Source organism: Streptomyces sp. NBC_01525 (genome assembly GCF_045040405.1).
Classification (GTDB): Bacteria; Actinomycetota; Actinomycetes; order Streptomycetales; family Streptomycetaceae; genus Streptomyces; species Streptomyces benahoarensis.
Genome location: NZ_CP109397.1, coordinates 2,557,501 through 2,614,768, shown reverse-complemented (window position 1 = coordinate 2,614,768; position 57,268 = coordinate 2,557,501). Strand labels below are relative to the sequence as shown.

The following is a 57,268-nucleotide window of genomic DNA, read 5'->3' as shown; positions in this document are numbered from 1 at the left end:
CGCCCGCCGGGCCAGCTCCCGGGGCGTGCCGCAGGCCCGTATGCGGCCGTTGACCAGCATCGCCATACGGTCGGCCAGCCGCTCGGCCTCCACGAGGTCGTGCGTGGTGAGCAGGACCGTCACCCCTTCGTCCCGGGCCAGCCGTTCGACCAGGTCGTGGAAGTCGCGGCGCGCCTCCGGGTCGAAACCGGTGGTCGGCTCGTCCAGGAAGAGGAGTTCGGGGCGGCCGATGATGCCGAGCGCCACATCGAGGCGCCGCCGCTGTCCGCCCGAGAGCCGAGCCGCCTGCTGCCCGGCGTGGTCGGTGAGACCGACGAGGCGCAGCAACGCGTCCGGGTCGCGCGGATCGCGGTAGTAGCGCGCGAAGTGGGCGAGGAGTTCGCCCACCCGCCAGCGTCCGTGGTCCCGCCAGGTCTGCAGGACCAGGCCGAGCCGGGCGCGCCATGCCTCGTCGCCATGCGCCGGATCCGCGCCCAGCACCTCGACCTCACCCGCCGAACGCCGCCGGAAGCCCTCCAGGATCTCCACGGTGGTGGTCTTGCCCGCGCCGTTCGGCCCGAGCAGGGCGAGGATCTCGCCGCGGCGCACCTCCAGGTCCACCCCGCGCAGCACCTCTCTGCCGCCGTACGCCATCCGCAGATCGCGCGCCCGGACCACCGGGCCGTCGCCGGGCCGCGCGGGCACCGTGATCGCCGTCATCGGGTCACCTCGGCGGCGGTGGCGGGTGCCGGGGTGGTGGTGTCCTCGGCGGGCGCGGTGGCCGCCGGGGTGGCGGTCGGGGCGTCCTCCACGATGGCCCGGAGCGCCGCCACATGGCCCTCGAACGCGGTCCTGCCCCGGTCGGTGAGCCGGACCTTGGTGCGGCGCCGACGGCCGCCGCCCTCCTTGCGGATCTCCAGATACCCGGCCTCCTCCAAGGTGTGGAGCTGCTTGGAGAGCGCGGAGTCGCTGAGCGAGAGGCTGTCACGGATGAACGGGAAGTCGGCCCATTCGGTGGCCGCGAGCAGGGCCACCACGGACAGCCGGGTCGCCGGATGGATCAGTTCGTCGAAACCTGTCGGGGTGCTCATCGGGCGTTCTCCTCACCACGGGGGCGGTTCACGGGGCGGTCGGTGCGGGCCGGGAGCCGCTCGGGTCGAGCCGGGCGCCGTGGCTCCGCAGCGCGGATCGCGTCCAGCGGTTCGCCGGACCGACGCAGAGCAGATGGACGCCGACGGAGACGGTGGCCTGGATCACGGTGGGCAGCGGCAGATGCAGGCTCCGGGCGAGGAAACCCGAGAGCAGCAGGGTGGTGAGCGACACCACCGCACCGGCCAGCGCGGAGGCGACCGACCGCCAGGTGTGGCGCGAGCGGTGCAGTCGGACCCGCGCGCGGCGGGCGGCGAAGGTGATCAGCGTGCCCAGCAGGACGACGTACGCCACGGTCAGCAGCCAGAAGATCCAGTCCGGGAGGGTCAGGCCCCAGCTGGCGACGAAGAGCCACATGAGCGTGGCGGTGATGTAGGTCGTGGCGGCCTCGCCGGACGCGCCGCGCTCCACCTCGTCGTAGACCCGTTCCTGCGGTACCCGGATGCGCTGCAGGTCCTGCCAGGCGCGCTCCGCGTCGACCGGTGTGGTCATGGTCGTCCCCTCCCCCGTGACGTTACTTGCCTACTGGGAAAGCTAACACCGACTTTCCTGGTGGGCAAGTCAAAAGGGGGGTGAATCTTCGCGTGTGCCCGGTTCGGTTGCGGGTGTCGCCACCCTCTCCGTGCTGTTGACTAGCCATATTCAGCGAAGTCAATATGTGAATATCCCGATCCAATCGATGCCGGGAGGCACCCGTGCCAGGACCTCGTCCCGTACCGCGTGAAGGCGCCGCCGACCCCACGACGGGAGCGCGCGCATGACCGGTCAGACCGCGTCGTTCCACACCATGTGGCGGGAGCTGCGGCCCCTCGGCCGCGACGCCTCCTCCGGCGGCTACCGCCGCCACGCCTGGACCGCCGCCGACGCCGACTGCCGTGCGTGGTTCCGTGCCGAGGCCGAGTCCCGCGGCCTCGCCTACGAACTGGACCGCAACGGCAACCAGTGGGCCTGGCTCGGCGTCCGCTCGTACACCGAGGTCGCCCCCGGCGCCGCCGTCGTCACCGGCTCCCACCTGGACTCCGTCCCGGACGGCGGCGCCTTCGACGGCCCGCTGGGCGTCGTCTCCTCCTTCGCCGCGCTCGATGAACTCCGCCGCAGGGGAGTGGAGTTCACCGCGCCGCTGGCCCTCGTCAACTTCGGCGACGAGGAAGGCGCCCGCTTCGGGCTCGCCTGCGTCGGCTCCCGGCTCAGCGCCGGTGCCCTGACCCCCGAGGACGCCCGCGAACTGCGCGACGCCGACGGGATCACCCTGCCGCAGGCGATGGAGCGCGCCGGATACGACCCCGACGCGATCGGACCCGACCGCGACCGGCTGGCGCGCATCGGCGCGTTCGTGGAGCTGCACATCGAGCAGGGCCGCGCCCTCGACCTGACCGGCGACCCGGTCGGCATCGCCTCCGCCATCTGGCCGCACGGCCGCTGGCGGTTCGACTTCCACGGCGAGGCCAACCACGCGGGCACCACCCGCCTGGAGGACCGCCACGACCCCATGCTCAGCTACGCCCGGACCGTCGTCGCCGCGCGGGAGGCCGCCCGGACCGCGGGCGCCCTGGCGACCTTCGGGAAGATCAGCGTCGAACCGAACGGTGTCAACGCGATCCCCTCGCTCGTCCGCGGCTGGCTCGACTCCCGCGCCGCCGACCAGGACATCCTGGACACCGTCGTGAAGGAGATCGAACGCGCCGCCGAGGAGAGCGCCGCCCGGGACGGCGTCGACCTGCGCATCGTCCGCGAATCCTTCACCCCCGTCGTGGAATTCGGGCACGCCCTCCGCGACGAGCTGGGCACCCTGCTCGCCCGCTCCGGCGGCGGGCGGCCCGTACCCGTCCTCGGCACCGGCGCCGGACACGACGCGGGCATCCTCTCCGCGAGCGTCCCGACCGCCATGCTGTTCGTACGCAACCCGACCGGCGTCTCGCACTCGCCCGCCGAAACCGCGGCCGAGGACGACTGCGTCGCCGGGGTCACCGCACTCGCCGACGTACTGGAAGGTCTCGCGTGCACATGACGCCGCAGGACACGACGCCGCACGGAACGGCGCCACAGGACACGACCCGCGAACGCCCCACGCCGCAGGGCGCGACGGTCTACTGGCTCGAACACGCCTGGCTCGGCACCCACACCGAGCCCGGCGTGACCGTCGAGACCGCGCAGGGGCGGATCACGGCCGTCCGCACCGGCACCGCCACCCCGCCGCCCGGCGCGATCGCCCTGCGCGGGCTGACGCTGCCGGGCCTGGCCAACGCCCACTCGCACGCCTTCCACCGGGCGCTGCGCTCCACCGTGCAGGTGGGCTCCGGCACCTTCTGGACCTGGCGCGAGGTCATGTACGACACCGCCGCCCGCCTCGACCCGGACAGCTACCACGCCCTCGCGCGGGCCGTCTATGCCGAGATGGCGCTCGCCGGAATCACCTGCGTCGGCGAGTTCCACTATCTCCACCACCGGCCCGGCGGCGGCGCTTACGCCAACCCCAACGCCATGGGCGAGGCGCTGATCGCGGCCGCCGCGGACGCCGGTATCCGCATCACCCTCCTCGACACCGCCTATCTCTCCGCGGGCTTCGGCACCCCGCCCGCCCCGCACCAGCGGCGCTTCAGCGACGGCACCGCCGACGCCTGGGCCGAGCGCGCTGCCGCTCTCAAGGGCGACGGGCACGCCCGCATCGGCGCGGCGATCCACTCCGTACGCGCCGTGCCCGCCGCGCAGTTGGGCACCGTCGCCGACTGGGCCCGTGAGCGCGGCGCCCCGCTGCACGTCCACCTCTCCGAGCAGACCGCGGAGAACGACGCCTGCCACGAGGCGCACGGCTGCACGCCCACCCGCCTCCTCGCCGACCACGGCGTCCTCGGCCGCGCCACCACCGCGGTGCACGCCACCCACCTCACCCCGGAGGACATCGGCCTGCTCGGCGGCGCCGGGAGTGGCGTGTGCATGTGCCCGACCACCGAACGCGACCTCGCCGACGGCATCGGCCCCGCCGCCCGCCTCCAGCACAGCGGCAGCCCGCTCTCCCTCGGCAGCGACAGCCACGCCGTCATCGACCTGCTCGAAGAGGCCCGCGCCATGGAGCTGAACGAGCGGCTGCGCACCCGCGCCCGCGGCCACTGGACCGCCGCGGCACTGCTGCGCGCCGCCACCGCCGACGGGCACGCCGCCCTCGGCTGGGACGACGCGGGCACCCTGACCACCGGCGCCCTCGCGGACTTCACCACGATCGCGCTGGACTCCGTACGGACCGCGGGCCCGCTGCCCCGGCTCGCCGCGGAGACCGCGGTATTCGCCGCGACGGCGGCCGACGTACGGCACACCGTCGTCGGCGGCCGACAGATCGTCCGCGACGGCGTGCACACGCTGGTACCGGACGTCCCCACCGAACTCGCCGCGGCCATCGCCGCCGTGCGCACCAGCAACTGACGCGCCTCCAGCGGACGAAGGAGAACACCACCGCGATGACCACCACCGCACTGACCCATCTCACCCAGCTCGTCACCAACGACCCCTCCCTCGGCGAAGGCCCCCTCGGTCTGATCCAGGACGCGGCCGTCGTCATCGACGGCGACCGCATCGCCTGGGTCGGTCCGTCCAGCAAAACACCCGCCACTGACAACGCCGTCGACGCGGGCGGCCGCTCCGCGCTGCCCGGCTTCGTCGACTCCCACTCCCACCTGGTGTTCGGCGGCGACCGCACCCAGGAGTTCAACGCCAGGATGTCGGGCCGCGCCTACGAGGCGGGCGGCATCCGCACCACCGTCGCCGCCACCCGCGCCGCCACCGACGAACAGCTCTCCGCCAACGTCGCCCACTACCTGGCCGAGGCGCTGCGCCAGGGCACCACCACCTTCGAGACCAAGTCCGGCTACGGCCTGACCGTCGAGGACGAGGCCCGCGCGCTGCGCATCGCCGGGGAGCACACCGACGAGGTCACCTACCTCGGCGCGCACATCGTCTCGCCCGACTACGCCGACGACCCGGCCGGCTACGTCGACCTCGTCACCGGCCCGATGCTGGACGCCTGCGCCCCGCACGCCCGGTGGATCGACGTCTTCTGCGAGAAGGGCGCCTTCGACGGCGACCAGGCCCGCGCGATCCTCACCGCGGGCAAGCGGCGCGGTCTGCTGCCCCGTATCCACGCCAACCAGCTGTCCTACGGGCCCGGCGTGCAGCTCGGCGTGGAGCTGGACGCGGCCTCCGCCGACCACTGCACCCACCTCACCGACGCCGACGTCGACGCGCTCGCCAACTCCGCCACCGTCGCGACGCTGCTGCCCGGCGCGGAGTTCTCCACCCGCGCCACCTGGCCCGACGCGCGCCGCCTCCTGGACGCCGGGGCGACCGTCGCGCTCTCCACCGACTGCAACCCCGGCTCGTCCTTCACCTCGTCGATGCCGTTCTGCATCGCCCTCGCCGTACGGGACATGCGGATGACGCCGGACGAGGCGGTGTGGGCCGCGACGGCGGGCGGCGCGCGGGCGCTGCGCCGCGACGACGTGGGCCGGATCGCCCCCGGCGCGCGCGCCGACCTCACGCTGCTGGACGCCCCCTCGCACGTCCACCTCGCCTACCGGCCCGGCGTCCCGCTGGTGTCGGGCGTCTGGCGCAAGGGCGTTCGGGTGGCCTGAGAGGCCACAGAAGGGCCCTGGCGGCCCGGACGCGAAGGAGGGCCCGCCCCGAGTCACCCGGGGCAGGCCCTCCTTCGCGCGGGCGGACACCGGCCGGTGGACCGGTGGCGACCGCGGAACCTCACTCGTCGATCATCAGGCCCTTGCGCAGCCGCACCAGGGTGCGCGAGAGCAGCCGGGAGACGTGCATCTGGGAGATGCCCAACTCCTCGCCGATCTCGGACTGGGTCATGTTGGCGACGAAGCGAAGCGACAGGATCTTCCGGTCGCGCGGCGGGAGTTCGGCGATCAGAGGCTTGAGGGATTCGACGTACTCGATGCCTTCGAGTCCGTGGTCCTCGTAGCCGATGCGGTCCGCCAGCGCGCCTTCGCTGTCGTCCTCCTCCGGCTGGGCGTCGAGCGAACTCGCGGTGTACGCGTTGCTCGCCGCCATGCCCTCCACGACCTCGTCCCGGGAGATACCGAGGCGTTCGGCCAGTTCGCCGACCGTGGGTGCACGGTCCAGCTTCTGCGCCAGTTCGTCACCGGCCTTGGCGAGGTCGAGGCGGAGTTCCTGCAGCCGCCGCGGCACGCGCACCGACCAACTGGTGTCGCGGAAGAAACGCTTGATCTCGCCGACGATCGTCGGCATCGCGAACGTCGGGAACTCGACGCCGCGGCTCAGCTCGAAACGGTCGATCGCCTTGATCAGACCGATCGTGCCGACCTGGACGATGTCCTCCATCGGTTCGCTGCGGGAACGGAACCGGGAGGCCGCGAACTTGACCAGGGCGAGATTGAGTTCGACCAGGGTGTTACGGACATAGGCGAATTCGCGGGTGCCTTCTTCGAGGGATTCGAGCCGCTCGAAGAGAGTTTTGGACAAGGCCCTCGCATCGACCGGACCCACCTCGTCGAACGGCGGGATCTCGGGCAGTCCGTCGATTTCGGGCACAGCCGTCAATTCGGGTTCGGCGGCGGCCGGCTGGGAAGGGATCTGCCCGGTCGGGTCGGACGGGGGTGTCGACGAGGTGTGCTGCCGGGTGTCGTCGGTGCGCATTTCGTCGAGCCGGGGTGACATGGTCTCCTCCATCGTTCTCGGCATATGGCTGCCGATGCCTCTACGCGAAGCTGCGGTGTGCGGCGCCTCCAAAGCCGGCCGTGGCGAATGTGTCTGCATCTACGCCTACCTGGCTTTGCTGGAAGATGGCAAGTGTGCGATGCCCGTATTTGGTGCTATATGTGGATTGTTCGGCTACCCCTGTGTGAAGTGAAGGCGTAGGGTTCGATTGAGCGCAGTCATAGGCAAACGACGTCGAGACAGCAAGAGGGGTGCGCGCGCATGGACCGCGGGACGGTCGGCAGTGCGAGCCGGGGTCGGCTTCACGTCGCGATCCGGCATCACGGCGCCAGCGCGGTCGTGACGGCGGCGGGTGAGCTGGATCACCACACCGCCGATCTGTTGCGTGAGGCGTTGGAGGGGTGTGTGGCAGAGGGGCACGCCCGCCTCGTGGTCGACTGTGCGCCCCTGGAATTCATGGACTCCACCGGACTCAATGTCCTGCTCGGAGCCCGGCTGAAGGCGGAGGCCGTGGGGGGCGGGGTCCACCTCGTCGCGATGCAGCCCGTGGTGGCCCGCGTATTCGAGATCACCGGCGCGGAGGCGGTATTCACGGTGCACGACTCACTCGACGCGGCGCTGGCCGACGAAGGGTGACGGACGATGCTCCGGAGGATGGCCTTCCGGGCACGTAGTCCGCGTCACATCTTCCGCGCCCAAGAAGTGGGTGTTCTCGCGGTCCGGTCGGGCAGGAGACATCTGAATCCGTTGAATCTGTCAGTTATCCGTTTTCCGTGAAAAGGCGAATCGGTGAGGTGAAGCGCTGATGAGCACCACCCGGCCGTACCCGCCGGGCGACCTCGGCCCGGAACCGGGCAGCGCCGGCGCTCCGGCCGCCGCCCCGGTCGGCCAGGTCCGCAGGCTGCGCCTGAGCGGCACCCGGGGAGCCGTCGCGCGCGCCCGGGACTTCGCCCGTGAGGCCCTCCAGGACTGGGGCTGGCTGCCGGCCGCCACCGCGGACCAGCGCGCGGCCGCCGAGGACGTCCTGCTGGTCGTCTCCGAGCTGGTCACCAACGCCTGCCTGCACGCCGAGGGCCCCGAGGAGCTGCGGCTGCGCTGCACCGCCAAGGTGCTGCGCCTGGAGGTCGGCGACCTCGGTGCCGGATCGCCCGCGCCGCGCACCCCGCACCGCGCCGGACGCCCGGGCGGGCACGGCATGTTTATCGTGCAGCGGCTCTGCCTGGACTGGGGCGTCGTCCGTAACGCCGACGGCGCCGGGAAGACCGTCTGGGCCGAACTGGCCGCTCCGTCCTGAGCGGTGACGGGCGGCACACGCCGCCTGCGGACCCGGCGTCGACCGGGAAATGAGGGCGTGGACCGCAGGTCCGCGCCCTCCGTGCGTTCCGCCCCGATCCGCCCCGCGCAGTGCCTTCCCCCTTCGCGGTCCCCGGCGTACCTTGAGCCACCCATCTGATGCGCCGTCAGCAAAAGGGGCGGCGCCCAGGGACGGTACGGGGCCCGCCGCCGGGCTCGCGGTCCGCACGGGCCCCGCCGCGCCCCTGGACCCGGGAGAAGGGAACGAGAGGTGGCCCGCTTCCACGCATCGCCCATCCGCCGCCCCCGCCGCGCGGCCCGGCCCACCGTCGCCGTGGCGCTGACCGGAGCGGCGGTGCTGCTGTCCGCCCCGGCCGCGCATGCCGAGGTCGTCGACGTCAACTACCAGTGCAAGACACCGATCGGCAACAAGGGCGCCGTCTCGCCCATCGACATCAAGGGCACCCCGAGCGGCGGCGGGTACCGGCTGGTGATGTCGTTCCGGAAGGGCGTCTCGTCCAGCCCCGTCGAGCTGGGCAAGGGTGCCATGAAGCCGTCCGCCGTCATCGAGCTGGGCGGCGCGGACAGCGGGACGGTACCGGTGTCCGGCCCGCCCAACGACCAGGCCATCCCGGCCAACACCCCTATCAAGATCAGTGACTTGAGCGGTACGTACACCCCCAAGGCGAGCGGCAAGGTGACGTTCACGGCGGGCAAGCTCACCATCAAGGCCCTCGGCACCACGACCACCTGCACCCCCGACAACAGCCCCAAGCCGTCGCTCACCCTGGACGTCAAGGGCGGCTCCGGCGCGTCGGGCGACGCGTCCGGCGGCTCCTCGGGCGGTGGCGCGTCCGGCTCCGGCGGGCAGCTGCCGCAGACCGGACCCGCGGACTCCGCCGTCGCCCTCGGCACCTTCGGCGGCACCGTGCTGCTCGCCGGGGCGGCCGGAGCCCTCTGGCTCGGCCGCCGCCGCTCCGCCTGACCGGGGCGGACGGCGCCGCCCCCCCCGGGGCGCGCCCGCACCGCGCCGCCCCTTCCGTACGCGTACGAGCACCAGGAGCAGTCGATGCCGTTCCGTACCCGCGGTGTGTCCGTGGCACTCGCGACGGTCGCCGCGCTGGCGTGCTGGCCTCCGGGCGCCGCGGCGGCCGACGCCCGGCCCGGCTGGGCGGCCGCGCCCGCGCCCGGTGCCGGGAGCCGCCCGACCGGCACCGACCGGCCGTTCTTCTACCTGGAGGGCGCGCCCGGCACCGTCCTGACAGACCGGCTCGCGGTGACCAACCCGGCCGGGCACCCCGTCACCGTCCGGCTGCGCGGCGCCCCGGCCGAGGGCGGTACGGACGCCTCCGCCTGGCTCGCGCCCGCCGTGGCGCGGGTGCGCGTCCCGGCGCGGACCCGGGCGGCGGTGCCGTTCACGGTCACCGTGCCCCGGGACGCCGCACCCGGCGAGCGCACCGCCGCCCTCCGCGCCGACGGCCCCGGGGGCGGGCGGACCGTCCCCGTCCATCTGCGGGTGACCGGCCCCGCGCTCGCCGCGCTGACCGTCGAGGACGTCGCCTTCGCCCGGCGCGGCGGCGCTGCGGAGATCCGGTACACGCTGGTCAACCGCGGCACCATGGTGCTCCGGCCCCGGCTCGCGGTACGTGCCGACGGCGTGCTCGGGACCGCGCTGCGGCACCCGGCCCGCGCGCTGCCCGTGGTGCTCGCCCCCGGGCAGCGCGTCCGGCGCACCGAGACCTGGTCCGATCCGCCCGCCCTGGACGCCGTCGACGTCACCCTCACCGTCACCGCGGCCGGGGGCGCGCACGCCTCCGCGCGCGCCGGGTACGCACCCCTCTCCCGGGGCGCGCTCGGCGCGGGCACGCTCGCCGTCGTCGCGGGCGCGGGCGGCGCGCTGTGGCGACGACGGCGCCGCGCAGGACGCACCGCACCCCAGGAGCAACCCGCCCCCGCTGCCAGGGAGTTGATACGTGTGGGAGACCGACCGTGACGCGCGCAGCGGCGCGGGCCCGGCTGCACCGCGCGGCCGCCGCCGTCCTTGTCCTGGGCGCGGTGCTGCTGCCGTACGCGCCGCCCGCGGCCGCCGCGCCGCCCGGGGGAGCCCCCACGGCCGAGGTCGGCACCGGGCAGGCCGGGACCGGCGGCACGGTGACCGTCTCCGGGCGCGGCTGGCGGCCCAAGGCGCTGCTCACCCTGCTGATCTGCGGCCAGAACATGATCGGCGGCACCAACTCCTGCGCCAACGGCGACGGGCGGGCGGTCACCACCGACGGCCGGGGCGCGTTCCGTACCGCGCTGCCGGTGGCCGAGCCGCCCAAGCCCTGCCCCTGTGTGGTGCATGTGGCGACCGTGACCGGCCCGGCGGCCGCCGACGACATCCCGTTCGCGGTGGCCGGGCACCCCGTCGCCCCGCTCCCGAAGCAGGAGACCGGCGCCCGCCTCGCCGTCGTCTCCGCACCCGAACTGACCGGCGGTGACAACCTGCTGACCTGGTTCGGCGCGCCGCCGCGGCGGCGGCTGGCCTTCACGGTGGGCAACACCGGGCCGGTCCCGGCGAAGAACCCGGTCTTCCGGGTGGGCACCGCGCACGGCGTGTTCGCGCCCCAGTGGGAGGACCGGCAGTGGCGCGGCACCGTGCCCGCCGGAAAGAAGACCCGCATCGACCTGGACGTGGAGCTGGCGGCCGGCGCCTACGGCGACTACCAGGTCTCCGCGACGTACGGCGGCACGCTTCTGGTCGAGCAGCCGTGGGGCGTCGGGCGGCCCTGGGGCGTGACGCTGTTCTGGGTGCTGCTCTGTCTGGTGGTGCCCGCCGCCGTCTTCCGCGTCGGCATGGCCGTCGTCGACCGCGTACGCCCACGGACCGCACCGGTGCCGCGCGCCGCCGCGCCCGCCCATGGGGCCGCCGGGCCCCGGGCGCCGGGCCGGTGGCGGGCGCGCCTGCGCCCCTTGCGTGGCGGCGCGGACGGGGGGACCGCACCGGCGGACCGCCCGGCCGCGCTGCCCTGGTACACCCCGGACACCGCACCGTCCGCGACCACATCCACCGCACCACCGACAGCGGAAGGGTCATCGTGATGAGGCAACGGAGGAGAGCGGGGACGGCCGCCGGGGCCGCGCTGCTGCTCGCGGGCGCGGGGCTGGTGGCCACGGCCCCGACCGCGCGGGCGGCGGACGCCGCGTACCGGACGGAGTGCACCCCGCCACCGATCTCGGGGCTGCCGCCGGTCGAGGGCACCACCACGGTGGCGCTGAGCGCACCGGCGACCGCGAAGGTCGGCCAGGAGATCGAGGTGGTGTGGAAGACGGTCACCGCCGCCTCGAAGAACCCGGACATCCTCGACCTGGAAAAGGACACCGTGCAGCCCTCCGGCGTGGTGCAGCTGGCCGGGGCGCAGGCGGGTGAGCTGGCGATGAAGGGGCCGCGGAGCAATCCGCCGATCCCGAAGAACAGCCCGATGGTGCTGTCGGACATGACGGGCACGCTGAAGCTGGAGAAGCCGGGGGAGGTGACGCTGACCCCCGGCGCGTACACGATCAACGTCAACAAGCCGATCTCCACGGACACCAAGTGCGTCCCGAAGGAGGCGGTGAAACCGGCCGTCACGATCAAGGTGACCGACGGATCGGGCGGCACGACCGGGGGCGGCGACTCCGGGGGGACGGCCGCGGGCGGTGCCTCGTCCGGCGGCTCCGGCTCCGGTGGCGCGTCGTCCGGCGGTACGTCCACGGGCGGTACGGACGGCGGGACCGGCACCGGAGGCTCCGACTCCGGCGGCAGCGGCGGCAGCACGGGCGGCAGCGGCAGCACCGGCAGCTCAGGTGGCTCGGGCGGTTCCGGCGGCGAACCCGACGGCACTGCGCACCAGGGAAAGCAGGTGCAGGTCCCGTACGCCTGCAAGACGCCGATCGGGGACAAGAAGGCCACCTCGCCGGTGCGGATCGACGCGGTGGCGAAGGGCGGCGGCTACGGCCTGACGGTGAAGTTCGGCAAGTCCGTGATGGACAGCCCCGCGGACATCCCCAAGGGCTCGGTCAAGCCGTCGATGGCGGTCGCGCTGGGCGGCGCGGACAAGGGCACCGTCAAGGTCGAGGGTCCGGCGAACGCCGCGCCCATCAAGTCCGGGCAGCCCATCGAGATCCCCGACCTCAAGGGCACCTACACCCCGGGCGCCACCGGCCGTACGACGCTGACCCCCGGCGTCCTGACCGTCAACGCCCTGGGGACGACCACCACCTGCGCCCCGGAGAAGGACCCGGGCGCCTCCCTGACGCTCGACACCGCGGCCCGGCCCGGCGGCGCCTCCGGCGGCACGGCCGGAACGGCAGGCGGGGCATCCGGATCCACGGGCGGCGGCGCGGACGCGGCGGGCGGCGCCGCGGGCGGACTCGCCGACACCGGCGCGAGCGACCACGGTGGCCTCAACGCCCTCGGCCTCTTCGCCGGGACCGTGCTGCTGCTCGGCGGGGCACTGCTGCTCGGCACCCCGTGGCGCCGGGCCCGCCGCTGACCGGCGCCGCGCGGCCCGGCCACGTACGACCAGGTCACGGCCGGTCACGGCGTACGGCCCGGCCACCGCACGCAGGAGGGCCCGGCACACCGAACGTGGTGTGCCGGGCCCTCGGGGCGTATCGGGGACGCGTCAGCGCACGTCGCCCATCAGCCCCGTGATCTTCTTGCGGTTCAGCCAGATCGCGAGACCCGCCAGGACCGCCAGCGTGGCCTCCGCGGAGAGGACGCCCACACCGCTCAGGTCGGCACCGGCCGTGGAGAGCAGGCTGACGATGCAGTCGCCCGCGGTGACGGCGAGGAACCAGACACCCAGCATCTGGCTGGCGTACTTCTCCGGCGCCAGCTTGGTGGTGACCGACAGACCGACGGGGGAGAGGCACAGCTCACCCATGGTCTGGATCATGTAGACCATGAGCAGCCACATCGGGCTGACCTTCGTGCCGTCCGACGACATCCCCATCGGGACGATGAAGACGAAGTACGAGATGCCGATCATCACCATCGCTATGGCGAACTTGATCGTGGTGCTCGGCTCCTTGAGGCGCTTGGCCAGCGCCAGCCACATCCAGGCGAAGACCGGGGCCAGCGCCATCACCCACAGCGGGTTGACGGACTGGAACCACGTCGACGGGAAGTGCATGCCGAAGACGGTGTCGGCGGTGTTCTTCTCGGCGAAGCCGCTCAGCGTGGAACCGGCCTGGTCGAAGATCATCCAGAAGACGGCGGCGGCGACGAAGAACCAGATGTAGCCGCTGACCTTCGTCTGCTCCGCGGACGTCAGATCCTTGTCGCGCTTGATCCGGGCCAGCACGGAGACCGGGATGATCAGGCCGAGCAGCGCGATCGGGATCAGCGCCCAGTTCAGGGTGAAGGTGCCGGTGCCGACGACGATGCCGTAGAAGACCGCGGCGACGACCAGCCAGAGCAGGCCCTTGCGCAGCCAGGAGTTGCGCTCCTCGATCGACAGCGGCGTCGGGACGGTGCTGCTCAGCGGCGCGAGGTGACGGGTGCCGATGATGAACTGGAGCAGACCCAGACCCATGCCGACCGCGGCGCTGGCGAAGCCGAGGTGCCAGTTGACGCTCTGGCCGATGGTGCCGACGACCAGCGGGGCGGCGAAGCCACCGACATTGATGCCGATGTAGAAGATCGTGAAGCCACCGTCACGGCGCGGGTCCTGCGGGCCGTCGTAGAGGTGGCCGACCATCGTCGAGATGTTGGCCTTCAGCAGACCGGAACCGAGCGCGACCAACGCCATGCCGACGAAGAACATCGCCGTGCCGGGCACCGCCAGCGTGAGGTGACCGAGCATCACGACGCAGCCGCCGATGATCACCGTCTTGCGCGGGCCCCAGACCCGGTCGGCGAACCAGCCGCCGGGCATCGCCAGCAGGTAGACCATCGCGAGGTAGACCGCGTAGATCGCCGACGCCGTGGCCATCGTCATGGCGAGACCGCCGCCCTGGGCCCCGGGCTTGGCGTCCGTGCCGCCGGAGATCAGGTACAGCACGAGAAGTGCCCGCATGCCGTAGAAGCTGAAACGCTCCCACATCTCGGTCATGAAGAGAGTGGCCAGTCCGCGGGGGTGGCCGAAGAAGGTCTTACCGCCGGATGCAGGGTTCCCCTGCGTGGCGGCGTCCTTCGTCAGGCTGGACGCCATGGGTGCTTCCTTGGTCTGCTCGGGACGCGAGGGTCGAACGTCACGCCCGGTGGGGGTCGGTGACCGGCACTGGCGTAGACCTGCCCGCAACCCCACGTCCGAGGGGATCGACGCCACCCGAGGCGGAGTCGGCAGGACGGTCGTACACCGCCTTCCACGCCCCCCGTAATTCTTGGCGCGGCGGACCCGGTCGACAGGTCAATCGCTGTGCACCGGGAGCGGTGTACCGCACCCCGTACACAACTGAGGACCGCGGACACCCGTGAGGTGCCGAGGGCCCCGGCGGTTGTGCGATGGACGTCGGCCCACCATACGTCCCGTTCGACCGACGTTGGGAGGGGTGAGACAACGCTCACATTCGTTACGGGGAACCATTCCGGCCGGTCGGGAAACCCCCTCGCCCCGTGTCGCATATGTCGTCCCGCCCGCCCCGCTCGCCCCCTGGCCACGGCGCATCGGACTACCATCGGGCCATGACCCGTGTACTGCTCGCCGAGGATGACGCGTCCATCTCGGAGCCGCTCGCCCGCGCACTGCGCCGCGAGGGTTACGAAGTCGAGGTGCGCGAGGACGGACCCACGGCGCTCGACGCCGGCCTCCAGGACCACATCGATCTGGTCGTGCTCGACCTGGGGCTACCCGGCATGGACGGCCTGGAGGTCGCCCGCAGGCTGCGCAACGAAGGTCACTCCTTCCCCATCCTGGTGCTGACCGCCCGCGCCGACGAGGTGGACACCGTCGTCGGTCTGGACGCCGGTGCCGACGACTACGTCACCAAGCCCTTCCGCCTCGCCGAACTGCTGGCCCGCGTCCGGGCGCTGCTGCGCCGCGGCTCCACCGCCGAACCGCAGCAGCCGGCCGCCACCCACGGCGTCCGTATCGACGTCGAATCGCACCGCGCGTGGATGGGCGAGGAGGAACTGCAGCTCACCGCCAAGGAGTTCGACCTGCTGCGGGTGCTGGTGCGGGACGCCGGGCGGGTCGTCACGCGCGACCAGCTGATGCGTGAGGTCTGGGACACCACCTGGTGGTCGTCGACGAAGACCCTCGACATGCACATCTCCTGGCTCCGCAAGAAGCTCGGCGACGACGCCGCCAACCCGCGCTACATCGCCACCGTCCGGGGCGTCGGCTTCCGCTTCGAGAAGAGCTGACGCACCCGGCCGCGGCCCTGCCGGGCGGGACGCCGAGACAGACCACCGCAACCCCCGCCCGGAGGGCACCGTGCGCCGCCGTCTGATCAACTCCACCCTCGCGGTGGTGCTCGTCGTGATCGCCGTCTTCGGCCTCTCGCTCGTCGTCGTCGAGACCCGCACCATCCAGGCGGGCGCCCAGGAGAGCGTGGCGTCCGAGGCGGTACGGCTGGTCGGCATCGTCGAGAGCCGGATCGGCAGCGGCGAGAAGATCACCCGGGGCGCCCTCTCCGAACAGATCACCGTCCACCGCTACGCCCGGATCAAGGTGCCCGGCAAGGCACCGATCGAGATCGGCACCCGGCCCGCGGGCGATGTCATCCAGTCGCAGGTGACGGGCGACCGCGGTGAGCAGGTCACCGTCCAGGAGTCCCGCGCCGCCGTCAACGAGGAGATCGGCCGCACGCTGCTGGTCATCCTGGCGGTGGCGCTGCTGGCGATCGTCGCCGCGGTGATCCTCGCCATCCGCCAGGCCCGCCGGCTCACCGCCCCGCTCACCGACCTCGCCGAGACCGCCGAACGCCTCGGCTCCGGCGACCCCCGCCCCCGCCACCGCCGCTACGGTGTCCAGGAGCTGGACCGCGTCGCCGATGTGCTGGACGCCAGCGCCGAGCGGATCGCCCGGATGCTCACCGCCGAGCGCCGCCTCGCCGCCGACGCCTCCCACCAGCTGCGCACCCCGCTGACCGCGCTCTCCATGCGGCTGGAGGAGATCACGCTCACCGACGACCCGGACACCGTCAAGGAGGAGGCCACCATCGCGCTGGCCCAGGTCGAGCGGCTGACGGACGTGGTCCAGCGGCTGCTCACCAACTCCCGCGATCCGCGCTCCGGCTCCGCCGTCGCCTTCGACCTCGACGAGGTCGTCAAGCAGCAGGTCGAGGAGTGGCGGCCCGCCTACCGCAGCGCCGCCCGCTCCATCGTCCGCTCCGGCAAGAAGGGGCTGCGGGCCGTCGGCACCCCGGGCGCGGTGGCGCAGGTGCTCGCCACCCTCATCGAGAACTCGCTGATGCACGGCGACGGGACGGTCGCGCTGCGCACCCGGGTCACCGGCAACCAGGCGGTGGTGGAGGTCACCGACGCGGGCCCCGGCGTCTCCGCCGACCTCGGCTCACGGGTCTTCGAGCGGACCGTCTCCGGCCGCAACTCCACGGGACTGGGCCTCGCCGTCGCCCGCGATCTGGCGGAGGCGGACGGCGGGCGGCTCGAACTGCTCCAGCAGCGCCCGCCGGTCTTCGCCCTCTTCCTGGCCCGGGAGGCCGAGCAGACCGAGGGCTGAGCGGGGCCGGTCCCGCTACGGGCGCGAGGCGCCGTGCGCCTGCGGCTGCCGCTCCCGCTCGGGTGCGCGCGGCGCCCCGGCGTCCGGCAGCGGCCCGGCCCCGTCCGGCGTGCGGAAGACCCAGGTGCGGTACGACCAGAAGCGGAAGAGGGTGGCGACGCCGATGCCGAGGAACTTGAAGACGTTGCTCTGCAGCGGGGTGTCCCAGCCGAAGCCGTACGTCGCCGCGTAGAGCATGCCGTTCTCGATGATCAGCCCGGCCACGCTGAACAGCAGGAAGAGCGAGAGTTCGCGGGTGCGGCCCTGCTTGTCGCGGTCGCGGTAGGTGAAGTAGCGGTAGCCGAGGTAGTTGGTGCCGGTGGCCACGACCGTCGCGATGACGCTGGCCCGCACGACCGGCAGCTCCGTCAGGTGCCGTACGAGATTGAAGACCGCGAAGTTCACGATCACCCCGGCGCCGCCCACGGCACCGAACTTGGCGGCCTCGCGCAGGAGCGTCTCCAGCCGCGACCGCAGCGCGCTCCGTTCACTCATGGTGATCGTCTTGCTCCCTGTCGGTGGCGGCCGGCCCGGCCGGTCGTCCCGGACCGCCCCTCATGCTAACCAGCGTTTCCCAGGGGCCGCCGCGCGCGGGCGTACGCAGCGGCGCTCGCTCCACGGTGCGACGGAAGCTCACGCTCCGCACACCGGCCCCGCCGCGTGGCCCGCGCTCGGACGATCCTCCAATCCCGCCGTCGGGGTGGCACGCCCGTACGGATACGCTGGGGGGCGTGACGTTCCCGGTAGTCGGCATGGTCGGTGGCGGTCAGCTCGCCCGTATGACCCACGAGGCGGGCATCCCCCTCGGCATCAAGTTCAAGCTCCTCAGCGACACCCCGCAGGATTCGGCGGCCCAGGTGGTCAGCGACGTCGTCGTCGGCGACTACCGCGACCTGGACACGCTGCGCTCCTTCGCCCGTGGCTGTGATGTGATCACCTTCGATCACGAGCACGTACCCACCGAGCACCTGAAGGCGCTGGAGGCGGACGGCATCCCCGTACGCCCCGGCCCCGACGCGCTCGTGCACGCCCAGGACAAGGGGGTGATGCGGGCGAGACTGGACGCGCTGGGCGTGCCCTGTCCGCGCCATCGCCTCGTCTCCGATCCGGCGGATGTGGAGGCGTTCGCCAACGAGGGCGCCGGATTCCCCGTGATCCTCAAGACCGTCCGTGGTGGCTACGACGGCAAGGGCGTATGGGTCGTACGTTCCTCCAAGGAAGCGGCCGAGCCGTTCCGGGCCGGGGTGCCCGTCCTGGCCGAGGAGAAGGTCCCCTTCACCCGCGAACTGGCCGCCAACGTCGTCCGCTCGCCGCACGGCCAGGCCGTCGCCTACCCCGTCGTGGAGTCCATCCAGGTCGACGGCGTCTGCGACACGGTCATCGCCCCGGCGCCCGGCCTGAGCGCGGACCTCGCGGCGCACGCCCAGGAGATGGCGCTGCGGATCGCGGCGGAGCTGGGCGTCGTCGGCCACCTCGCGGTCGAGCTGTTCGAGGTCCCCGGCCCCGACGGCACGCCGCAGGTGCTCGTCAACGAACTGGCGATGCGCCCGCACAACTCCGGCCACTGGACCCAGGACGGCGCGACCACCTCGCAGTTCGCCAACCACGTCCGCGCCGTTCTGGACCTCCCGCTCGGCGATCCCCGCCCGCGCGCCCCGTGGACGGTGATGGCCAATGTGCTCGGCGGCGACTTCCCGGACATGTATTCCGCGTACCTCCATTGCCTGGCACGCGATCCGCAGCTGAAGATCCACATGTACGGAAAGGACGTGAAGCCCGGCCGGAAGGTCGGTCACGTCAACACCTACGGCGACGACCTTGCCGACGTGCGCGAGCGCGCCGCGCACGCCGCCGGCTACCTGCGAGGAACGATCACCGAATGACCAGTAGCTCCCCCGGAAGCCCCATCGTCGGCATCGTCATGGGCTCGGATTCCGACTGGCCCGTCATGGAGGCCGCGGCCAAGGCGCTCGACGAGTTCGAGATCGCCTACGAGGTCGACGTCGTCTCCGCGCACCGCATGCCGCACGAGATGATCGCGTACGGCGAGGAGGCCGCCGGGCGCGGCCTCAAGACGATCATCGCGGGCGCCGGGGGAGCCGCCCACCTCCCGGGCATGCTCGCCTCCGTCACCCCGCTCCCGGTGATCGGCGTGCCGGTGCCGCTGAAGTACCTCGACGGCATGGACTCGCTGCTCTCCATCGTGCAGATGCCCGCCGGGGTGCCGGTCGCGACCGTCTCCGTCGGCGGCGCGCGCAACGCCGGGCTGCTCGCCGCGCGGATGCTCGCCGCGCACGACGAGGAGCTGCTCGGCCGGATGCGGGAGTTCCAGCAGGAGCTGAACGACCAGGCCACCGAGAAGGGCAAGCGGCTGCGGAACAAGGTCGCCTCCCCGGCCGGTTTCGGCTTCGGGGGCAAGTGATGACGGCCACCGCGGTGGACCCGCGCATCGCCGCCCTGCTCGCCGAGCACCCCGTCGTCGACGGCCACAACGACCTGCCCTGGGCGCTGCGCGCCCAGGTCGGCTACGACCTGGACCGCCGCGATATCGCCGGTGACCAGTCGGAGTTCCTGCACACCGACATCCCGCGGCTGCGGGCCGGTGGCGTCGGCGCGCAGTTCTGGTCGGTCTACGTCCGCGCCGACTACGCGGGCGACACGGCGGTCAGCGCCACCCTCGAACAGATCGACGTGGTGCGGCGGATGGCCGCGCGCTACCCCGAGGCGCTGCGGCTCGCCTTCACCGCCGACGACATGGAGGCGGCGCGCGCCGACGGCGTCATCGCCTCGCTGATGGGCGCCGAGGGCGGCCACTCCATCAACAACTCGCTGGACACCCTGCGGGCCCTGCACCGGCTGGGCGTCCGCTATATGACGCTCACCCACAACGACAGCCTCGCCTGGGCGGACTCCGCGACGGACGAGCCCCGCGCGGGCGGTCTCAGCGCCTTCGGCGAGGAGGTCGTCCGGGAGATGAACCGCCTCGGCATGCTCGTCGACCTCTCACACGTCGCGGCCACGACGATGCGGGACGCGCTGCGGGTCTCCACCGCGCCGGTGATCTTCTCGCACTCCTCGTCCCGCGCGGTCTGCGACCATCCGCGGAACATCCCCGACGACGTCCTGGAGCGGCTGCCCGCCAACGGTGGCATCGCGATGGCCACCTTCGTGCCGAAGTTCGTGCACACCGAGGTCGGCCCCTGGACGCTGCGGGCCGACGAGAACATGCGGGCCCACGGCTTCCACCACCTCGACACCACCCCCGAGGCGATGGCGGTGCAGCGGGCGTTCCGGGCGGAGAACCCGATGCCGGAGGCGACCGCGGCGACCGTCGCCGACCACCTCGACCACCTGCGGGAGGTCGCCGGCGTCGACCACATCGGGCTGGGCGGCGACTACGACGGCACCGCCTTCACCCCGTCCGACCTGGCGGATGTGGCGAGCTACCCGAACCTGCTCGGGGAGCTGCTGGACCGGAACTGGTCCACCGCCGACCTCGCCAAGCTGACCTGGCGCAACGCGGTCCGCACGCTCCGGGACGCCGAGGACGTGGCGCGCGCGGAGCAGGCCCGCCGCCCGGAGTCGATCGCCACGATCGAGCAGCTGGACGGCTGACCGCACCCTCTCGCGCACCGGCGGGCCCCGTCACGGACGGCGGCCCGCCGGTGCGTTTCCGTATCCGGGCGGCCGGGGAAGCGCCGGGCCGGCCGCGACCGTGGCGGTGGCCGGTCGCGTCCCCGTCAGTCGCGGAAGCAGAAGCAGAAGGGGTGCCCGACCGGATCCAGGTAGACCCGCCAGTTCTGCCGGGCGTCATCCTGCTGGACGAGCTTCGCGCCGAGCGCCAGCGCCTTCTCCTGGGCCGCCTCGGCGTCCGCGCGCCGTACGTCGAAGTCGAGGTGGCACTGCTGCGGCTGCTCCTGGCCCGGCCACTGCGGCGGCCTGTACCCCGCCGCCTCCTGGAAGGCGAGCTGCCTGCCCTGCGGTCCGACGGCCTCGAACCAGCGCCCCTCGCCGGTCACCCGCCAGCCGAGCAGCTCGGCGTAGAAACCGGCGAGCGCCCGCGGATCGGGGCAGTCCAATGCGACGACACCCAGCTCGATCAGCGCCATGTCGTTACCTCCTGAAGTCGTTAACGGGTAACTGCGTTACTGCATGATGGCGGTCGGCCGGTAACGTGGCAAGGGTGGCGGACCGAACAGCGCCGGCGTCTCTCCTTCCGGTGCAGGACCTGGTGAACACCCTCGACGTCGAGACCGGCGCGGACACCCTGACCGCGGACGGCGGACTCGACGCCTTCCTCACCGCGCACGGCCTGCCCCCGCTCACCCCGGACGACGGCGGCCCGGCGGCCGTCCGTGCACTGACCGAGCTACGGGAGGCGCTGCGCGCCGTCTGCCTCGCGCACACCGCGGGCGGCGAACTGGCGGCCGCCGACGCCCGGGCCCTGGACCGGCTGCTGGCCCGCGCCCCACTCGTCCTCGCCGTCGCCCCCGACGGCACCACCGCGCTCCACCCGGCCGCCCGGCTGCGCGGCACCGACCGCCTCACCGCGCTGCTGGCCGCCGGTATCGCCACGGCCGCCGCCGATGGCACCTGGACCCGCCTCAAGGCGTGCGAGGCCCACGACTGCCGGTGGGTGTTCTACGACCGGAGCCCGGCCGGAGGCGGCCGCTGGTGCACCATGGCGGTCTGCGGCAGCCGGGCGAAGATGCGCAGCTACCGGGCCCGGCGCGCGCAATCCGGCTGAGACGCACGACCGCCCGGCCGGAGCGCTACGGCCCGGCCGGGCGGAACGGGGGAAGCGGGGGCCACACCCGCGGAACAGGGAGAGCAGGCGTTACGCCTTCGGACGCCCCAGGGCACGGTAGGTCCAGCCGGCCTTCCGCCACAGCTCCAGGTCGAGGGCGTTGCGGCCGTCCAGGATGCGGCGGGCGGTGACCGCCTCGCCCAGCACCGCCGGGTCCAGCTCCCGGAACTCCCGCCACTCCGTCAGATGCAGCACCGCGTCCGCACCGCGCACCGCCTCCAGCGCGCTGTCCGCGTAGCCCAGCGTCGGGAACAGCCGCCGGGCGTTCGCCATGCCCTTCGGGTCGTAGACGGTGACCTGGCCGCCCTGGAGATGGATCTGCCCTGCGACATTGAGGGCGGGGGAGTCGCGGACGTCGTCGGAGTCCGGCTTGAAGGTGGCGCCGAGGACGGCGACCCGCTTGCCGAGGAAGGAGCCGCCGACCGCGTCCCGGGTCAGCTCGACCATCTGGCCGCGGCGCCGCATGTTGATCGAGTCGACCTCGCGCAGGAAGGTCAGCGCCTGATCGGCGCCGAGCTCACCGGCGCGGGCCATGAACGCCCGGATGTCCTTGGGCAGGCAGCCGCCGCCGAAGCCGACCCCGGCCCGCAGGAACTTCTTGCCGATCCGCTCATCGTGCCCGATCGCCTCGGCCAGCTTCACCACATCGCCGTCGGCCGCCTCGCACACCTCCGCCATGGCGTTGATGAACGAGATCTTCGTCGCCAGGAAGGAGTTGGCCGCGGTCTTCACCAGCTCGGCCGTCGGGTAGTCCATGACGACGAACGGCGAGCCCTCGCCGACCGGTGTCGCGTAGATCTCCCGCAGCAGCGCCTCGGCCCGCTCGCTCGCCACACCGACGACGATCCGGTCCGGGTGCAGGGTGTCGTCGACGGCGAACCCCTCGCGCAGGAACTCCGGGTTCCACGCCAGCTCGGCCGCCTCGCCCGCCGGTGCCTGCGCGGCCAGCAGCCGCGCCAGCCGCGCCGCGCTGCCCACCGGCACCGTCGACTTGCCGACGACCAGCGCCGGGCGGTCCAGATGCGGCGCGAGCGAGCTGAAGGCGCTCTCCACGTACGACATGTCACAGGCGTACTCGCCGTGCTTCTGCGGGGTGTTCACGCAGACGAAGTGCACCTCGCCGAACGCCCCGGCCTCCTCGTACGAGGTGGTGAAGCGCAGGCGGCCGGTGGAGCCCTCGAATCCGGCGACATGGCGGCGCAGCAGCTCCTCCAGTCCCGGCTCGTACATCGGGACCTCACCGCGCCGCAGCATCTCGATCTTCTCGGGGACGACGTCCAGGCCCAGTACCTCGAAGCCGAGCTCGGCCATGGCGGCGGCGTGGGTGGCGCCGAGGTAGCCGGTGCCGATCACGGTGATCTTGAGGGCCATGGATGCTCCAAACCAGGTTTCGGCGCGGCGCGCCGGTGTGCGGGGTACGGGTCGATGACGGACGGGCGAAAAGGCGCTGACCGAGCATAGTCGGGCCCCTGCCGGGGAGGGTCGGCCACCGGCCACGAGGGAACGGATGTCTGTCGGCAACCTCACGTATCCCGTCGGGCCCGGGGCGCCTAGAATCCGGAGCAGAACGGGTTACTTAACGGTAGTTAGCTTCAGCTCTCAGGGGAGTGAGAAACCTTGGCGGGAACCGCTGATTTCGATCTGTACCGGCCGTCGGAGGAGCACGACATGCTCCGGGAGTCGGTGCGTGCCCTCGCCGAGGCGAAGATCGCGCCGTTCGCCGCCGCCGTCGACGAGGAGGCCCGCTTCCCCCAGGAGGCGCTCGACGCGCTGGTCGCCAACGACCTGCACGCCGTCCACGTGCCGGAGACCTACGGCGGCGCCGGTGCCGACGCGCTCGCCACCGTCATCGTCATCGAGGAGGTCGCCCGGGTCTGCGGTTCGTCCTCGCTGATCCCGGCGGTCAACAAGCTCGGTTCGCTGCCGGTGATCCTCTCCGGCTCGGAGGAGCTGAAGGCGAAGTACCTCGGCCCGCTGGCCAAGGGCGACGCGATGTTCTCGTACTGCCTGAGCGAGCCGGACGCCGGTTCCGACGCGGCGGGCATGAAGACCAAGGCCGTTCGCGACGGCGACTTCTGGGTCCTCAACGGCGTGAAGCGCTGGATCACCAACGCCGGTGTCTCCGAGTACTACACGGTCATGGCCGTCACCGACCCGGAGAAGCGCTCCAAGGGCATCTCCGCCTTCGTCGTCGAGAAGGGCGACGAGGGTGTGTCCTTCGGCGCCCCCGAGAAGAAGCTCGGCATCAAGGGCTCGCCGACCCGCGAGGTCTACCTCGACAACGTCCGCATCCCCGCCGACCGCATGATCGGCGCCGAGGGCACCGGCTTCGCCACCGCGATGAAGACCCTCGACCACACCCGCATCACCATCGCCGCGCAGGCGCTCGGCATCGCCCAGGGTGCGCTGGACTACGCCAAGGGCTACGTCCGCGAGCGCAAGCAGTTCGGCAAGCCGATCGGCGACTTCCAGGGCGTGCAGTTCATGCTCGCCGACATGGCGATGAAGGTCGAGGCCGCCCGCCAGCTGACCTACGCCGCCGCCGCCAAGTCCGAGCGCATCTCGGCCGGCGGCAAGGACGAGGACCTCACCTTCTTCGGCGCCGCCGCCAAGTGCTACGCCTCCGACGCCGCCATGGAGATCACCACCGACGCCGTCCAGCTCCTCGGCGGTTACGGCTACACCCGCGACTACCCGGTCGAGCGCATGATGCGCGACGCCAAGATCACCCAGATTTATGAGGGCACGAACCAGGTGCAGCGGATCGTCATGGCGCGGAACCTGCCGTAGGGCGGATCCGCGCGAACGTGACGGCCCCCGGCAGCTTTGCCGGGGGCCGTCGTGTCGTACGGGGAGCGCGAGGTCAGTTGCTGTCGGTGACCGTGACCTTCTCGTCGTTGTTGAGCTGCTGGACGAGCTGGTGGAGCTTGGCCGTGTCCCACATGACGAAGCCGTCCCTGATGCCGGACATCGGCATGTTCATCGAGGTGCCCTCACCGCTGTTGACGCCCTTCATGGCGAAGAACATGTTGCCCAGGCTCCACAGGCCCATGTCCTTGTCGACGATGACGGTGTCCAGGCCCGCGCCCAGCGTCGGGTAGAGCTGGAACGGGTTGAGCAGCGTGCCCGGCGACGCCGCCTGGCTGGCGAGCGCGGCGAGGAACTTCTGCTGGTTCTTGGTGCGCGCCAGGTCGCTCTGGGCGAAGGCGTGCCGGGCGCGGACGAAGGCGAGCGCCTGGCTGCCGTTGAGGGTCTGCTTGCCCGCCTGGAAGTCGGATCCGGAGTCCTTGTCCTTGAACGCCTTGGGGATGTCCAGCTCCACGCCGCCGATCGCGTCCACGATGTTGGCGAAACCGGCGAAGCCGATCTCGACGTAGTGGTCGATGTGCAGCTTGGTGTTGTACTCGACGGTCCGCACCAGCAGCTCGGCGCCGTCCTCGGCGTACGCCGCGTTGAGCTTGGTGCGGCGGCCGGTGGCCGGGTACTTCTTACCGGACTCGGAGCCGACGAAGGACGGTATCTCCACGCCGGAGTCGCGCGGCAGCGAGATCAGTGTGGGGCCGTTGCTGCCATCGTGCAGGATCATCATCGAGTCGGTGCGCTTGCCCTCGGCCGACCCCGTGTGCAGCTTCTTCTTGTCGTCCGCGGTCATGCCCTCACGGCTGTCCGAGCCCACGATGAGGTAGTTGGTGCCGTCGCCCGCCTCGGGGCGGTCGATGACCTTGCTCAGGTCCACCTCGCGGCGCAGCTTCCCGTCGGCCCAGAAGTACGTGGCGACGGAGGCGACGGCGAAGACCACGACGACGGTCAGCACCGTCCACTTGATGCGGCGGCCCCAGTTCGGGCGCGGCCGGGTGTCGTAGCCGCCCCGCTGCGGGCCGCCGGGCCCGCCACCGCCGTAGACCTGGCCGGTGTTGTAGTCGTCGTATCCCTGCGACTGCTGCGGTGGGACGGAGCCGCGGCGCGGGCCCGCCCCCGGGGGCAGCGGCGGCTCCGCGCGGCCGTAGCCGGGGCCGGCGTCCCGCCGTACCTGCGGCATGGCGCGCGCGCCTTCCGGCTGGGCGCCGTCACTGCCGCGTCCGTACCCGCGCTGGTCGCGGGAGGGTCCGTTCCCGTGCCACTCATTCATACGAGGAGTGTGCCTGGCGCGGTGCGTGCTCTTACAGGGCGGGGGCGGATTCGGGGTGCTGCTGTTGCAGAGCTGATGCAAAGCGCGCGGGCATACCGCAAGCGGATGTGACCATTCCGACGTGGCGGAGGAAAACCGCATGACGGACGCCCGCACCGGCGCGAGGCGGCGTTCGCAAGCTCGTCCGGCGGGCCGGGTTGCGCCCGGCACCGCTTAGGGTGGACGGCATGACCGAACCCGTGACCGACGGCGAGGAGGGTGCGCCCGCGGGCAAGCCCACCGCCGTCTCCCGCACCACCCTGTCGCACATCATGACCGCCGCGGACACCAACCTCCTCGGCACGGTGCACGGTGGCGTGATCATGAAACTGGTCGACGACGCGGCGGGCGCGGTCGCGGGACGGCATTCCGGCGGCCCCGCCGTCACCGCCTCCATGGACGAGATGGCCTTCCTGGAGCCGGTCCGGGTCGGCGACCTCGTCCATGTGAAGGCCCAGATCAACTGGACGGGCCGGTCCTCCATGGAGGTCGGCGTCCGCGTCCTCGCCGAGCGGTGGAACGAATCCACCCCGGCCACCCAGGTCGGCTCCGCCTACCTCGTCTTCGCCGCCGTCGACGCCGAGGGCAGGCCCCGCCCGGTGCCGCCGGTGATCGCCGAGACCGAGCGCGACCGGCGCCGCTACCAGGAGGCGCAGATCCGCCGCACGCACCGGCTCGCCCGGCGCCGCGCGATCATGGAGCTGCGCGCGCGGCACGCCGCCGAGGGCCGCGCCGACGCATGACGGCGGCGGCCGACCGGGCCAGCGCCGCCACCCCCAGGCCCAGTCCCGTCCCGGCCGCCCCGCACAGCACATCGTTCACGTCCGCGATCCGGCCCGCCCGCATCACCGCCTGCGCCGCCTCGACCGCCACGCACAGCGCCACCCCCGGCAGGAACACCCCCGCCGCCGACCGCCGCGGCGCCGCACATCGCAGCAGCAGCGCCACCGGTAGATACAGCGCCGCGACCGCCAGCTGCTCGCGGACCAGTACCGGCACCTCGTCCGGCGGCAGCGGCGCCCCCGGGTCGAACAGCCCCTCGCCGGGCAGCCACCACACCGTCGCATCGCCCGAACCGACCGGCTGCACCGGCGCCAGCGTCACGACCAGCAGCAGCGCCAGCCACCCGGCCAGCAGTACCCCGGCCGTCCGGCGCGGCCACGGGTCCGCCGGGTCGCGGCCCTCCCACAGCGCCAGCCCGGTGCCCAGGGCCGACGCCCCCAGCAGGGAGAGCGTCACCGTCGCGGGCGTGATGCCCCAGACCATCTGCCACACGATGCGACCCTCCGGAACCCGCCGCCGCCGACCCCCGGGTCAGCCGCAGCTCCATTTGGTGACGTAGACCCGCTCCCCGTGCTCCATCACGCCGCGGATGCACTCCCCGGCCGTCATCCCCACCCGGCCGCGCAGCGTCGCCGCGCCGCCGGACGTCCGTACGGTGCCGAACCACCCGGGGAACGCAGTGATCCGGGAGTCCTTGCGCTGGTAGCCCAGGCGCACGGTGACCTCGCCGGGACCGGCCGCGCGGTGGCGCCGGTAGCGCGCGGTGTAGGCGCCCGGGTGGCCCACCGGGCCGCCCAGACACAGCAGCCCGCCCGTCGGTCCGCCGCAGCCGACCGGCGCCGCCGGAGCCGGCGGGGCGGCCGCCGCGGTCGCCGCCACCAGGCACAGCGCGGCCGCCAGGCCCGCCCGCCGGGCGTACGGGCGGCGCGGCCGCGTCGGACCGGTCATGGGCACCCGGCCTCGTCGCCGGTGACCGCCGCGATGCCCGGGGTGCCGGGCGCCGGTTCCTCGGCCCGCACCGGATGCACCCCGGCGTGGTCCTGCCCGACCGTGACCCGCAGCACCGGACCCTGCCCCGCGACCTTGTGCAGCTCGGCGCCGGGCAGCGCCGCGGCCAGGGTCCGCGCCGAGCGGTCCCAGCGCGGGTCGTACGCGAGGACCGTCGTGGCGTGCGGCCCGCCCGGCGCGTCCCCGGGGACGCCCGCCGCGACGAATCCGGCCGCGCCCAGCGCCTTGGAGACGGTCTTGCCCAGGCCAGGCCGGTCGGTGCCGTTGTCGACATGGACCCGGATCTGCTCCGGCGGGACGTCCACGACCGTCGGGCGGGGCCCGTGCGCCGCCTTCTTCGGTTCAGCGAGCGGCTTGTCGTCCCGCAGCGCCTGGAAGACCTGCTCGGCGGCGACCGGATCCCAGCGCACCGTCGTCCCGCCGCCCGGCAGCCGCACCCCCTCCCCGGCGAGCGGCACCGACAGGAACTCCGACGACGCCGGGGTGAAGCCGCGCATCGCCTGCCCCAGATCGACCATGTCGTCGGCGGTGAACCCGGAGTCGGCGCGGACCGACGTCAGCATCGCGCCCGCGACCTGCCGGAACCGCACCGGGTTCATCAGCACCCCCGACGAGGTCACCTTGTGGATCAGCGACGCCAGGAACCGCTGCTGGCGCTGCATCCGGCCGAGGTCCGCGGAGCCGTCGATATGCCGGGAGCGGACGTACTGGAGGGCCTGCCCGCCGTTGAGCGTCGCCTTCCCGGCGGGCAGATCGAGGCCGCTGTAGCGGTCCTTCAGCGGCCGTACGGTGCAGATGTCCACCCCGCCGACGGCGTCCACGCTGCGCATGAAGCTGGTGAAGTCGACCTCCAGGTAGTGGTCGATGTGCACACCCGTCATGTGCTCGACGGTGCGGACCGTCAGCCCCGGCCCGCCCTCGGCGTACGCCGCGTTCAGCTTGACGGCGTGCCGGGGCCGCGTCCGCCCGGTCGCGGCGTCCTTGTGGGCGGGGATCTCGGCGTACGAGTCGCGCGGCAGGCTGACGACGCTGGCGTGGTCCCGCCCGGCGGACAGGTGCACCAGCATCAGGGTGTCGGTGCAGTGACAGGGCGCGCCGCCCAGGTGGTACTTCCGCTTCTCCGCGGGCGTGATCTTGTCCCGGCCGTCGGTGCCGACGACGAGGAAGTTCAGCCCGTCGCCGCCGGTGGGCCGGTCCCGCTCCTGCATCCCCTGGAACGGGTGGACCCGTCCGATACCGTCCTCCACGCCGGTGACCATGGCGTGCCCGACGCCGCTCGCGGTCATCAGCAGCACCGAGACGGTGGTGGCGATCCGCAGCCCCCAGCGCTTGCGCGGTGAGCGCCCGCGGTCCCGGGCGGTGCGGCGCGCTGCGGAACGGGCGGGGCGGGACGGAATGGTCAACGGGGGACACCTCCGCGGCGGAACGGTTGCGAGCGGCGGCCGTCCGCCGCGGCCCCGCCACGGCGGACGGGGCGGGGCGATCCGGCGGTAACAGCGGGAACACAGTAAGTCGATACGATCTACTGCAAAGTGCCACACGCCGGGCCCCGGCCGCCCCACCACCCGCCTGCCGTCCGTCGCCGTCCCCCATAAGCGGTAACGTGAGCCGGGATATCGCACTCTCCCGGCGAGCGCTGCCGTCCGCGATGGCGACTCCGCCGCGGGCCGTCCCCCCGAGGAACCATGCCCCAGCAGCAGCCCCCGGCCGTCTCCGTGATCATGCCGGTGCTCAATGAGGAACGTCATCTGCGCAACTCGGTCCGGCACATCCTGGAGCAGGAGTACGCCGGCGAGATGGAGGTGGTGATCGCCCTCGGCCCGTCCACGGACCGGACCGACGAGATCGCCGCCGAGCTGGTCGCGGAGGACCCCCGGGTGCACACCGTGCCCAACCCCACGGGCCGCACCCCCGCCGCGCTGAACGCCGCGATCAAGGCGTCGCGCCACCCGGTCGTGGTCCGCGTCGACGGCCACGGCATGCTCTCGCCGAACTACATCGCCACCGCCGTTCGGCTCCTGGAGGAGACCGGCGCGCAGAACGTCGGCGGCATCATGCACGCCGAGGGCGAGAACGCCTGGGAGGACGCGGTCGCCGCCGCGATGACCTCGAAGATCGGCGTCGGCAACGCCGCCTTCCACACCGGCGGCCAGGCCGGCCCCGCCGAGACCGTCTACCTCGGCGTCTTCCGCCGCGAGGCGCTGGAGCAACAGGGCGGCTACAACGAGGAGTTCATCCGCGCCCAGGACTGGGAGCTGAACTACCGCATCCGCGAGGCCGGCGGCGGCGTGTGGTTCTCGCCCGAGCTGAAGGTGCAGTACCGCCCCCGGCCCAGCATCAAGGCGCTGGCCAAGCAGTACAAGGACTACGGCAAGTGGCGGCACGTCGTCGCGCGCTACCACTCCGGCTCGATCAACCTGCGCTACCTCGCCCCGCCGACCGCGGTCTGCGCCCTCGCCGCCGGTGTCGTCGTCGGCGTCGCCGTCACCCCTGGGGCTTCGTCGTCCCGGCCGGATACCTGGCGGCCATCGCGGCGGGTTCCGTCCCGGCGGGCAAGGGCCTGCCGCTGAAGGCGCGCGCGCAGATACCGGTCGCGCTGGCCACCATGCACATGGCCTGGGGCGTCGGCTTCCTCACCAGCCCCCGGTCGCTGGCGCGGAAGGTCATCGCCAGCCGCCGCCCGGCGGTGAAGACCGCGACGCCGTAACCGTACGGAGGCGATGTACGCGAGAGGGGCGGGCCACGGCGGCCCGCCCCTCTCGCGTGTGCGCCCGTGGCGGCGTCAGAAGGTGTACTGCGGATTGACCTTCATGCAGGCCTTGTTGTCCTCGCCGTTGAGCGTGCTGTCGTTCTCCGGCGCCTTGCCGGAGTCGTCGCCGCCCCCGGCGGGCTTCGGGTAGACGGTGCCGGTGCGCCAGTCGTTGCCGACGATCAGCCGCAGCCCCTCGGCCGAACCGCTCTCCCGCACGGCGCTCGTGGGCAGCCCGAGCGCCTTCGCCAGCGCCAGCGCATCGCCGCGCAGCTTCTTGTCGCTGTACTCGACCGTGGTGTCCGCCTGGCTGATCAGCGTGGAGTCGGTGCCCGCAGCGGTGTAGCCGAGCTGCGCCAGCCGCTGCTGGACGGTGCCGGCACGGCCGGGGGCCGGGCCGGAGACGGTGCTCTGGGTGCCGTTCTGGACGACGACGTGCAGCTGGTCCTTGGACACCGACGGCTTCGGGTCCGGCGCTTTCTTCTTCTTGCCGGTGTCCTTGCCGTCCAGCCCGGTGTCGTTGCGCAGCAGCGCGAAGGTCTGCTCCGCCTCGACCGGCTTCGGGATCACGTACTTCTCACCGGGGCCGTACTCCCACGGCATGGTGATCATCGTGATCCGCTTGGTGGGCACCTCCCGGAGCTGGCCCGCCAGGTCGTAGAGCTTCATCGGGGTGCCCAGGTCGTCGTCGACGGTGAGCGCCTTGGTCGCGGCCTCGGCGAGGTCGCGGAGTTTGCCCGGGTCGGTGAGCTTGGTGCCCGCCTTGAGCTGACGGACCATCGAGTTCATGTACATGTGCTGGGCCTTGGCCCGCGCGATGTCGGTGTTGTCCTCGAAGCCGTAGCGGGTCCGCAGCCACTGGAGCGCCTGGACGCCCTTGACGGAGTGGGTGCCCTTGGTGAGCTTCAGCCCGCTGCCGTGGCCGTCGCTGCGGTTGTGCGAGTAGATGTTGTTGTCCACGCAGACGGGGACGCCGCCGATGGCGTCGGCCATGTCCACCACACCGGAGAAGTCGACCATCATGAAGTGGTCGATGTAGACGCCGGTCAGCTCTTTCCAGGTGGCGACGGTGCAGCCCGGACCGCCGCGCTGGAGCGACTGGTTGATGGCCGCGGTGATCTGCGGGTAGACCGTGCCGTCGTCCGGGGCGGTGCACTTGGGGATCGTGACGCGGGTGTCGCGGGGGATCGACATCACCGACATGTTGCTGCGGTCCGCCGAGACGTGCAGCAGCATCTGGACGTCGCCCAGCGGCTTGCGGTCCCGGTCCTCTGCGGCGCCGCCCAACTCGATGTTCTTGTTGTTGTTCCGGCCGTCGGAGCCGATCAGCAGGATGTTCAGCGGCGTCTGTCCGAACGCGTTGGGCTCCGGCTTGCGCAGACCGCCCTCGCCGAGATCCAGCTTGCCCTTGCGGAGGTTGGAGTTGAGGTGCTCGTAGTAGAGGTATCCCGCCCCGGCGCCGCCGACCAGCAGGAAGCCCAGGCCCAGCGCGGTCCAGCGCAGCACGCGGCCCTTGCGGCGTCGCCGTCGGCCGCCGTGCGCCGCGGCGTCGCCGCCTTTACGCCGACCGCCGCCGCGTCCCCCCTTGCCGCCTCTGGCGGTCTTGCCGTCGCTCCTGCCGGTGGTCTTGTCGCTGTTGCCGTCGCCGGCGCCGTCCGCGGATACGGCGTCGGCGACGGGTATCCGGTCGGGGGCGTCCGGCGGCGGTCCGGCGTCCTTGTAGAGGCTGTCGTCCCAGCCCAACTGATCTGCGTCCGGCTGCTGCTGTGTTCCGGACCGGCGTCGGCGCGGTCGCTCGCCGCGCACACTGCTCTGCCGCATCGGGCTCTCTCCCCGGGTCGGTAAATGGTGCGCTCGGCGCCTGTGCGGGGCGGCCGCGGCTCGTTCAGGTCACTTGGCGCAGATGCTCTTGTCATCTGCATTGACGTTCTGGACACCGTCCGGGGTTTCGGTCGGCGCCTCAATAGGGGTTCCGGGGGCGGTGAAGTCCTTGCCGAGGGTCAGCTTCATCGGCACCCGGTCCCCGGCGTCCGCGGTGGACTCCTTGAGCGCGCGCTTCGGCAGACCCAGCCAGTCCGCCAACGTGGCGGCCTGGTCAGCCTGGTTGGGTGCGTACTCAAGGCGGGTGGTGGCCAACTTCGCCGGGGCGTTGCCCGTGTTGGTGGAGAGCTTGGCGGCCTTGGTGTTCTGCAGCCAGTCCACGGTCTCCTGCGCCGCGCCCAGCGGCCCGCCGCCGTTGGTGACGTCGACGCGGACCAGCTCCGGCGGCGCCTTCTTCACCGGTGCCTTCTTCTTCCCCTTCCCCTTGCCCTTCTTCGCGAGCATGTGGTCGGCCTGGACCATCTTGAACAGCGGTTCGGCCTTGCTCTTGTCGAGTATGACGGTGGCGGCGTCCTGTGGGTTGTCCAGGACGGGCACGGTGGCGAAGGTAATTTTGTCGATGTCGACCTGCTTGAGGTCGTTGCCCAGCTCGACCAGCTTCTTCGCGCTGCCGATTCCGGTGTCGACGGTCAGCGCCTTGGTCGCCGCCTGGCTGATGTCGTAGAGCTTGGACGGGCTGCTGAACGCGTCCGACTTGATCTTGCGGATCATCGAGCTGAGGAACTGCTGCTGCAGCTCGATACGGCTGAGGTCGCTGCCGAAGCCGACGGTGTGCCGGGTGCGGACGAACGCCAGCGCCTGCTCGCCCTTGACGATGTGCCGCCCGGCCTTCAACTTCAGGTGCGACTTGGGGTCGTTGATGTCCTTCGCGGCGCAGACCTCCACGCCGTTGACCGCCTCGGACAGCTGCTTGACGGCGTTGAAGTCGGCCATCATGAAGTGATTGACCTTCAGGCCGGTCAGCTTCTCGACGGTCCGCCAGGTGCAGCCGGGGTCCCGGCCCTCCTGCCCCAGGCTGGTGTTGAACCGCACGTTGCTCTCACCGGGGATCGTCTTCGTCGAGCCGTCCTTCTGCTTCGTGGGGCAGGGCGGGATCGAGGTGATCATGTCGCGCGGAATGCTCAACGCGGTCGCGTTCGTACGGTCCTTGGAGACATGCATCAGGATCGTGGTGTCCGCGTGCCCGACGCTCCCGGTGTCGCCGTAGCCCTCGTTGCCCTTACCGGAGCGGGCGTCGGTGCCGATGATGAGGATGTTCACCGGGCCGTCGGAGACCGCGTCGTTCTCGATGCCGACGTCGACCTTGGCGATGTTGCCGTTGAGCTGCTGGTAGAGGAAGAACACCCCGCCGCCGCCCGCCAGCACCACGAAGCCGATCACGCCGGACGTCCACAGGAGGGCCTTCTTCTTCCCGGACTTCTTCGGCTTGGGCTTGCGGCGGCCGGACGCCGCGGCGGTACCGGCGCGGGCGGCCTTGCGGGCGGCGGCGCGGCCACCGGGGCGCGGTGCGTCGTCCGGGGAGGCGGCGGCGCCACGGTGGTTGCGTTGCGTGGGCAGTTCGCGGGTGTCGGTGTCGCTCTGCGGGGCGGCGGGGGCGCGCCGGGAGCGTCTGGGTGCGGGATCCGGCGCTGCCGGTTCGGGTGCGGCATCGAGCCGCAGCTCGTACTTACCGGTGCTGGGGTTGAGTACCCACTGGTCGGCGGGGTCGACGTTGTCCCCCGCCCGCCCACGGCCTTGCGCGTCCACGGTGCCCTGCATCCTCCGTCGGTGCCACGCGGCGCCTCCCCTCGGGCGCACGGTCGGACCTGTGTTTCACGTTCGTTCGTCCGGCTGGTCTGCGGACCGGATCACTCACACTATCCGTCCAGTTCGGCGTGGAACGCCGCCCGTGACACATTCCACTTCCCTACAACTGGGCAATCCGCCCAATCCATTCGACTCGTTGGCAGTACCTTTGCGGCATTTTTATTCGCAGATCCCGCGTTCTGCGGTGGCTGCGGGAATGGGCGGCCGCGAAGACGTCGGCGGCGCAGGGGAACTGGCCGTCCTCTCACCGGAGGATGCCCTATCCGAGGCGTTCGGTGAAGGGGTGGGACCGGAATCGCCGGAGCCGCCCGTGCTGCCGGGCGCGGGGGCGGCGGGCACCGGAAGGTCCCGGGCCGGCTTACGGAAGAGCTGGTCGGCGGCGGGTTGCGTCAGCTGGTCGCGAGGGGCGTCGTAGCGGTACTCGGTGCGCGGCACGGTCATGAACTGCACGTGTCCGGTGGGAATGGAGCGCATGCTGCGGACCAATTCGTGGAGACCGGTGAGGGAAGCGAGTCCCTTGCCGGTGGTGAGGGAACTCGTCGCGGCGTCCGGCAACGGATAGAGCCGGGCCGGATTGAGCAGCACACCATTGCTCTGCACTTTCTTCACGAGAGCGTCAAGGAACTGCTGTTGGCGTTCCATACGCTGCGTGCCACTTCCGTTACCGAGGCTCTTGCGAGCGCGCACAAATCCAGGGCCTCTTCGCCGGGCAGGGTCTGCCGCCCGGGGGCGCGCGGGGCGTGCGGAGGTGCGCGGCGGGGTGCGCTCCGGCGCGTGGTTCAGAGAGCGGCGGACGGTGCCTGGAAGGTGACCTGCTCGCTCTGCACCCGGGCCACCGCGGCGGGCTCGTCCAGTCGCTCCGCATGGCGGCACAGCACCACCGAGCCGCCGGTGGCCAGCGGTGCGTACAGCCCGTAGGACAGGCCCGGCCAGCCGTCGTACGCGAGGCCCGACAGCACCCGGGGCGCGGGCGGCATCCCGGCGGCGCGGGCGTCGGCCAGCGCACGGTCCACGACCTCGGCGCCGGTCAGCTCCTCACCGTCCACGGACAGCGCCGGGTCGGACGCGGCCACCGGGGCGAACGGCGCGAAGCGGTCGCCCTGGGAGGGCACTTCCACCGCGTAGTCGGCGAACCCCTGCGGGGCCTGGGGGAACCGGCCGCCCAGGGGCCGCAGGGCCAGCGCCACCCGCTCGCCGGTGCAGGCGCGGGCGGTCTCCAGCCGGTCCGGGCCGCTGACCACCACATCGGCGGCGGCCGGATCGCCGTCGACATCGGCCAGCACCCCTACGGACGAGGCGGCCACCAGCCACACCGCGGTCTGCCAGTGGGCGGGCAGCAGCAGCGCGAGACGGTCGCCCGGCCCGGCGGCCAGATCGCCCTGGAGGTAGTTGGCGGTCTTCGCCACCCAGTTGGCGAAGGTCGCGACGGACAGCTCCACGCGCTCACCGGTGGCGTCGTCGTAGAAGGTCACGAGGGGGCGGGCGGGATCCGCGGCGAGCGCGGAACGCAGCAGGCCGGCGGGGGTGCGGTCGGTGGCGTTCACGGTCGCAGGGTACGGGACCTGCACGGGTGGGGCCCGGTCCCTTACGGGCGGGGTCTGGTCCCGTACGGGGCGGGGCGTGAACCCGTAGGGGCGGGGGAGCGGTCCCGTAAGGGTGGAGCTGTGGGCCCGTAGAGGACGGACCGTCACCCCGTACGGGTCGGACATCGACCTGTCCCGGGTGCCCGACGTGGCGTCAGCCGGGCGGGGCGCGGTGCTGGTGACGGAGTTCCGGCCGGAAGCGGGCGCCGGGCACCGGGCGTGAGGCGGGGGAGCGGGGCCGGGCGGGGCCGTCCGGCCGCCGCACCGGTGGCGCCGCGCCCGGTAACACCGCACGTCACCCGGTACGCCGCCCCCGGGCCGGGCCGCGAAACCGTCTGCCTACACTGGTCGGCCGATCGGCCGACCCCAGCAGGAAGCAGAGACGACAAGGTGACTGAAGCGATCCTCCTGGTCGGCGGCAAGGGCACGAGGTTGCGCCCGCTGACGGTGCATACGCCCAAACCGATGGTGCCGGCGGCCGGTGTGCCGTTCCTGACCCACCAGTTGGCGCGGGCCCGCGCCGCGGGCGTCGAACACATCGTCCTCGCCACGTCCTACCTCGCCGAGGTCTTCGAACCGCACTTCGGCGACGGCTCCGACCTGGGCCTGCACCTGGAGTACGTGACGGAGGAGGAGCCGCTGGGCACCGGCGGCGCGATCCGTAACGTCGCCTCCCGGCTGCACTCCGCCCCGGGCGACCCGGTCCTCATCTTCAACGGCGACATCCTCACCGGGCTCGACATCCCGGCCCTCGTCGACACCCACCGCACCAGCGGCGCCGATGTCTCGCTGCACCTGTCGCGGGTCGAGGACCCGCGCGCCTACGGGCTGGTGCCCACCGACGACTCCGGCCGCGTCACCGCCTTCCTGGAGAAGCCGCAGACGCCGGAGGAGATCGTCACCGACCAGATCAACGCCGGGGCGTACGTCTTCAACCGCTCGGTCATCGACACCATCCCGGCGGACCGCCCGGTCTCCGTCGAGCGCGAGACCTTCCCCGGTCTGCTCGCCGACGGCGCCCACCTCCAGGGCATGGTGGACTCCACCTACTGGCTCGACCTGGGCACCCCGCAGGCGTTCGTCCGCGGCTCCGCCGACCTCGTCCTGGGCCGCGCGCCGTCCCCGGCGGTGCCCGGCCGGTGCGGTGATCACCTGGTCCTGGACACGGCACAGGTCGCCGCGGACGCCAAGCTGACCGGCGGCACGGTCGCCGGGCCCGGCAGCCGGATCGGCGCCGGGGCCCGGGTCGAGGGCAGCACGGTGCTCCGGGACGCGGTGATCGAGGAGGGCGCGGTGGTCCGCTCCTCCCTGATCGGCGCGGGCGCCCGGATCGGCGCCCGTACCGTCCTGGACGGCGCGGTCATCGGCGACGGCGCGGTCATCGGCGCCGACAACGAACTCCGCGACGGCATCCGCGTCTGGTGCGACGCCCACCTTCCGGACGGGTCGGTGCGGTTCTCCTCGGACCAGTAGGGGTTCTCCCAGGACCAGTAGGGGACGGGGCTGGGCCTGCAGGGGGTCGGGCTCGGTCCCGTAGGGCATCGACCCGGTCCCGTTGGGCTGCCCACATCACTCCCGCCCCCTCCGACACCCCTATCGCCTACCCTGACGAGATGCCCACCCGTACCTGGGTGCCGCCCGGCCCCTACGATCTGCACCGCACGCTCTGCGTGCTGGGGCGGGGGCCCGGTGATCCCGCGTTCGCGGTACGTGGGGGCGAGATCTGGCGGGCCAGCCGCACCCCGCAGGGCCCCGGCACGCTGCGGCTGGCGGCCCGGCCCGCCGACGGTGCCGTCGCGGCCGAGGCGTGGGGGCCCGGCGCCGACTGGCTGCTGGAGCGGCTGCCCGAACTGCTCGGCGCCGCCGACGACCCGGAGGCGTTCACCCCGCGCCACCGCCTCGTCCACGCCTCTCACCGCCGCCACCGCGGCGTCCGTCTGGCCCGCACCGGACTGGTCCTGGAGTCGCTGATCCCGTCCGTCCTGGAGCAGAAGGTCACCAGCGACGAGGCGTACCGCGCCTGGCGGCTGCTGCTCCAGCGGCACGGCGAGCCCGCCCCCGGCCCCTGGGACCGGCTGCGGGTCATGCCCGATCCGCGCGGCTGGGCCCTGATCCCGTCCTGGGAGTGGCACCGCGCGGGCGTCGACGCCAAGCGCTCCGGCACGATCGTGCGCGCGGCGCGGGCCGCCCGGCGCCTGGAGGAGGCCGCCGCGATGGATCTCGCCGATGCCACCCGCAGGCTCCGCGCGGTCTCCGGCATCGGCCCGTGGACGGCCGCCGAAACGCTCCAGCGCGTCCTCGGCGCCCCGGACGCCCTCACCCTCGGCGATCTCCATCTGCCGAAGATCATCGGCTATGCGCTCACCGGCCGCCGCGCCACCACCGACGCGGAGATGCTCGGCCTCCTCGCGCCGTACGAGGGCCAGCGGCACCGCGCGGCCCGGCTGATCCTGCTCTCCGGCACGGTCCCGCCGCGCCGCGCCCCGCGCTTCCCCGTGGGCGACATCGCCCGCCTGTGACCGCCAGGCGGCGCCACCCACGCACCGCCCGGGGGCGCCACAGGTCCGCCGCCCGGACCCGTACGGGCCGCCCTCGAACCCGTACGGGCCAACGGCGAACCCGTAGGGGCCGACCGCGATCCCGTCACCGCACCTCGATGAAATCCGCTCCGTCCCGCACCGGGCGCTCCCTCGGCGGCGCCGCGGGCCGTCCGATCGCCACCGCGCCCATCGGGTCCCAGTCGCCGGGCAGTTCCAGGACCTCGCGGACCACGTTGCGGCAGAACATCGTCGACGAGACCCAGGCCGAGCCCAGCCGCTCCCCGGCCAGGGCGACCAGGAAGTTCTGGATACCGGCACCGTTCGCGACGACGAACATCTCGCGCTCCGCCGCCGCCCGCCGGGCGTCCGGGTAGGCGTGTGCCCCGTCCGCCACCAGGCACGGCACCGCCAGATACGGCGCGTTCCGCAGGACGTCGCCGCGGCGCAGGCGGCGGGCGACGGACTCCTCGGAGAAACCGTCGGCCCGCAGGTCCGCGGCCCAGGCGTCCCGCATCGCGTCCAGCAGCCGGGTCCGGGCCTCCGGCGACTCCAGCAGGACGAACCGCCACGGCGTGGTGTGGTGCGGCGCCGGGGCGGTCAGCGCCGCCGCGACCGCCCGGCGCACCGCGCCGCCGTCCACCGGATCGTCGGTGAACTCGCGGACCGTGCGCCGCAGCGTCACCGCCTCCCGCACCGCCTCGGACGTGCCGAGCCGGAACATGTCGTCGGCGCCGTCCCGCACCAGCGCCCGCGCGCCCACATCGTCCGTGCCGTCCGCCGAGTCCGGGTCCGTCGCGGCCGGCCGCGTCATGACGTGTGGCAACCCCCGCACCACCGCGACCGGCAGCGCCGCCGCCTTGCCCTTCACCAGGTCGCCCGCGGCGGCGAGTTCGTCGGCGGTGGCCACCACCGTCGCACTGAGCGGATTGCCGTACGCGTCGGTGCCGCCCCGCAGATCGTCCAGGACGCGGACGCCCGCGGCGCCGATGGCCACATCCGTCAGGCCCGCGCGCCACGGCCGCCCGAAGGTGTCGCTGATGACGACGCCGACATCGACACCGAGCGCCGTCCGCAACCCGGCGCGGAGCGCGCGGGCCGAGGCGTCCGGGTCCTCGGGCAGCAACAGCACCGTCCCGTAAGGGGTGTTGGAGGCATCGACCCCGGCGGCGGCCATGATCAGGCCCTGCCGGTTCTGCACGATGCGCAGCGCGCCGCGGCGCGCCACCACGCGGACCGTCTCCCGGTCGATGGCCTCCTCGCGGTCGGTGGCCTCGACGATCCGGCCCTCGGCCTTACTGACGATCTTCGAGGTGACGAGCAGGACGTCGCCGTCGGCGAGCCCGGGCAGCCCGCCGGCGGTCGCGGCGGCCGCGATGAGCTTCACCAGGTCGTCGCCGGGGCGCACCTCCGGGATTCCGGGCAGCGCCCAGACGCGGTAGCCGGGGCCGGTCCCCTCGATGCCGGTGTCGATGTCGGTGCTCATGCCCGTACCTCCCCGGCGAGCGTCAGCGCCACGCGGGCCATGGCGGCCGTGGCGTCGAGGTCCGTCATCATCAGCGGCACCGCCCGGCAGCGGATCCCCGCGGCCTCGACATCGGCGACCGCGGCGGCGTCCACCTCGTCGACCAGCCAGCCGTCCAGCAGCCCGGCGGGCCCGTCGTCCGCCGCCGCGCGGCCCTTCGCGCCGTAGTGCCGGGCGACCGCGGCGGCGGTGGCCTCGACGCCGACGGCGGCCAGCACCTTGTCGGCCATCCCGCGCACCGGCGCGCCCCCGACGATGGGGGAGAGGCCGATCACCGGGGAGTCCGCCGCCGCGACGGCGTCCCAGATACCGGGCACCGCGAGGATCGTGCCGACGCTCACCACCGGGTTGGACGGCGGGAAGAGGATGACGTCCGCCGCGGCGATCGCCTCCAGCACGCCGGGCGCCGGGACGGACTGTTCGGCGCCGACCGGCACCACCGCGTGCGCGTCCACCGAGGCGCGCATCCGCACCCAGTACTCCTGGAAGTGGATCGCCCGCCGCTCCCCGCCCTCACCGATGGCGACGTGCGTCTCGACGCGGTCGTCGGTCATCGGCAGCAGCCGGACGCCGGGCCGCCAGCGGTCGCACAGCGCCTCGGTGACGGCGCTGAGCGGAAATCCGGCGCCCAGCATCTGGGTCCGTACGAGGTGGGTGGCGACGTCCCGGTCGCCCAGCCCGAACCAGTCGGGCCCCACGCCGTAAGCCGCCAACTCCTCCTTCACCCGGAAGGATTCGTCGTCGCGGCCCCAGCCCTTCTCCTCGTCGATGCCGCCGCCGAGGGTGTACATCACGGTGTCGAGGTCGGGACAGACCTTGAGCCCGAAGAGATGGATGTCGTCGCCGGTGTTGCCGATGACGGTGATCTCCGCCTCCGGCTGAGCTGCCTTCAGTCCCCGCAGGAAGCGGGCGCCGCCGATACCGCCGGCCAGAACCACAATGCGCATGCCCCCAGTCTGGCAGCCGCGCGGAACCGCCCGGCTGCCGCCGTCGAGGGTCCGTCAGTGCGCGGCGGCCTCGGCGGCGACGGCGTGCTGCGAGGGGTGCATCGGCATCTCCGTCAGCCCGGGGAAGTAGAGGTGCAGGCTGACCGCCGGTGTCAGTGCGTCGTTGACGACCTCGTGGACGTACCCCGGCGCGAAGACCCGCTGCGCACCGGGGCGCAGCGCATGCCGCACCTCGCCGCCGCCGGACGTCGCGTGCTCCGTCAACTCCCCTTCCAGCATGGTCAGTACGCCGGACGAGCGCCCGTGGTCGTGGCGGCCGCTGCCCTGCCCGGGCAGCCAGCTCAGCAGCCACACCTCGTACCCGGCCGACGGGACCGAGCGCAGCCGCTGGTACCAGCGGGTGGTGGCGTCGTAGCGGACCAGCGGGGCCCAGGCGGAGCGGTCGGCGGCGAGGGAGCGGGCCAGTCCGGCGAATCCGGCGACGGTGGAGGGGTGTGCGGGGACGGGCGGCAGGAGGTGGGCGACGGAGAGCAGGTCACCGGCGATCTGGACATCGCTGTTCATGTGCTTCGGTTCCTCGGCGAATGAGCAGGAATCGGGGAAGGGCGCGAACGGGGTGCGGCACCGTGCGGTGGTCTCCCGGTGGGGGCACCGTGCGGGCGCGTGGAGCGGAGCGCTGCGGGGGTGGTGCGGCGGAGAAGGCTGGAGCTCAGTGGCTTCAACAGCTGGAACAGCGACAGCGAGCGTGCGCAGCGCGCAGCGACCCGTGGAAACGGGTCGTGCGGGGTGCGGAGGTCGCTGGCATGGGACCAAGGAGAACGGTTCGCGTCCGTGATGTCAACCGGACGCCTGCCGCGGCGGTGGGGCTTCACCCCATCCGGTCGGACCGTCCGGCGAAAGGTTTGTCCCCCGTCCGCGGGGAGAGGGGGCCCGGCAGCCGCGCCCGCGCACGCCGTTGCGGCCCTGAGGCCGCGCTGTGATCTCTCCCGCTCCGACGCGGGAGGTGCAACGGGAGTGCGGTCGGTCACGTCCCTGTGGGTAATGGGGGCGTACCCCTGGAATGCGCCCCCAGGGAAGTGTCCTAGTTTTTCACGATATCAACACTTTCCGTGTACGTTTGGTTCCGCAGAGTGAATAAGGGGCGCAATAGCAGATCTTGGCTTGACTGGCCCGGATCCCCGCACTTGTAATTTCACTCGTGTCGTTCGGCCGTCATCGATCACGGCCGCATCACGGGGACGTCAAGACAGACGAGGGGCGCACATGACCGAGCTGTTCGAAGAATTGCTGGTCGAAGAGGCGGAAGAGGAGCTCGGCTGGCAGGAGCGCGCACTGTGCGCGCAGACCGACCCCGAGTCCTTCTTCCCGGAGAAAGGCGGCTCCACCCGCGAGGCCAAGAAGGTCTGCCTCGCCTGTGAAGTCCGCTCCGAGTGCCTCGAATACGCCCTCGCCAACGACGAACGCTTCGGAATCTGGGGCGGTCTGTCGGAGCGCGAGCGGCGCCGGCTGAAGAAGGCCGCCGTCTGAAGGCGGCGCGGAAGTCCGCCGGGCGGACGGTGCGCGGCCCCGCGGGCCCCGCAGCCGTACCACGCCAACTCCCCATATCCCCCTATAGCGAACCCGCCGCCTCCAGCGCACTCGACGCCGGGGGCGGTCCGCTGCGTGAGGAGCCGGTGGGCGCCGACGCGTGAACCATTAGTGTGGGGCTCCGTCCGAGACGTGCCGCCGCCCCCGAGTGGGCGCGCGCGTCCCTAGGGGGTGTCGTCAACGTCCCGTCCGGCTCGCGGCGCCCGGCGGTGACGCTTCCCCTAGTAGTCCGTCGCAGTGTCTTCCGGGGGCGCCGGTCCGCGCGGCTTCGCCGCCGGCCCCGAACTCCCGGGTCCGGAGGGCCCGTACCTCGATGTCCGTGCACAGCCAGTCGGCGGCCCAGACCGCCACAGATCCCGCAGGCACCCCAGAGTTCCCACGGCATGTCGTCACCGCCGTGATCGTCTCCCACGACGGTGCCCGCTGGCTGCCCGACGCGCTCGCCGGGCTGCAGGGCCAGGAACGCCCGGTGCAGAACGTCATCGGCGCCGACACCGGCAGCGCGGACGACTCCGCCCAACTCCTCGGCGCCGCCCTCGGCGACGAGCGGGTGCTGCACCTCGCCCGCCGCTCCGGCTTCGGCACCGCCGTCGACGAAGCGGTCCGCACCGCCCCTGTGCTCACCCCCGACGACCTGCCGTACCTGCGGCGGCCCAGCGGCTGGGACCCCGTCAGCCGCACCTGGCGCGACGACGCGTACGACATGCCGGAACTCCCGCACGGTGAACCGGTCCAGTGGCTGTGGCTGCTGCACGACGACTGCGCGCCCGAACCGACCGCCCTCGCCGAACTGCTGCGCGTCGCCGACGCCAGCCCCTCGGCCGCCGTCGTCGGCCCCAAGCTGCGCAGCTGGTACGACCGCAGGCAGCTGCTGGAGGTGGGCGTCTCCGTCGCCCGCAGCGGCCGCCGCTGGACCGGCCTGGACCGCCGCGAGCAGGACCAGGGCCAGCACGACCAGGTCCGCCCGGTCCTCTCCGTCTCCAGCGCCGGGATGCTCATCCGCCGCGACGTCTACGAGGAGCTGGGCGGCTTCGACCGGCGGCTGCCGCTGATGCGCGACGACGTCGACCTGTGCTGGCGCGCCCACTCGGCGGGCCACCAGGTCCTCGTCGCCCCCGACGCGGTCCTGCGGCACGCCGAGGCCGCCGCCCGCGAACGCCGCACCGTCGACTGCGTCGGCCGCTCGGCCGCCAGCCCGCACCGCGTCGACAAGGCCGGTGCCGTCTACACCCTGCTCGCCAACACCCGCGGCGCGCTGCTCCCGTACGTGATGATCCGGCTGGTCCTCGGCACCGTGCTGCGGGTCCTCGCCTACCTCGTCGGGAAGGTGCCGGGGCAGGCGCTCGACGAACTCGCCGGGCTCTTCGGCACCTTGCTGCGGCCGGGCCGCATCCTCGCCGCCCGTAAACGCAGAGGCCGTCCGGCCGCCGAGGCGGGGGAACTGCGGTCGCTGTTCCCGCCGCCGGGTGCGACGGTCCGCGTCACCGTCGAGCAGGTCGCGGGCAACCTCACCGGACGGGCCGCGCCCGATGTGGCGTCGTCCGGGCGGCACGGTGCGGTGGAGTCCGGGCCGGGCGGTGACGACGCCGACTTCCTCGACGTCGAGCAGTTCGCCCGGCTCAAGCGGATCGCCCGCCGCCCGGCGCCGATCCTCTTCGCCGTCCTGCTGCTGGTCTCGCTGATCGCCTGCCGCGATCTGCTCGGCTCCGGTTCGCTGGCCGGCGGCGCGCTGCTGCCCGCACCCGCGCACGTCTCCGAGCTGTGGTCGGCGTACCTCGACAGCTGGCACCAGGTCGGCACCGGCTCCACCGCCGCGGCGCCGCCCTACCTCGCCGTTCTCGCGCTGCTCTCCTCGCTCTTCCTGGGCAGCACCGGCTTCACCCTCACCCTGCTGCTCGTCTGTTCCGTCCCGCTGGCCGGACTCTCCGCCTACTTCGCCTCCCGCCCGCTGGTCGCCTCCCGGCTGCTGCGCGCCTGGGGCAGCGTCGTCTACGCGTTCCTGCCCGCGGCGACCGGCGCACTGGCCGGTGGCCGCCTCGGCACCGCGGTGCTGGCGATCGTGCTGCCGGGGATGGCCCGCGCCGCCGTCGCGGCGGGCGGTCTGCGCCTGGCGCCGGGCTCCCGCCCGAGCTGGCGGGCCACCTGGGCGCTGGCGCTGCTGACCACCTTCACCATGGCGTTCACGCCCGTCGTCTGGCCGCTCGTGGTGGCGCTGAACCTCGCGCTGCTGGTGCTGCGCGCCCTGGACGGCAACCGCGCCCTGCTCGCCGGGTACGCCCTGCGGTTCGTGGCCGTGGCGCTGGCGCCGCTGCTCGTCCTCGCGCCCTGGTCGCTGTCGCTCCTCTCCCACCCCGCCGACTTCTTCCGTGAGGCCGGTCTGGCGTACGGCACGGGCTCCGCGTCCGCGTTCGACCTGCTCTCGATCAGCCCCGGCGGCCCGAAGACCGCGGGCGGCCTGCTGCTGCTCGGCATCGTCCTGGCCGCGCTCGGCGCCGCCCTGCGCGACGCCCGGCAGCGGACGATCCGTACCGCCTGGGCGGCCGCGTTCGCCGCCCTGCTCCTCGCCGCGCTCGGCAACGGCCACGGCTGGACCGGCCCGCTGATGCTGGTCTACGGCCTGGCGCTGCTGACCGCCGCGGCCGTCGGCGCGGAGGGCGTCCGCACCCGCATGATCGCCCTCGGCTTCGGCTGGAAGCAGCCGGTGGCGGTGCTGATCGCGCTGGCCTCCGCGCTGGCGCCGCTCTACGCCGCCGTCACTTGGATGATCACCGGCGCCGCCGGGCCGCTGGAGCGCCGCGACCCGGTGCAGGTCCCGGCGTTCGTCGCCGAGGAGTCGTCCACCGCCGACCGGGCCCGCACCCTGGTGCTCGACGGCGGCGACGGCCACGTCGGCTACAGCCTGGTCCGTGGCTCCGGCGCCCGCCTCGGCGACGCCGACCTGGCCCGCGAGGCCGGGGACGACCGGCGGCTCGGCACCATCGTCGCCAACCTGGTCGCCGGTTCCGGCGCCGACCAGACCAGCCAGCTCGGCGGCTACGCCGTCCGCTACGTCCTGGTCCGCGACGGCGCCCCGCGCGACATGGGCCGGGTCCTGGACGCGACGCCGGGCCTGACCCGGCTCAGCCAGGACGACGGCAGCGCCCTGTGGCGCGTCGACCGGCGCGTGCCGCGGGTGACGATCGTGGCGGGCGACGCCACCGACGGCACCCACGCCGGGGACGCCGCCGCGCCGGTCGCGGTGGCCGCCGGTCCCGTCGAGGCGCACACCCGGGTGCCCGCCGGGCCCGAGGGCCGGGTGCTGCGGATCGCGGACGCCGCGGACGAGGGCTGGCACGCCACGCTGGACGGCACCGCGCTCAAGCCGGTCACCGTCGACGGCTGGGCGCAGGGCTTCGCGCTCCCGGCCGGTGCCGGCCGCCTCGACCTCACCCACGACAACCCGCTCGGCCACACCCTGTGGCTGGCCGCCCAGGGCCTCCTCGCCGTCGTCCTGGTGGTCCTGGCGCTGCCGGGCCGCCGCCGGGAGATCGACGACGACCTCCCGGAGGAGGCCGTCGCCGAGGCGCAGGCCACGGCCGCGACCGGCGAGGGCCGCCGCGCCCGCCGCCTGCGCGCGGCCGCCCAGGCCACGGAGGCCCCCGCACCGGACGCGCCGGAGGCCGCGGCACCGGACGCCGGGGTCCCGGCGCCCGGCCACGAACAGGAAGGGACCCTGTACGACCCGGCCGCCCACGACCCGTACGCGGCGGTGCCGCAGCAGACGCCGTACGACCCGTGGGGCGGCGCCCCGCAGCAGCCCGGCGACCCGGCCGTGCCGCAGCAGTTCCCGCACGACGGCGGCGACGGTACCCGGACCCCGTACGGGTACGGGCAGCCCGACCCGTACCAGCAGCCCGGCGGCTACCCGGCCGACCCCTACGGGGCCGGTGCCCCGCAGGCGGGCGGCTACGACCCGTACGCCTACGGGCAGCAGCAGCCCTACCCGGGGCAGCAGTCCTACGACGGGCAGCAGTCCTACGACGGGCAGCAGTCCTACGAGGGGCAGCAGATCCCGGCCCAGCAGCCCTACGACGACGGCACGACGTACCCCGGTCCGCACTCCGGGCCGCGCCGTGACGGGAGCGAGCAGCAGTGAAGCGCACGATGATGACCCTGACCGCCGCGGCGGTCGCGCTCGCCGCGGCGACCGGCGTCGCCGCCGTCGCCGCCCCCGGCGGTGCCCCGGAGGCGGCGCCCGGCGCGGCCCGCAAGCCGGTCGAGCGCTCCGCCCTGCTCTGCCCGACCCCGACGTCCTCGGAGGTCGGGGAGACCACGTACACCGCGTTCTCCCCCAAGGGCGCCGCGGGCAAGGGCACCGCCGCACTGCACGCCGCTGGAACGGTCCAGGAGGACACCGGCGGCAAGGGCAAGGGCGGTAAGGGCGACGACAGCGGTGCGGCGGCCGGGCAGCGGGCCGTGCCGCCGCGCGACAGCAAGCCCGTCGCGCCGCTGAAGGCCGCGGGCACCCCCGTCACCGCCACCACCAACCGCTCCGACGCGCCCGCGCTGACCGGCGAGGCCGACGGCGCGCTGGCACCCGGCTGGACCGTCCAGCAGACCACCTCGGTCGCCGCGGGCGCCGGGCGCGGACTGCTCGGCCTGAGCTGCGTCGCGCCCGACACCACGTTCTGGTTCCCGGGCGTCAGCACCGGCAAGGACCGGCAGGACTACGTCCACCTCACCAATCCCGACGCCACCCAGGCCGTCGTCGACCTCGAACTGCGCGGCAAGGACGGTGCGCTGAGCGGCGACGCGGGCGAGAACATCGCCGTCCCACCGCACACCACCGTCCCGGTGCTGCTCTCCACCCTCACCACCTCCCCGCAGCCCGACGCGGCGCTGCACGTCACCGCCCGCGAGGGCCGGGTCGGCGCCTCCGTCCAGGCGACCGACACCCACCAGGGCGGCGACTGGCTCCCGGCCGCCGCCGACCCGGCGCCCGGCGCGGTGCTCCCGGGCATCCCCGCCGACGCCACCTCCGTACGGCTGGTCGTCCTGGCGCCGGGCGACACCGACGCCGACCTGAAGGTGCAACTGGCCACCCCGACCGGCTTGATCACCCCGGCCGGACTGGAGTCGCTGCACGTCAAGAGCGGGATGACGACGGCGGTCGACCTCAAGCCGCAGGGCGAGGCGGGCTCGCTGGTGCTGTCGCCCGCCGACGACGGCTCCCGCACCCCGATCGTCGCGGCGCTCCAGGTGGTCCGCGGCAAGGGCGCCAACAAGGAGATGGCGTTCATCCCCGCGACCCGGCCCGTCGAGCAGCGCGCCACCGCCGCCGACAACCGCGCCAAGGGCGCCACGCTGTCGCTGGTCGCCCCCGAGAAGGGCAAGGACGCCAAGGTCACCGTCGTCGCCTCGGCGGGCAGCGAGGGCGGTACGCCGGTCAGTAAGACGTACACGGTCAAGGGCGGCACCACCCTCGCCGTCACACCGCCGCTCCCGCAGGGCCTCAAGGGCAGCTACGCGCTGACGGTGGAACCCGCCGCCGGCAGCGGTCCGGTCCACGCGGCGCGCACCCTGGCCCAGCCGCAGGGCGGCGTCCCCGCCTTCACGGTGCAGACACTGCCGGACGACCGGGGAACGGTGGTCGTCCCGACGGCCGGCCAGGACCTGTCGCTGCTGACGGACTGACGGACTGACGGACTGACGGGCTGACGGGCTGACGGACCGGGGGAGCGGTGGCCCGCACGGCGGTCAGTCCTGGCCGTAGCGCGGGTCCACCGACTCCGGCGCCAGGCCGAGGAGTTCGGCGACCTGCTCGACGACGGTCTCGTGGACCAGCAGGGCCCGCTCGTCGCGGCTCTTGGTGCGGATCTCGACCGGGCGGCGGTAGACGATGACGCGGTCGCGGTGCGGCCCGGCGGCCGGGATCGCCCGCCCCAGCGGCACCGTCCCGTCGTCCGGCTCCGCCTCGTCCTCCGGTCCGAACAGCGGCACCTCCTGGACGAGGAAGTCGACGCCGGACAGCTGCGGCCAGCGCCGCTCCAGCCGGTCGCGCGCATCGTGGACGAGGTCCTCGAAGGCGTCGGCGCGGCTGACGGAGAGCGGGACCTGCGGCGGGGCGATGGGGCCGCGCATGCCACGGCCGTGGCGGTCACGGCGGCGCGGGCGCGGTTCCGTCGGGCGGGGCGGTTCGGACGTGTCCATCGCCTCCGAGCGTAGCCGCCGCGGCCCTTCCGGGGAGGCGGAGCGAGGCATCCGGGAACACGGGGCGGATGACCGGTCCGATAACGATTGTGTTCATTTGGCGCGCCCCCTCCTCGCGCCTGCCGTCCGGCCTGGCCCACCGGCCCCCCGATCCCCTCTCCACCACTTCCCCGCACCCATTTATCCCTTTCCTCCCCATCCTCGTCCGGGGAATCCGGCGATGCCGTCCCCGGGCGGCGCCCATTCCGGCTCCGTGCGGCCCTTTCCGTGCCGCACGGCGCAGGCCGCCGCGAGCGGGTGCAGGTCAGACGCACCGGACGAACCGGGACGACACGGTCGGGTGAGCGGGAGGTGAGTCGTCGCGGCCCGGTCAAGAGTGCGGTACCGTCCAACGTCGTGAGCCCTGTACGTCGCTGTTCGCGCACTGCGTGCGGCCGCCCCGCCGTCGCAACGCTGACGTACGTGTACGCGGATTCGACCGCCGTGCTCGGACCGCTCGCCACCTACGCGGAACCCCACTGCTACGACCTGTGCGCCGAGCACTCCGAGCGCCTGACCGCCCCCCGCGGCTGGGAAGTCGTCCGCCTGGCCATCGACCCCGGCCCGGCCCGCCCCAGTGGTGACGACCTCGAAGCGCTCGCCAACGCGGTACGCGAGGCGGCCCGTCCCCCGGAGCGCCCCGCCGCCCCGGAGCGGACCGAGACCCGCGAGACCCCGCAGCCGGGCGCCACACGCCGCGGGCATCTTCGGGTGCTGCGGTCGCCGGATTCCTGACGCCGCCCGGCTCCTGACGCCTGGGCGGCCCGAGTCCTGAGGCCCCGAACCCTGGCACCGGCCTGATCCTTGACGCTTCAGGGCAACTCCTGGCACCGGCCCGGCCTCTGACACCGGGGTGGCTCCCGGCGGCAGCCCGGTGACCGGCCCCGCTCCGCTCCCCATCCGCCGTCCCACCGAGGGCCGACGCCGTCCTGGCGCGCCGCCCCGACCACCGGCTTCGACCCGGTCGAGGCGGTCGTCGCCGTACTCGTCGACGGGCGGCCCGCGCTCGCCTGCGGACGCGCCTTCGCCGCCGTGCAGTTCGCCGCCGCCGGCTACGTCTCCGCCCACCTCGCCGGCATCGACGCCGCGCTGGTGGGCGCCCTCGCCGCGCTGCCCGTCGCGCCGCCGTACCGGGCCGGATGCCGCCCTGACGCCCCGCCACCCGGAGGGAGGCGGACCGGCCGCCCGGGGGGCCGCGGCCGTCCGCGTACCGCCTGGCGTGTACCCGACGTGCGCCCGGCCCGCTGTCGGTACCTCCGGGTAGGTTGGATCTCCCGTACCGAATCGAGGAGGACCGGCCGTGGCTGATCTGTCGCAGCTCGTGAAGGCGTACGACGTGCGCGGTGTCGTGCCCGACCAGTGGGACGAGTCGCTCGCGGAGCTGTTCGGCGCTGCCTTCGTCGAGGTCACCGACGCGGACGCGCTCGTGATCGGGTACGACATGCGGCCCTCCTCGCCGGGCCTGGCGCAGGCGTTCGCGCGCGGCGCCGCGGCGCGCGGCGCGGACGTCACCCACATCGGCCTCTGCTCCACCGACGAGCTGTACTTCGCCAGCGGCGCCCTCGGCCTGCCCGGCGCGATGTTCACCGCCTCGCACAACCCCGCCCGGTACAACGGCATCAAGATGTGCCGCGCCGGTGCCGCCCCCGTCGGCCAGGACACCGGACTCGCCGACATCCGCGCCCTCGTGGAGCGCTGGATGACCGAGGGCGCCCCGCAGCCCGCCGCCACCCCCGGCACCGTCGGCGAACGCGATGTCCTCGGCGAGTACGCCGCCCATCTGCGTTCCCTCGTCGACCTGTCGGCCATCCGCCCGCTGAAGGTCGTCGTCGACGCGGGCAACGGCATGGGCGGCCACACCGTCCCCACCGTCTTCGCCGGGCTCCCCCTCGAAGTGGACGCGCTCTACTTCGAGTTGGACGGCTCGTTCCCGAACCACGAGGCCAACCCCCTCGACCCGAAGAACATCGTCGACCTCCAGGCCCGCGTCCGCGCCACCGGCGCCGACCTCGGCCTGGCCTTCGACGGCGACGCCGACCGCTGCTTCGTCGTCGATGAGAACGGCGACCCCGTCTCCCCGTCCGCGATCACCGCGCTGGTCGCCGCCCGCGAGCTGGCCAAGCATCCCGGCGGCACGGTCATCCACAACTGCATCACCTCCTGGTCGGTCCCCGAGGTGGTCGAGGAGAACGGCGGCACCGCCGTCCGCACCCGCGTCGGCCACTCCTTCATCAAGGAGCAGATGGCGAAGACGGGCGCGATCTTCGGCGGCGAGCACTCCGCCCACTACTACTTCCGCGACTTCTGGAACGCCGACACCGGCATGCTCGCCGCACTCCACGTCCTCGCGGCCCTCGGCGGCCAGGACCGCCCGCTGTCCCAGCTGGTCGCGGCGTACGACCGCTACGCCGCCTCCGGCGAGATCAACAGCACCGTCGCCGACCAGGCGGGCCGGCTCGCCGCCATCAAGACCGCCTACGAGGACCGCGACGGCATCACCCTCGACGAACTCGACGGTCTCACCGTCACCGCCGCCGACTGGTGGTTCAACCTCCGCGCCTCCAACACGGAGCCGCTGCTGCGGCTGAACGTCGAGGCGCGGGATGCGGGGACTGCCGCGCAGGTGCGGGATGAGGTTCTGGCCGTGGTCCGGGCGTAGGTGGGGCTGCCGGTGCCAGGCCGTTGCCGAGGCCGGGAGGGGGGGCGCCGCCAAGGTGCCGGGGCGCGTGCCCGGAGTCGGCCCGGCCTTCGTCCGGCCCGCCCGGCCTACGGGCCCGAGGCTGTGGGTGCGCCGCCCAAGGCGGCCGGACGGGGCTCGCGCCGCGGACCGGGGCTCCGGATGCTCTCCCCGGACCGGCTGGAGCGGGGCGCGTGCCCGGAGCCGGCCCGGCCTTCGTCCGGTCCAGGAGTCCCCCGGGAGCGCCCGACGCCCGGCGCCCGGCGCCCGGCACCCGGCCCGGCCCCGTCGCCCGCCCCGCCCCCTCCGTACGTCTCCCGCACCGGACGACAGGCCCCCGGCCCCCGCCCGGCGGTAGGCTGGCGGGGCCGCAACCATCGAAGGAGCAAGCCCCCATGCCGGTCGACGCCAGCCTCATCGAGATCCTCGCCTGCCCCGCGTGCCACGCCCCGCTGGCGGACCGGACGGCGGACGACCCCGCCGAGCTGGTCTGCACCTCCGCCGCTTGCGCTCTCGCCTACCCCGTGCGGGACGGCATCCCCGTACTCCTCGTCGACGAGGCCCGCCGCCCCGCCTGACCGGACGCCGCCGGGGCCCGCCCCCGGCACCGCCCGGCGTGACCCGCCCGCACCGGCGAACGGAGGCCGCGCCCACCATGCTCGACGAGTCGCTCCTCGACACCCCCGAGGCGCTGGCCCGCGCCGACCGCTACGGCCTGCTGCGCGGCGTCGCCGAATCCGGCGCCCGGGTCCGCACCGCCGCCCGCGGCGCCGCCGAGGCCGGTATCGCCGACCTCGTCCCCGACGGGCGGCCCCGCGCCGTCCTCGTCGCCGGGCCCGGCCCCGTCGCCCCCTGCGTCGCCGACCTCTTCGGTGCGCTCGGCGGCGGCAGCTGCCCCGTCATCCACATCCCGCCCACCGGCGTCGACGCCCGCCCCGGCGCCCTGCGCTGGACGCTGCCCGGCTGGTGCGGCCCCCTCGACCTGGTGCTCATCGCCGGGCCCGACGGCTCCGACCCCGGCCTCGCCGAGCTGGTCGAGGGCGCCTACCGCCGCGGCTGCTCCGTCGTCGCCGTCACCCCCGCCGGCTCCCCGCTCGCCGAAGCCGTCGGCCAGGCCCGCGGCCTCGCCGTCCCGCTGGCGACTACCGCGTACGACGCCGAGTTCGACGTCGAGGGCGCCCCGCCCGCCGCCCCGGGCACCCTCTGGTCGCTGCTCACCCCGATCCTCGCGCTCGCCGACCGGATCGGGCTGCTCAGCGCCCCGCCCGACGCCCTCACCCGCCTCGCCGACCGCCTCGACCAGCTCGCCGAACGCTGCGGCCCGGCCCTCGCCACGTACACCAACCCGGCGAAGACGCTGGCCGCCGAGGTCGCCGACGCCCTGCCGCTGATCTGGGCCGAAGGGCGGGTGGCCGGTGCCGTCGGCCGCCACTTCGCCGCCGAACTGGCGAGCCTCGCCGGGCGCCCCGCCCTCGCCGCCGAACTCCCCGAGGCGCTCACCGCCCACCGCACCCTGCTCTCCGGCGCCCTCGCTGCCGGAGCCGACCCGGACGACTTCTTCCGCGACCGCGTCGAACAGCCCGCCGCCCTCCACGCCCGCGTCGTCCTCCTCCGCGAACACGCCCCCGGCCCGCTCTCCGCGACCCTCGCCGCCCACACCCTCGCCGAGGAAAGCGGTACCGCGGTCAGCGCACTGGAGCCACCGGACGGCACGGACCTGGAGACCGCCGCCGAACTATTCGCCATCGTGGATTTCGCCGCCGTTTACCTCGCGCTCGCCGACACGGAGTGATCTGTGAGGGCCGCCCCGCGGCCACCTCGCGGGACACCTCTCCGTACGCCCCACAGGCACCGTCGCCCCGCAGGAACCCGTACGCCACGCAGGAAGCAGCAGCCCCATGGACCGCCTCGACAACACCGTGCGCCCCTACGCCTGGGGCTCCGTCACCGCCCTGCCGGAGCTGCTCGGCACCGAGCCGACCGGCGAACCCCAGGCCGAGATGTGGATGGGCGCCCACCCCGGCGCCCCCTCGCGCATCGACCGCGGCGCCGGGCCCGTCTCCCTGGCCGACGTCATCGCCGCCGCCCCCGAGGCCGAACTGGGCGACGCCGCCGTCCGCGCCTTCGGCGCCCGGCTGCCCTTCCTCCTCAAACTCCTGGCCGCGGGCTCCCCGCTCTCCCTCCAGGTCCACCCCGACCGCGCCCAGGCCGAGGCGGGCTACGCCGACGAGGAGCGGCGCGGCGTTCCCCACGACGCACCGCACCGCAACTACAAGGACCCGCACCACAAGCCCGAGCTGCTCTGCGCCCTCACCCCCTTCGAGGGGCTCTGCGGCTTCCGGCACCCCGCCGAGGCCGCCGACCTGCTGGCGGGCCTGGACGTCGACGCGCTCAAGCCGTACGTCGACATCCTGCGTGCCGAACCGGAGGCCGACGCGCTGTGCGAGGTCCTGACCGCCCTCCTCGGCACCGACCGCGCCGCCCTCGCCGACTCCGTCGACCGCGCCGCCGCGGCCGCCGCGCAACGGGGCGCGGAAGGCGGCCCGCACGCCCCCGCCTACGCCGCGTACGCCGCCCTCGCCCACCACTACCCGGGCGACCCCGGCGTCCTCGCCGCGATGCTGCTCCACCACGTAACGCTCCAGCCCGGCGAGGCGCTCTTCCTCGGCGCCGGTATCCCGCACGCCTACCTCAGCGGACTCGGCGTCGAGCTGATGGCCAACTCCGACAACGTGCTGCGCTGCGGCCTGACCCGCAAGCACATCGACGTCCCCGAACTGCTGCGCATCGTCCGCTTCACCCCCGGCGACCCCGGCATCCTCCGCCCGGAGGAGACCGACGGCGAGGAGGTCTACGACACCCCCGCCGACGAGTTCCGCCTCTCCCGGTACGTCCTCGCGCCCGGCGCCGCCCCCCGCGCCCTGGACGCGCGGACCCCGCAGGTACTGCTCTGCACGGCAGGCACGGTCGTCGCCCGCCCGGCCACTGCGGAAGGCGCCGAACTCCCCGCCATGGACGGTGAGTTGCGGCTCGCCCCGGGGGAGTCGGCGTTCGTCCCGGCCGGGGAACACGTCACCGTCTCCGGCGAGGGGACGCTCTTCCGGGCGACGGTCGTCGCGTAGCGGGGGGGGCGGATGACGGTCGTCGCGTAGCGCGGGCCGGGCGCCCGGGGACGTACCGCCGGGCGCCCGGCCCGGGGCGAGCCCGCGACCACCGGCTCCCCACCCCACGATCCCGCCCCTGACCTGCCACGACCACCGGTGGCACCGTCCACCCACCGGGCACCCCGCAGCGCCCGGAGGCAGGGCTGCGAGAATGACCGCCCCACAGCCTTAAAGGGGCAGTAAAGCCCGGCCGACGGAAGGGACATACGGCACTCATGAGTGCATCAGGCGGAACCAAGGCGATCGTCGCGGCGCTGGGCGCCAACCTGGCGATCGCCGTAGCGAAGTTCGTGGCGTTCGCCTTCAGCGGCTCGTCGTCCATGCTCGCCGAGGGCGTGCACTCGATCGCCGACTCCGGCAACCAGGGCCTGCTCCTGCTCGGCGGCAAGAAGGCCAAGCGCGCCGCCACCGAGGAACACCCCTTCGGATACGGCCGCGAGCGTTACGTCTACGGCTTCCTCGTCTCCATCGTGCTCTTCACCATCGGTGGCGTCTTCGCGCTCTACGAGGGCTACGAGAAGATCCATGAGCCGCACGGTCTCGACAACTGGTACTGGCCGGTCGGCGTCCTCCTCTTCGCCGTCATCGCCGAGGGCTTCTCCTTCCGTACTGCCCTGAAGGAATCCAACGAGCTGCGCGGCAAGCAGAGCTGGGTGCAGTTCATCCGCCGCGCCAAGGCCCCCGAGCTGCCCGTCGTCCTGCTGGAGGACTTCGGCGCGCTCATCGGCCTCGTCCTCGCCCTGTGCGGCGTCGGCCTCACCCTCGCCACCGGCAACGGCATCTGGGACGGCATCGGCACCATGTGCATCGGCGCGCTGCTGGTCCTGATCGCGCTGGTCCTCGCCGCGGAGACCAAGTCGCTGCTGCTCGGCGAGGCCGCCGGCCCCGAGCAGGTCGCCAAGATCCGCGAGGCGGTCGTCGACGGCGACACCGTCACCCGCGTCATCCACATGCGCACCCTCCACCTCGGCCCCGAGGAACTGCTCGTCGCCGCCAAGGTGGCGGTGGAGCACGACGACACGGCCCGCGAGGTCGCCGACGCCATCAACGCCGCCGAGGAACGCATCCGCGCCGCCGTCCCGATCGCCCGGGTCATCTATCTGGAGCCCGACATCTACGACGAGGCCACCGCAGCCAACGGCGCCGACCCGGCAAAGTCCCCCGGAGGCCGCTGACCCCGGGCACCACCGGAAGGCCCCCGCCGGCGCGGCACCCGCCTTCCGGCCGCGACCCCCCAGGCCCCGCTCCGTCCTTCGGAGTGGGGCCTTCGCGCGGATGGGGCGGACGGAGGCGATGGAGGAGGACAGGGCGGACGGAAACGGAGCCGCGCTCCCATGCGCCATCCGGCACGACCCCACCGGCGCCGCACATCGCGGCCACCGCACGATCTCAGCCCCGATCGCCTCCCACCCCACGCCCCGGGCGGAGCCCCCGCCACGGCGCCCTCCCGCATGTCCACCCGCCCCGGCCTCTCCCCGCACCCCCGTACGGCGCAGCCGACGGACCCCGGACCGTCGCCCCCGCAGCGCACAGAATGAGCCGAGGCGGGCTGGGGCCGCCGGGCCGGTCGGTGTAGATTCGTGGCCAGTGCCAGACGTCGCTGCTGATGGCGGTCGGGCGGTCCGCACCGCGGACCGGCCGAGGGAGAGAGGGCCTCCGACGGACTGTGCTGCGGCCAGGGGAGAGGTGCGTCCGTTTCCGCGTGCGCTCCCGCCTGCCCGCGCCGCAGACTGCCCAGCCCGACATCCACCTCGCCGCACGAGGAGCAGCCCGTATGACCACCGCAGCCACCGGCCAGGACTTCAAGGTCGCCGACCTCTCCCTCGCCACCTTCGGCCGCAAGGAGATCACCCTCGCCGAGCACGAGATGCCCGGCCTGATGGCGATCCGCAAGGAGTACGCCGAGGCCCAGCCCCTGGCGGGCGCCCGCGTCACCGGCTCCCTGCACATGACCGTGCAGACCGCCGTCCTCATCGAGACCCTGGTCGCCCTCGGCGCCGAGGTCCGCTGGGCGTCCTGCAACATCTTCTCCACCCAGGACCACGCCGCCGCGGCCATCGCCGTCGGCCCCAACGGCACCCCGGACAACCCCCAGGGCGTCCCGGTCTTCGCCTGGAAGGGCGAGTCCCTGGAGGAGTACTGGTGGTGCACGGAGCAGGCCCTGACCTGGCCGAACTCGCCCACCGGCGGACCGAACATGATCCTCGACGACGGTGGCGACGCCACCCTCCTCGTCCACAAGGGCGTCGAGTACGAGAAGGCCGGCAAGGTCCCCTCCGTCGACACCGCCGAGAGCGATGAGCACCGCGCCATCCTGGAGCTGCTCAACCGCACCGTCGCCGAGACCCCGCAGAAGTGGACCCGCCTCGCCTCGGAGATCCGCGGCGTGACGGAGGAGACCACCACCGGCGTCCACCGCCTCTACGAGATGCACCGCGACGGCGTGCTTCTCTTCCCGGCGATCAACGTCAACGACGCCGTCACCAAGTCGAAGTTCGACAACAAGTACGGCTGCCGCCACTCCCTCGTCGACGGCATCAACCGCGCCACCGACGTCCTCATCGGCGGCAAGACCGCCGTGGTCTGCGGCTACGGCGACGTCGGCAAGGGCTGCGCGGAGTCGCTCCGCGGCCAGGGCGCCCGCGTGATCATCACCGAGATCGACCCGATCTGCGCGCTCCAGGCGGCGATGGACGGCTACCAGGTCACCACCCTGGACGACGTCGTCGAGACCGCCGACATCTTCGTCACGACGACCGGCAACAAGGACATCATCATGGCCACCGACATGGCCCGGATGAAGCACCAGGCCATCGTCGGCAACATCGGCCACTTCGACAACGAGATCGACATGGCCGGCCTCGCCAAGATCGATGGCATCGTCAAGGACGAGGTCAAGCCGCAGGTCCACACCTGGACCCACCCCGACGGCAAGGTCCTGATCGTCCTCTCCGAGGGCCGCCTGCTGAACCTCGGCAACGCGACCGGTCACCCCTCCTTCGTGATGTCCAACTCCTTCGCGGACCAG

General features: G+C 73.3%; 49 protein-coding genes and 1 pseudogene (2 of these 50 running past the window's edge). 30 read left to right on the top strand and 20 right to left on the bottom strand.

From position 1 onward, the window contains the following. The 3 genes in view from OG422_RS11530 to OG422_RS11520 are tightly spaced (at most 28 nt apart) and all read right to left on the bottom strand, a layout consistent with a single transcriptional unit that may run on beyond the window. Positions 1-699: the 5' portion of an ABC transporter ATP-binding protein gene (locus OG422_RS11530; protein ID WP_251076695.1), read on the bottom strand. It extends 246 nt beyond the left edge of the window; the window shows 699 of its 945 coding nt (coding positions 1-699); the start codon lies at positions 697-699; its stop codon lies beyond the left edge, outside the window. Next, positions 696-1,070 (bottom strand): transcriptional regulator, encoded by a 375-nt coding sequence (locus tag OG422_RS11525; protein WP_143942465.1) that lies wholly within the window; start codon positions 1,068-1,070, stop codon positions 696-698. Before OG422_RS11525 ends, OG422_RS11530 begins: the two co-directional genes overlap by 4 nt. A 28-nt stretch (positions 1,071-1,098) precedes the next feature. Further along, positions 1,099-1,620, bottom strand: coding sequence for a hypothetical protein (locus tag OG422_RS11520; protein WP_143942466.1), 522 nt, complete (start codon positions 1,618-1,620; stop codon positions 1,099-1,101). A 265-nt stretch (positions 1,621-1,885) separates the two neighbouring features. On the opposite strand from OG422_RS11520, the gene OG422_RS11515 reads away from it, so the two are divergent. From OG422_RS11515 to hutI, 3 genes are read left to right on the top strand one after another with little or no spacing between them, the layout of a single operon-like run. Continuing rightward, entirely contained in the window at positions 1,886-3,136 is a 1,251-nt protein-coding gene (locus tag OG422_RS11515) for an allantoate amidohydrolase (RefSeq protein WP_405742475.1), read from the top strand. Next, positions 3,133-4,545: a formimidoylglutamate deiminase gene (locus OG422_RS11510; protein WP_405742473.1), complete on the top strand. Its 1,413-nt coding sequence runs from the start codon at positions 3,133-3,135 to the stop codon at positions 4,543-4,545. Before OG422_RS11515 ends, OG422_RS11510 begins: the two co-directional genes overlap by 4 nt. Positions 4,546-4,580: 35 nt before the next feature. Next, a complete protein-coding gene (gene hutI / locus OG422_RS11505; protein WP_143942469.1) occupies positions 4,581-5,750 on the top strand; it encodes an imidazolonepropionase in 1,170 nt (389 codons plus the stop codon). A 121-nt stretch (positions 5,751-5,871) separates the two neighbouring features. Here hutI and OG422_RS11500 read toward each other — a convergent pair whose 3' ends face one another. After that, a complete protein-coding gene (locus OG422_RS11500) occupies positions 5,872-6,822 on the bottom strand; it encodes an RNA polymerase sigma factor SigF (protein ID WP_405742470.1) in 951 nt (316 codons plus the stop codon). 249 nt (positions 6,823-7,071) lie between these two features. Here OG422_RS11500 and OG422_RS11495 point away from each other — a divergent pair, with 249 nt between their 5' ends. From OG422_RS11495 to OG422_RS11470, 6 genes are all read left to right on the top strand, one after another. Beyond that, a complete protein-coding gene (locus OG422_RS11495; protein ID WP_143942471.1) occupies positions 7,072-7,446 on the top strand; it encodes an STAS domain-containing protein in 375 nt (124 codons plus the stop codon). A 169-nt stretch (positions 7,447-7,615) separates the two neighbouring features. Further along, positions 7,616-8,104 (top strand): ATP-binding protein, encoded by a 489-nt coding sequence (locus OG422_RS11490; protein WP_143942472.1) that lies wholly within the window; start codon positions 7,616-7,618, stop codon positions 8,102-8,104. A gap of 270 nt (positions 8,105-8,374) precedes the next feature. Further along, positions 8,375-9,088 (top strand): LPXTG cell wall anchor domain-containing protein, encoded by a 714-nt coding sequence (locus OG422_RS11485; RefSeq protein ID WP_143942473.1) that lies wholly within the window; start codon positions 8,375-8,377, stop codon positions 9,086-9,088. A gap of 84 nt (positions 9,089-9,172) precedes the next feature. Then, positions 9,173-10,096 (top strand): hypothetical protein, encoded by a 924-nt coding sequence (locus OG422_RS11480; protein WP_405742467.1) that lies wholly within the window; start codon positions 9,173-9,175, stop codon positions 10,094-10,096. Then, positions 10,093-11,184: a hypothetical protein gene (locus OG422_RS11475; RefSeq protein WP_405742465.1), complete on the top strand. Its 1,092-nt coding sequence runs from the start codon at positions 10,093-10,095 to the stop codon at positions 11,182-11,184. The genes OG422_RS11480 and OG422_RS11475 overlap by 4 nt, the downstream gene beginning before the upstream one ends. After that, positions 11,184-12,617: a hypothetical protein gene (locus OG422_RS11470; protein ID WP_405742463.1), complete on the top strand. Its 1,434-nt coding sequence runs from the start codon at positions 11,184-11,186 to the stop codon at positions 12,615-12,617. The genes OG422_RS11475 and OG422_RS11470 overlap by 1 nt, the downstream gene beginning before the upstream one ends. A 132-nt stretch (positions 12,618-12,749) precedes the next feature. Here the strand turns inward: OG422_RS11470 and OG422_RS11465 are convergent, their stop codons facing one another. After that, positions 12,750-14,279 carry a peptide MFS transporter gene (locus OG422_RS11465; RefSeq protein WP_405742461.1) on the bottom strand — a complete coding sequence of 510 codons (1,530 nt, stop codon included), beginning with the start codon at positions 14,277-14,279 and terminating at the stop codon, positions 12,750-12,752. Positions 14,280-14,752: 473 nt separating this feature from the next. Here OG422_RS11465 and OG422_RS11460 point away from each other — a divergent pair, with 473 nt between their 5' ends. Beyond that, positions 14,753-15,433 (top strand): response regulator transcription factor, encoded by a 681-nt coding sequence (locus OG422_RS11460; protein ID WP_143942607.1) that lies wholly within the window; start codon positions 14,753-14,755, stop codon positions 15,431-15,433. Between the two features lie 70 nt (positions 15,434-15,503). Beyond that, positions 15,504-16,751: an ATP-binding protein gene (locus tag OG422_RS11455; protein ID WP_405742458.1), complete on the top strand. Its 1,248-nt coding sequence runs from the start codon at positions 15,504-15,506 to the stop codon at positions 16,749-16,751. 15 nt (positions 16,752-16,766) lie between these two features. Here the strand turns inward: OG422_RS11455 and OG422_RS11450 are convergent, their stop codons facing one another. Further along, on the bottom strand, positions 16,767-17,285 hold the full coding sequence (locus OG422_RS11450) for a GtrA family protein (protein WP_143942596.1): 519 nt from the start codon (positions 17,283-17,285) through the stop codon (positions 16,767-16,769). Positions 17,286-17,521: 236 nt separating this feature from the next. On the opposite strand from OG422_RS11450, the gene OG422_RS11445 reads away from it, so the two are divergent. The 3 genes from OG422_RS11445 to OG422_RS11435 are packed head-to-tail and all read left to right on the top strand — an operon-like array spanning position 17,522 to position 20,405. Further along, the gene (locus tag OG422_RS11445; RefSeq protein WP_405742456.1) at positions 17,522-18,673 is read left to right on the top strand and encodes a 5-(carboxyamino)imidazole ribonucleotide synthase; all 1,152 of its coding nucleotides are present in this window, start codon (positions 17,522-17,524) and stop codon (positions 18,671-18,673) included. Next, entirely contained in the window at positions 18,670-19,212 is a 543-nt protein-coding gene (purE, locus tag OG422_RS11440; protein ID WP_405742454.1) for a 5-(carboxyamino)imidazole ribonucleotide mutase, read from the top strand. The genes OG422_RS11445 and purE overlap by 4 nt, the downstream gene beginning before the upstream one ends. Beyond that, positions 19,212-20,405 (top strand): dipeptidase, encoded by a 1,194-nt coding sequence (locus tag OG422_RS11435; protein WP_405742452.1) that lies wholly within the window; start codon positions 19,212-19,214, stop codon positions 20,403-20,405. Before purE ends, OG422_RS11435 begins: the two co-directional genes overlap by 1 nt. 125 nt (positions 20,406-20,530) lie before the next feature. Here OG422_RS11435 and OG422_RS11430 read toward each other — a convergent pair whose 3' ends face one another. After that, complete coding sequence (locus tag OG422_RS11430) at positions 20,531-20,899, bottom strand: VOC family protein (RefSeq protein WP_143942599.1); 369 nt, start codon at positions 20,897-20,899, stop codon at positions 20,531-20,533. Positions 20,900-20,973: 74 nt separating this feature from the next. On the opposite strand from OG422_RS11430, the gene OG422_RS11425 reads away from it, so the two are divergent. Next, positions 20,974-21,537, top strand: a complete 564-nt coding sequence (locus OG422_RS11425; protein ID WP_405742450.1) for a CGNR zinc finger domain-containing protein — start codon at positions 20,974-20,976, stop codon at positions 21,535-21,537. Between the two features lie 90 nt (positions 21,538-21,627). Here the strand turns inward: OG422_RS11425 and OG422_RS11420 are convergent, their stop codons facing one another. Beyond that, a complete protein-coding gene (locus tag OG422_RS11420) occupies positions 21,628-22,968 on the bottom strand; it encodes a UDP-glucose dehydrogenase family protein (RefSeq protein ID WP_405742448.1) in 1,341 nt (446 codons plus the stop codon). A gap of 246 nt (positions 22,969-23,214) precedes the next feature. Here OG422_RS11420 and OG422_RS11415 point away from each other — a divergent pair, with 246 nt between their 5' ends. After that, complete coding sequence (locus tag OG422_RS11415; protein WP_030282242.1) at positions 23,215-24,387, top strand: acyl-CoA dehydrogenase family protein; 1,173 nt, start codon at positions 23,215-23,217, stop codon at positions 24,385-24,387. 73 nt (positions 24,388-24,460) lie between these two features. Here OG422_RS11415 and OG422_RS11410 read toward each other — a convergent pair whose 3' ends face one another. Continuing rightward, positions 24,461-25,726, bottom strand: coding sequence for an LCP family protein (locus OG422_RS11410; RefSeq protein WP_405742446.1), 1,266 nt, complete (start codon positions 25,724-25,726; stop codon positions 24,461-24,463). Positions 25,727-25,953: 227 nt separating this feature from the next. On the opposite strand from OG422_RS11410, the gene OG422_RS11405 reads away from it, so the two are divergent. Further along, positions 25,954-26,508, top strand: a complete 555-nt coding sequence (locus tag OG422_RS11405) for an acyl-CoA thioesterase (RefSeq protein ID WP_143942604.1) — start codon at positions 25,954-25,956, stop codon at positions 26,506-26,508. Here the strand turns inward: OG422_RS11405 and OG422_RS11400 are convergent. From OG422_RS11400 to OG422_RS11390, 3 genes are read right to left on the bottom strand one after another with little or no spacing between them, the layout of a single operon-like run. Beyond that, positions 26,459-27,031, bottom strand: a complete 573-nt coding sequence (locus OG422_RS11400) for a VanZ family protein (protein WP_251077031.1) — start codon at positions 27,029-27,031, stop codon at positions 26,459-26,461. The genes OG422_RS11405 and OG422_RS11400 overlap by 50 nt on opposite strands. A 48-nt stretch (positions 27,032-27,079) precedes the next feature. Then, a complete protein-coding gene (locus OG422_RS11395) occupies positions 27,080-27,496 on the bottom strand; it encodes a hypothetical protein (RefSeq protein WP_405742443.1) in 417 nt (138 codons plus the stop codon). After that, the gene (locus tag OG422_RS11390; RefSeq protein WP_405742441.1) at positions 27,493-28,959 is read right to left on the bottom strand and encodes an LCP family protein; all 1,467 of its coding nucleotides are present in this window, start codon (positions 28,957-28,959) and stop codon (positions 27,493-27,495) included. The genes OG422_RS11395 and OG422_RS11390 overlap by 4 nt, the downstream gene beginning before the upstream one ends. A 282-nt stretch (positions 28,960-29,241) precedes the next feature. Here OG422_RS11390 and OG422_RS11385 point away from each other — a divergent pair. After that, positions 29,242-30,263: pseudogene (locus OG422_RS11385) on the top strand (glycosyltransferase family 2 protein). A gap of 75 nt (positions 30,264-30,338) precedes the next feature. Here OG422_RS11385 and OG422_RS11380 read toward each other — a convergent pair. The 4 genes from OG422_RS11380 to OG422_RS11365 all read right to left on the bottom strand — a co-directional run bounded on the left by OG422_RS11380 (position 30,339) and on the right by OG422_RS11365 (position 35,536). Further along, positions 30,339-32,126, bottom strand: coding sequence for an LCP family protein (locus tag OG422_RS11380; protein WP_405742439.1), 1,788 nt, complete (start codon positions 32,124-32,126; stop codon positions 30,339-30,341). A gap of 69 nt (positions 32,127-32,195) precedes the next feature. Next, complete coding sequence (locus OG422_RS11375; RefSeq protein ID WP_405742437.1) at positions 32,196-33,932, bottom strand: LCP family protein; 1,737 nt, start codon at positions 33,930-33,932, stop codon at positions 32,196-32,198. Positions 33,933-34,151: 219 nt separating this feature from the next. Then, positions 34,152-34,634, bottom strand: a complete 483-nt coding sequence (locus OG422_RS11370; protein ID WP_405742435.1) for a hypothetical protein — start codon at positions 34,632-34,634, stop codon at positions 34,152-34,154. Between the two features lie 137 nt (positions 34,635-34,771). Then, positions 34,772-35,536, bottom strand: coding sequence for a TIGR03089 family protein (locus OG422_RS11365; RefSeq protein ID WP_405742433.1), 765 nt, complete (start codon positions 35,534-35,536; stop codon positions 34,772-34,774). A 429-nt stretch (positions 35,537-35,965) separates the two neighbouring features. On the opposite strand from OG422_RS11365, the gene OG422_RS11360 reads away from it, so the two are divergent. Beyond that, the gene (locus tag OG422_RS11360; RefSeq protein ID WP_405742431.1) at positions 35,966-37,048 is read left to right on the top strand and encodes a sugar phosphate nucleotidyltransferase; all 1,083 of its coding nucleotides are present in this window, start codon (positions 35,966-35,968) and stop codon (positions 37,046-37,048) included. A gap of 140 nt (positions 37,049-37,188) precedes the next feature. After that, a complete protein-coding gene (locus OG422_RS11355; RefSeq protein ID WP_143942372.1) occupies positions 37,189-38,094 on the top strand; it encodes a DNA-3-methyladenine glycosylase in 906 nt (301 codons plus the stop codon). A 124-nt stretch (positions 38,095-38,218) separates the two neighbouring features. Here OG422_RS11355 and OG422_RS11350 read toward each other — a convergent pair whose 3' ends face one another. From OG422_RS11350 to OG422_RS11340, 3 genes are read right to left on the bottom strand one after another with little or no spacing between them, the layout of a single operon-like run. Beyond that, a complete protein-coding gene (locus tag OG422_RS11350) occupies positions 38,219-39,598 on the bottom strand; it encodes a coenzyme F420-0:L-glutamate ligase (RefSeq protein ID WP_405742429.1) in 1,380 nt (459 codons plus the stop codon). Continuing rightward, entirely contained in the window at positions 39,595-40,584 is a 990-nt protein-coding gene (cofD, locus tag OG422_RS11345) for a 2-phospho-L-lactate transferase (protein ID WP_405742427.1), read from the bottom strand. The genes OG422_RS11350 and cofD overlap by 4 nt, the downstream gene beginning before the upstream one ends. Before the next feature lie 54 nt (positions 40,585-40,638). Next, positions 40,639-41,148, bottom strand: coding sequence for a cysteine dioxygenase (locus OG422_RS11340; protein WP_405742425.1), 510 nt, complete (start codon positions 41,146-41,148; stop codon positions 40,639-40,641). A 699-nt stretch (positions 41,149-41,847) separates the two neighbouring features. Here OG422_RS11340 and OG422_RS11335 point away from each other — a divergent pair. From OG422_RS11335 to OG422_RS11325, 3 genes are all read left to right on the top strand, one after another. After that, the gene (locus OG422_RS11335) at positions 41,848-42,111 is read left to right on the top strand and encodes a WhiB family transcriptional regulator (RefSeq protein WP_030282286.1); all 264 of its coding nucleotides are present in this window, start codon (positions 41,848-41,850) and stop codon (positions 42,109-42,111) included. A gap of 373 nt (positions 42,112-42,484) precedes the next feature. After that, the gene (locus tag OG422_RS11330) at positions 42,485-46,306 is read left to right on the top strand and encodes a glycosyltransferase (protein WP_405742423.1); all 3,822 of its coding nucleotides are present in this window, start codon (positions 42,485-42,487) and stop codon (positions 46,304-46,306) included. Next, positions 46,303-47,844, top strand: a complete 1,542-nt coding sequence (locus OG422_RS11325; RefSeq protein WP_405742421.1) for a DUF5719 family protein — start codon at positions 46,303-46,305, stop codon at positions 47,842-47,844. The genes OG422_RS11330 and OG422_RS11325 overlap by 4 nt, the downstream gene beginning before the upstream one ends. Before the next feature lie 63 nt (positions 47,845-47,907). Here the strand turns inward: OG422_RS11325 and OG422_RS11320 are convergent, their stop codons facing one another. Next, positions 47,908-48,360, bottom strand: coding sequence for a metallopeptidase family protein (locus OG422_RS11320; RefSeq protein ID WP_143942378.1), 453 nt, complete (start codon positions 48,358-48,360; stop codon positions 47,908-47,910). A gap of 351 nt (positions 48,361-48,711) precedes the next feature. Here OG422_RS11320 and OG422_RS11315 point away from each other — a divergent pair, with 351 nt between their 5' ends. From OG422_RS11315 to ahcY, 7 genes are all read left to right on the top strand, one after another. Further along, the gene (locus OG422_RS11315; RefSeq protein WP_143942379.1) at positions 48,712-49,134 is read left to right on the top strand and encodes a DUF3499 domain-containing protein; all 423 of its coding nucleotides are present in this window, start codon (positions 48,712-48,714) and stop codon (positions 49,132-49,134) included. 565 nt (positions 49,135-49,699) lie between these two features. After that, positions 49,700-51,058 carry a phosphomannomutase/phosphoglucomutase gene (locus tag OG422_RS11310; protein WP_405742418.1) on the top strand — a complete coding sequence of 453 codons (1,359 nt, stop codon included), beginning with the start codon at positions 49,700-49,702 and terminating at the stop codon, positions 51,056-51,058. 413 nt (positions 51,059-51,471) lie between these two features. Beyond that, positions 51,472-51,654, top strand: coding sequence for a Trm112 family protein (locus OG422_RS11305; RefSeq protein ID WP_405742416.1), 183 nt, complete (start codon positions 51,472-51,474; stop codon positions 51,652-51,654). 77 nt (positions 51,655-51,731) lie between these two features. Next, complete coding sequence (locus OG422_RS11300) at positions 51,732-52,868, top strand: SIS domain-containing protein (protein ID WP_405742414.1); 1,137 nt, start codon at positions 51,732-51,734, stop codon at positions 52,866-52,868. Positions 52,869-52,974: 106 nt separating this feature from the next. After that, positions 52,975-54,198, top strand: coding sequence for a mannose-6-phosphate isomerase, class I (gene manA / locus OG422_RS11295; protein WP_405742412.1), 1,224 nt, complete (start codon positions 52,975-52,977; stop codon positions 54,196-54,198). A gap of 257 nt (positions 54,199-54,455) precedes the next feature. After that, positions 54,456-55,415 (top strand): cation diffusion facilitator family transporter, encoded by a 960-nt coding sequence (locus OG422_RS11290; RefSeq protein WP_143944510.1) that lies wholly within the window; start codon positions 54,456-54,458, stop codon positions 55,413-55,415. Positions 55,416-56,014: 599 nt separating this feature from the next. Further along, positions 56,015-57,268, top strand: the 5' portion of a protein-coding gene (gene ahcY, locus OG422_RS11285) for an adenosylhomocysteinase (RefSeq protein WP_143944663.1). Its footprint extends 204 nt past the window's final position; the window shows 1,254 of its 1,458 coding nt (coding positions 1-1,254); the start codon lies at positions 56,015-56,017; its stop codon lies off the right edge, out of view.

Bases quoted from the DNA above. Each gene is read 5' to 3' on its own strand.
- OG422_RS11525 (WP_143942465.1), bottom strand. From the start codon at position 1,070: ATGAGCACCCCGACAGGTTTCGACGAACTGATCCATCCGGCGACCCGG.
- OG422_RS11520 (WP_143942466.1), bottom strand. From the start codon at position 1,620: ATGACCACACCGGTCGACGCGGAGCGCGCCTGGCAGGACCTGCAGCGC.
- OG422_RS11515 (WP_405742475.1), top strand. From the start codon at position 1,886: ATGACCGGTCAGACCGCGTCGTTCCACACCATGTGGCGGGAGCTGCGG.
- OG422_RS11510 (WP_405742473.1), top strand. From the start codon at position 3,133: ATGACGCCGCAGGACACGACGCCGCACGGAACGGCGCCACAGGACACG.
- hutI (WP_143942469.1), top strand. From the start codon at position 4,581: ATGACCACCACCGCACTGACCCATCTCACCCAGCTCGTCACCAACGAC.
- OG422_RS11500 (WP_405742470.1), bottom strand. From the start codon at position 6,822: ATGGAGGAGACCATGTCACCCCGGCTCGACGAAATGCGCACCGACGAC.
- OG422_RS11495 (WP_143942471.1), top strand. From the start codon at position 7,072: ATGGACCGCGGGACGGTCGGCAGTGCGAGCCGGGGTCGGCTTCACGTC.
- OG422_RS11490 (WP_143942472.1), top strand. From the start codon at position 7,616: ATGAGCACCACCCGGCCGTACCCGCCGGGCGACCTCGGCCCGGAACCG.
- OG422_RS11480 (WP_405742467.1), top strand. From the start codon at position 9,173: ATGCCGTTCCGTACCCGCGGTGTGTCCGTGGCACTCGCGACGGTCGCC.
- OG422_RS11470 (WP_405742463.1), top strand. From the start codon at position 11,184: ATGAGGCAACGGAGGAGAGCGGGGACGGCCGCCGGGGCCGCGCTGCTG.
- OG422_RS11465 (WP_405742461.1), bottom strand. From the start codon at position 14,279: ATGGCGTCCAGCCTGACGAAGGACGCCGCCACGCAGGGGAACCCTGCA.
- OG422_RS11460 (WP_143942607.1), top strand. From the start codon at position 14,753: ATGACCCGTGTACTGCTCGCCGAGGATGACGCGTCCATCTCGGAGCCG.
- OG422_RS11450 (WP_143942596.1), bottom strand. From the start codon at position 17,285: ATGAGTGAACGGAGCGCGCTGCGGTCGCGGCTGGAGACGCTCCTGCGC.
- purE (WP_405742454.1), top strand. From the start codon at position 18,670: ATGACCAGTAGCTCCCCCGGAAGCCCCATCGTCGGCATCGTCATGGGC.
- OG422_RS11435 (WP_405742452.1), top strand. From the start codon at position 19,212: ATGACGGCCACCGCGGTGGACCCGCGCATCGCCGCCCTGCTCGCCGAG.
- OG422_RS11430 (WP_143942599.1), bottom strand. From the start codon at position 20,899: ATGGCGCTGATCGAGCTGGGTGTCGTCGCATTGGACTGCCCCGATCCG.
- OG422_RS11420 (WP_405742448.1), bottom strand. From the start codon at position 22,968: ATGGCCCTCAAGATCACCGTGATCGGCACCGGCTACCTCGGCGCCACC.
- OG422_RS11410 (WP_405742446.1), bottom strand. From the start codon at position 25,726: ATGAATGAGTGGCACGGGAACGGACCCTCCCGCGACCAGCGCGGGTAC.
- OG422_RS11405 (WP_143942604.1), top strand. From the start codon at position 25,954: ATGACCGAACCCGTGACCGACGGCGAGGAGGGTGCGCCCGCGGGCAAG.
- OG422_RS11400 (WP_251077031.1), bottom strand. From the start codon at position 27,031: ATGGTCTGGGGCATCACGCCCGCGACGGTGACGCTCTCCCTGCTGGGG.
- OG422_RS11395 (WP_405742443.1), bottom strand. From the start codon at position 27,496: ATGACCGGTCCGACGCGGCCGCGCCGCCCGTACGCCCGGCGGGCGGGC.
- OG422_RS11380 (WP_405742439.1), bottom strand. From the start codon at position 32,126: ATGCGGCAGAGCAGTGTGCGCGGCGAGCGACCGCGCCGACGCCGGTCC.
- OG422_RS11370 (WP_405742435.1), bottom strand. From the start codon at position 34,634: ATGGAACGCCAACAGCAGTTCCTTGACGCTCTCGTGAAGAAAGTGCAG.
- OG422_RS11355 (WP_143942372.1), top strand. From the start codon at position 37,189: ATGCCCACCCGTACCTGGGTGCCGCCCGGCCCCTACGATCTGCACCGC.
- OG422_RS11350 (WP_405742429.1), bottom strand. From the start codon at position 39,598: ATGAGCACCGACATCGACACCGGCATCGAGGGGACCGGCCCCGGCTAC.
- cofD (WP_405742427.1), bottom strand. From the start codon at position 40,584: ATGCGCATTGTGGTTCTGGCCGGCGGTATCGGCGGCGCCCGCTTCCTG.
- OG422_RS11340 (WP_405742425.1), bottom strand. From the start codon at position 41,148: ATGAACAGCGATGTCCAGATCGCCGGTGACCTGCTCTCCGTCGCCCAC.
- OG422_RS11335 (WP_030282286.1), top strand. From the start codon at position 41,848: ATGACCGAGCTGTTCGAAGAATTGCTGGTCGAAGAGGCGGAAGAGGAG.
- OG422_RS11330 (WP_405742423.1), top strand. From the start codon at position 42,485: ATGTCCGTGCACAGCCAGTCGGCGGCCCAGACCGCCACAGATCCCGCA.
- OG422_RS11320 (WP_143942378.1), bottom strand. From the start codon at position 48,360: ATGGACACGTCCGAACCGCCCCGCCCGACGGAACCGCGCCCGCGCCGC.
- OG422_RS11305 (WP_405742416.1), top strand. From the start codon at position 51,472: ATGCCGGTCGACGCCAGCCTCATCGAGATCCTCGCCTGCCCCGCGTGC.
- OG422_RS11300 (WP_405742414.1), top strand. From the start codon at position 51,732: ATGCTCGACGAGTCGCTCCTCGACACCCCCGAGGCGCTGGCCCGCGCC.
- manA (WP_405742412.1), top strand. From the start codon at position 52,975: ATGGACCGCCTCGACAACACCGTGCGCCCCTACGCCTGGGGCTCCGTC.
- OG422_RS11290 (WP_143944510.1), top strand. From the start codon at position 54,456: ATGAGTGCATCAGGCGGAACCAAGGCGATCGTCGCGGCGCTGGGCGCC.